The organism is Pseudomonas sp. S2_H10 (assembly GCF_054668285.1).
In genome coordinates, this window is the sequence record NZ_CP162754.1 from 1,150,794 (window position 1) to 1,206,918 (window position 56,125).

A 56,125-nucleotide genomic window follows, 5' to 3' on the forward strand; every position below is an offset into this window, starting at 1 on the left:
GCTGTGCATCATTCTTCATGACGCGCACACCAAGGAAATCCTCTGGGCCAACGCCGCTGCCCTGGCGGCGCTGGGCTTTACCCTGGAAGAACTGACGCCGCTCAAGGCCCCGGACATGACCCGCGACGCGCCGAAATACCGGCGTTCGGTGGGTTTGCGCTGGCTCGAAGGGGCCGCACGCACCGGGCAGCGGGCCATCGAGTGGTGCTACCGCTCCAAGCAAGGGGTGGAAATCCTGTCCGAAGCGGTGGCGACCCTGGTGCACCTGGACGGGCGCGACGTGTTGATGGTGCAGTTCCGCGACATCTCCAAAGAGGACAAGGTCAAGCGCGACCTCAAGCGTTTCGAGAGCCGACTCACGGCGTTCATGCAGGACCTGGCCGAAGGCGTGGCCGTACTCGGGCCAGAGGGCGATATCCGCTTTATCAGCGACTCCGGCGCGCACCTGCTCGACAGCGAAGTGCACAAGCTGATGGGCAAGAACTTCCTCGCCTGGTGCGACGACGCTTCACGCCAGCGCTTGCTGCAACGGTTCGCCGTGGAGACGCCGGAGCACGCGCCGTTCAACGTGCATTACCAGGTGCAGCGCCGCGATGGCGAATGGCGCTGGCATGATGCGACCTGCCGCTATATCGAGATCGAGGACGATCTGGTCGGCCACCTGCTGCTGTTTCGCGACGTGACCGAACAGGTGCAGGCCGAAGAGGCGCGGCGGTTCAGCGAGCAGAAACTCGAATACCTGGCGCGCTACAACGCCATGGGTGAAATGGCCGTGGCGATTGCCCACGAGCTGAGCCAGCCCCTGGCGGCAACACGCAACTTCATCGAAGGCACGGTGATTCGCCTGGGCAACGTCGCCGATGCCGACCCCGCTGTCACCTGGGGCCTGCAGAGCGCCGTGCGGCAAATCGAGCATGCTTCGGTGATCATCAAGAGCGTGCGCGATTACGTGGTCAAGCTGGAGCAGTCGGAAGAGCGCGTCGACCTTAATGAACTGCTGCGCGAAACCCGCTATTTCATCAGCCTGCGCGCCGACCCGAGCCTGGTGCGCGTGGAAATCATCGACTCGCCCGAACCGCTGATGGTGAGCTGCGAGAAGGTGCTGATCGGCCAGGTGATCCTCAACCTGGCCTTCAACGCCATTGAAGAAATGGCCGACCTGCCGGCCGAACGACGCCTGCTGCGCATCCATGCCAGCCGCGACAACGATGTGGCTTTGGTGCGCATCGAAGACAGCGGCCGTGGCATTCAGGCCCAGGCGCAAGAGAAGCTGTTCGACGGGTTCTTCTCGTCCAAGGTCAGCGGCAACGGCATCGGCCTGGCGCTGTGCAAGAACATCATCGGCCGGCATCGGGGCGATATCTGGGCGCAAAACCTGGAGCCGTGCGGCGCTGTATTTACCTTCTCCCTGCCTCTCGCCAATCCCGCCTGACCTACACAAGCCCCCTCACCACAAAAGCTCCTTTGCCCCCCCTCTCCACCCCCCGCCTTATCAGCCTGCGCAGCCAGTTTCATGACACTGGCACAGACACACAAACACTTGGCAGGCAGGGCAATTCTCGCGATCGCGGGGCACGGCAGAATCAAAGGGTAAAAATCTGCCAAAGCACCCGCGATCCGCGTTACCAACAATTCAGGAAGTTCCCCTTATGCGAACAAACAGGATCTCCGTACAGTCAGCGCTAGGCCTGAGCCTGCTTGTACTCGGTTTGAACAGTGCCCGTGCGGATTTGCCCGCCGGTACGATTGGCCAGACCGTTCTGGCGTTTCCACCCGAAGCTCACCGCGCGTTTGTCATCGACGTCGAATTCGACAGTTTCGTCGCTGGCCGCGTGACCGTGGTCGACCCGGACCAGAAGCGCATCCTCGGCATGGTCCCGACCGGTTTTGCCGCGCCGTCGACCCTCAGCCATGACAAGAAGACTATCTACAGTGCAGACATCTGGTATTCGCGCGGTACCCGTGGCACCCGTACCGATGTGCTGACCGCCTGGGACAGCTCGACCCTGTCGCCGGCCTGGGAAGTACTGATCCCGAACAAGCGCGCCGAATCGCTGACCCAGCGTTACTCGCTCAAGCCGAGCGGCGACGACAAGTTCGTCTACGTCTACAACTTCACCCCGTCGACTTCGGTGACCGTGGTCGACACCCAGGCCAAGGCCGTGGCCGGCGAAATCGCGATTCCCGGTTGCGTGCTCAACTACCCGGTCGGCAACCGCCGCTTCGCCTCGCTGTGCGGCGACGGCAGCCTGCAGGTGGTGACCCTCAACGACCAGGGCCAGGAAACCGCGCGCAGCCGCACGCCGTTCTTTGATCCGAACGCGGAAAAACTGGTGGAACGCGCGGTCAACGTCGGCGACACCTACTACTTCACCACCACCACCGGCACCGTGCGCCCGGTGGATTTCGCCGGCGATGCGCCGAAGATCCTGCCGTCCTGGTCGCTGGTGTCCGAGGAAGAAAAGAAAGCCGGTTGGGCTCCGGGTGGCTGGCAGCTGATGGCCGTGGCGCCGAAGCTGGACCGTCTGTACGTGCTGATGCACGACGCCCACGAAGCGATGAAGTGGGAAGACCCGAGCCCGCTGATCTGGGCGTTTGATCTCAAGACTCACAAGAAGATCGCCACCCTCGAAGCACCGGTTCCGGTGTGGAGCATGCAGGCCACCGGCGACGACAAACCGCTGCTGCTGGGCACCGACGTGGAAGGCGGTTTGCAGATCTTCGACCTGAAGACCAACAAACTCACCGGCAGCATGCCGAAAGTCGCGAAGACCGCGACTCAGGTCCTGAGCTACTAAGAGGTTCGGCTATGCACACAGATCCGATCTTCATCATAACCAGCGCCGTCGCCATCGCGGTGTTGCTGGCCAGTGCCGCGACCCACAAGTTGCGCGCGCCGGCCCGCTTCAGCAAGCAGTTGGCGGACTACCAGTTGCTGCCCGCAGCGCTGGTGCGCCCGACGGCACGCCTGGTGCCGCCGCTGGAACTGGCCATCGCGTTCGCCTTGCTGGTGCCGGTCAGCCGCGGTTACGCCGCGCTGAGCGCCGCCAGCCTGCTGGCGCTGTACGCCGCCGCCATCGGCATCAACCTGTGGCGCGGTCGCGCGGACATCGACTGCGGTTGCGCCGGTCCCGACCAGGCACAGCCGCTGCGCCCGGTGCTGCTGGCGCGCAACAGTGCGCTGGTCGCTCTGGCGCTGGTGGCCAGCATCGCGCCGGTGGCCCGCGACCTCAACCTGTTCGATGGCTTCGTGACCCTGGCCGCCGCCGCCGTCGCGCTGCTCATCTACGCCGCCGCCGATGGCTTGCTGGCGAACTCCCCTCTTCTGCTCAAATTGATTGGTAGGTAATCGAAATGGAAGGCTTGATAGTTTCCAACGTTCTGCTCTGGGTGCTGCTGGTGGCCGTGGCGTTTGTCGTCATGGGCCTGGTGCGGCAGATTGGCGTACTGCACGGTCGCCTGGCACCGGCCGGCGCGCTGATGGTCGATAAAGGCGTGGCCGTCAACGAAGCCGCTCCGCAAGTCACCGCAGCCGACCGTCACGGTCGTCCGGTGAACTTCGGTTATGCCGGCGAGAAATCGCAGCTGCTGTTCTTCCTCTCGCCGACCTGCCCGATCTGCAAGTCGTTGCTGCCGGCGATCAAATCCATCGCCGGGGAACAGGCCGGTACGCTCGACGTGGTATTCGTCAGCGACGGCGACATGGATGCCCAGCAAGCGCTGATCCGTGAGCACAAACTCGAAGACGCGACTTATGTGGTCGGCCCGGAAGTGGGCATGACCTACCAGATCGGCAAGCTGCCGTACGCCGCGCTGATCGACAAGGCCGGCACCCTGCGCGCCAAAGGCCTGGTCAACTCCCGCGAGCACCTGGACAGCCTGTTCGAAGTCGAGCACCTCAAGCACGCGACGCTGCAGCAGTACCTCAATGCCCAGCCGCACACCCACGATCACGACCACAGCCACGGCCATAGCCACTGATAAGGCAGGGAGACCTTTATGAAACTGCTGGATCTGTTGTTTGAGCGTTCGTCCCGCCGTGTCGCCGACACCACGTCGCGCCGCAAACTGCTGGCACGCATGGGTTCGCTGATGGTGGCCGGTGCCGCCCTGCCCCTGCTGTTGCCGCTGGATCGCACCAGCAAGGCCCTGGCCGCGGAACCTGCGCAGGCCGGCGACCCGGGTGATCCGAACAGCTGCGACTACTGGCGCTACTGTTCCATCGACGGCTTTCTGTGCAGCTGCTGTGGCGGGTCGGTGACGTCCTGCCCTCCGGGCACCGAAGCCTCGCAAGTGACCTGGATCGGCACCTGCCGCAACCCGGCCGACGGCAAGGACTACATCATTTCGTACAACGACTGCTGCGGTAAACAAAGCTGCGCCCAGTGCGCCTGCACCCGCAACGACAGTGAAGAACCGGCTTACCGCCCGTTCAACAACAACGATGTGAACTGGTGCCTGGCCGCCAAATCGCACATCTACCACTGCACCGTATCGGTGATCCGCGGCGTCGCCGTTTAAAAAACGCGCTTTGCGCCGGTTGCTCGCGCAACCGGCGGCTTTTTTTTCTGTGGCTGCTTTTGTTTTTTTTTAGCTGTTCTCTGTACCTCTGTACCTCTTTACCTCTTTACCTCTGTACCTCTGTACCTCTGTACCTCTGTAGGAGCGAGCTTGCTCGCGAAGGACGTCAACGATAACGCGGGTTATCTGGTTTAACGCGTCGCCCTTGAGTTCTTCGCGAGCGGGCTCGCTCCTACAGGGGATCCAGAGTCAAAACGGTCATCAGCGGAGTTAGTTACATGCGTAGTTTGATATTGCTCGGTCTCGTCTGCGCCCTCGGCGCCCCGCTCGCCCAGGCACGGGCCATTCCCGACCCGAACCAGCATCACGCGCCGGGTAATGAATCGGTGCAAACCCCGATTGCCCAGGCCGGGTACAGCGTCGGCGTCAACTACCAGTTGCAATGCGCCGGTTGCCACCTGGGTGACGGCACGGGTTCCGCCGCCAACGACACACCACGGATGAAGGGCTTTGTCGGCAACTTCCTGAAGGTTCCGGGCGGCCGCGAATTCCTCGTGCGCGTGCCGGGCATGTCGCAGTCGGCGCTGGACAACGCGCAACTGGCGGACCTGCTCAACTGGCTGATGCGCAAAGACGGCATGGCGGGCGACAGCCTGCCGGCCGACTATCAGCCTTACACCGCCGAAGAAGTCACGGCGTTACGCGCCAAGACCATGCTTAACCTGCCGGGCACCCGCAGCGAGTTGATCAAGGGCATGCGTGCCCAAGGCATCGCGATTGATGACGGGATGAACTACTGACTTCGAAATCGACGGCTCGAACGATGGACTCACCGAAGGCAAATCAGTAACGTAATCGGCGCTGCATTCGAACTCAGATCATTGGAAAGGGAGTTTGCATCGTGACCGAAGAGACCAAAACCAAAGGACCGGCTTCGTACTTCCCGTCAATCGAGAAAAAGTATGGGCAGCCGGTCAGCCATTGGCTGGACCTGCTTAAAACCGTCAGCGACAAGAAACACATGGAGCTGGTGGCCTGGCTCAAGGCCGAACACGGCATGGGGCATGGGCACGCCAACGCGTTGGTTGCCTATCATCTGGCAGCCGCCAGACCCTAGCGCCGGACATCGACATGCCCGCCCCCGAATCCTTCCTCCTCGACAGCTGGCATCACAATGCCCGGGCCTGGATCGACGCGATCCGCACGGGCAGCATCGAAAGCCGCCTCAAGGTCACCGACCAGGCCATCCTGCTGGCGGTGCTGGGTCGCCAGCCTGAGCGTGTTCTCGACCTGGGTTGTGGCGAAGGCTGGTTGTTGCGGGCGCTGGCTGACCGTGGCATCGAGGCGGTCGGTGTGGACGGCGATGCGACGCTGGTGGAAGCGGCACGGGCGGCGGGCGCTGCGCCGGTGCATCTGGCGAGCTATGAGCAGCTGGCAGACACGCAGGTCGACATCGGCCGCGACTACAACCTGATCTGCGCCAACTTCGCCCTGTTGCATCAGGACATCATCCCCCTGCTCGCCGCCATGAACAGCCTGCTCGCCCCCGGCGGCGCGCTGTTGATCCAGACGCTGCACCCGTGGGCAGCTGCGGCAGGCGATTATCAGGATGGCTGGCGGGAAGAAACCTTTGCCGCGTTCGAGGGGCAGTGGCAGCCCATGCCGTGGTATTTCCGCACCCTGTCCAGTTGGCTGAATGCCCTGGACATGGCGGGCTTTACGCTGGCAGCCCTGCAGGAACCGCAGCACCCACAAAGCCCCGTGCCGCAGTCGTTGCTGTTGGTGGCCGAGCCACGACTGTAGGAGCCGGCTTGCCGGCGATGACGTCGGCGCATCCAGCATTGATGCCGCAGACATACCGCTATCGCGAGCAAGCTCGCTCCCACAGGTTTCAGTGGTGTAGCCACCGACCCGTCAGGCCCATTCCTTGCGCAGTTGGCGCGCCGCATTGACCATGTGCACCAGCGCCGCTTCGGTTTCCGGCCAGCCGCGGGTTTTCAGGCCGCAGTCCGGGTTGACCCACAGGCGGTCGGCGGGAATGCGTTTGGCGGCCTTGCGCAGCAGGCCGGCCATTTCCGCGGAGTCCGGCACGCGTGGCGAGTGGATGTCGTACACGCCCGGGCCGATTTCGTTGGGGTAGGCGAAGGCTTCGAACGCATCCAGCAACTCCATGTCCGAGCGCGAGGTTTCGATGGTGATCACGTCGGCATCCATGGCGGCGATGGACTCGATCACATCGTTGAACTCGCTGTAGCACATGTGGGTGTGGATCTGCGTTTCGTCACGCACACCGGAAGCGCACAGGCGGAACACTTCGGTCGCCCAGTCCAGGTAGTGCTGCCACTGCGCCCGGCGTAGCGGCAGGCCTTCGCGGAACGCGGCTTCGTCGATCTGCACGATCTTGATGCCGGCGGCTTCCAGGTCGACCACTTCGTCGCGGATCGCCAGGGCCAGTTGCCGGGCCTGCACTTCGCGGCTCACGTCTTCGCGCGGGAACGACCACATCAGCATGGTCACGGGACCGGTCAGCATGCCCTTCATCACTTTGTCAGTGAGGCCCTGGGCGTAGCGGATCCACTCCACGGTCATGGCTTTCGGACGGCTCAGGTCGCCGAAGATCACCGCCGGTTTGACGCAGCGCGAACCATAGCTCTGGACCCAGCCGAAGCGGGTGAACACGTAGCCGTCGAGTTGCTCGGCGAAGTATTCGACCATGTCGTTGCGTTCCGCTTCACCGTGCACCAGCACGTCCAGGCCCAGGCGCTCCTGGATTTGCACGGCGTGACGGATCTCGCTGTGCATGGCCTCGGTGTATTCGGCTTCGCTCAGCTTGCCTTGCTTGAACGACTGCCGGGCCAGACGAATCGACGCGGTTTGCGGGAACGAACCGATGGTGGTGGTCGGGAACAGCGGCAGGTTCAGACCGGCGCGCTGTTTGGCGATGCGCAGGGCAAACAGCGAGTGACGCTGGCTGTCCCTGGCGGTGATCGCGGCCACACGGGCCTGAACAGCCGGCTTGTGAATGCGTGGCGACGCCGCACGGGCAGCCTGTACGGCACGGCTTTGGCCGAGCGCTTCAAGCACCTTCGGCGCTTCCGGGTCGTTGACCGCCTGCGCCAGCACCGCCACTTCTTCACACTTCTGCACGGCAAACGCCAGCCAGCTTTTCAGTTCGGCATCGAGCTTGTCTTCACGGCCCAGGTCGACCGGGCTGTGCAGCAGCGAGCACGATGGCGCCACCCACAGGCGATCACCCAGACGCTCATGAGCGTGCTGCAAGGTGGCCAAAGCGTTTTCCAGGTCACAGCGCCAGACGTTGCGACCGTTGACCACGCCCAGCGACAGCACTTTATAGGCCGGCAACCGATCAAGAATGGTCGGGAACTGTTCAGGCGCACGCACCAGGTCGATGTGCAGGCCGTCCACCGGAAGGTTGGCGGCCAGCCCCAGGTTCTCTTCCAGACCACCGAAGTAAGTGGCGACCAGCTTCTTCAGCGGGTCGCGCTGAATCAGGTTGTAGGCGCGCTCAAAGGCGTTTTTCCAGTCTTGCGGCAGGTCGAGGACCAGGATCGGCTCGTCGATCTGCACCCACTCAACGCCTTGTGCGGCAAGACGCTGGAAGATCTGGCCGTACAGCGGCAGCAGGCGATCGAGCAATTCGAGCTTGTCGAATTCGCCGCCCTTGGCCTTGCCCAGCCACAGATAAGTCAGCGGGCCGATGATCACCGGCTTGACGTTGTGCCCCAGGGCGCGGGCTTCTTCGACTTCTTCGAAGAGTTGATCCCAGCCGAGCTGAAACTGCTGGTCGACGCTGAATTCAGGCACGAGGTAGTGATAGTTGGTGTCGAACCACTTGGTCATTTCCTGGGCGTGCGCGCCGCCGCAGCAGCTGTCGCTGACACCGCGGGCCATGCCGAACAGGGTTTGCAGACTGGCCTTGCCATCGTGCGGGCGGAATCGCTCGGGGATCACACCGAACATCAACGAATGGGTCAGGACCTGGTCGTACCAGGCGAAGTCGCCGACCGGCAACAGCTCGATGCCGGCCTTTTTCTGCAAGTCCCAGTGGCTCTTGCGCAGGTCACGGCCAACGGCGCGCAGACCGGCTTCGTCGAGCTCGCCTTTCCAGAACGCCTCTTGAGCTTTTTTCAGTTCGCGGTCGCGACCAATGCGCGGAAATCCAAGGGAATGGGCCAAAGCCATGTCAAATAACTCCAATGCGTTCAATGGGGTCATTGTCGACAGTGCCGCGGAGTGAGACAAACTCATTTTAATCGTGATGATCACAAGTTATCCTCATGATCAATCAACACGGGTTGCAAGTTGACCGACCATGACCTGTGCGTAAGCCGGATGTCGATGGCATCATCACCCGCTACGAATAATTCGATGATCGCCGCCCTCTGATCGGCCAAGGAATAATCCCGATGCGTATCAAGACACTGTCGGCCCGGGCCCGGACCGCCGGGATCAACCCATGACGGCCATTTTTCGGCCGCGTCCGACCTTGATCTTTTTGCTGCTGTTGCTGGTGCTGGTGTTCTGGCTGTCCCTGGCCCTCGGGCCGGTCAGCCTGCCGCTGGGCGATACCCTGCTGGCCGGGATGCGTCTGCTCGGGTTGCCGCTGGACGGTGGCGACACGCAACAGGCGGAATTGATCCTCGGGCAGATTCGCCTGCCACGCAGCCTGCTCGGGATCGCCGTGGGTTCGGTACTGGCGTTGTCCGGTGTGGCCATGCAGGGGTTGTTCCGCAACCCCCTGGCCGATCCGGGCCTGGTCGGTGTTTCCGGCGGTGCGGCACTCGGTGCAGCCCTCGCTATCGTCGGCGGCAGCCTGCTCGGCGGCGTGCCAGCGGCCATCGAGCCTTATCTGCTGTCGCTCTGCGCCTTCGGCGGGGGCTTGATCGTCACGGCGGTGGTGTATCGCTTCGGCCGTCGCAACGGGCAAACCGACGTTGCCACCATGCTCCTGGCAGGCGTGGCGATGACGGCCATGGCCGGTGCCGGCGTGGGGCTGTTCACCTACCTGGCCGATGACGCGACCCTGCGCACCCTGACGTTCTGGAACCTGGGCAGCCTCAACGGCGCCAGTTACCCACGCCTGTGGCCGTTGCTGATCGTCACCGTGGGCGCGGCGCTGTGGTTGCCACGTCGCGCGGCGGCACTCAATGCCATGCTGCTGGGCGAATCCGAAGCCCGGCACCTGGGCTTCGATATCGAACGGATCAAGCTGGAGCTGGTGCTGTGCACGGCGCTCGGTGTCGGCGCGGCCGTCGCGGCGGCCGGCCTGATCGGTTTTATCGGCCTGGTGGTACCGCACCTGATGCGTCTGCTGGTCGGCCCGGATCACCGGGTGCTGCTGCCCGCGTCACTACTGGCCGGTGCCAGCCTGCTGTTGCTGGCCGATCTGGCTGCGCGCCTGCTGTTGGCGCCGGCTGAACTGCCAATCGGCATCGTGACGGCATTGATCGGCGCGCCGTTCTTTCTTTATTTGCTGGTACGAGGACGTTCCTGATGCTGCGGGCAAACAACCTGCTGGTACGTCGTGGCAACCGTACGGTACTGGCGAACATCGATATCGAGTTGCGCCCGGGTGAAGTGCTCGGCGTGCTGGGTCCGAACGGCGCCGGCAAAAGCACCTTGCTCGCGGCCTTGTGCGGCGAACTGCCGACCAGCGAGGGCACGGTCAGCCTCGACGAGCGCCCACTCGCCGACTGGCCGGGCCAGGAACGGGCGAAACGCCTGGCCGTGCTGCCGCAGAGTTCCAGTCTGAACTTTGCCTTCTCGGTCAATGAAGTCGTGGGCATGGGGCGCTTGCCTCACGCCAGCGGCCGCGTGCGCGATGGCGAAATCGTCGCAGAGGCGTTAAAAGCCGCCGACGCCCTGCATCTGGCCGGACGCAGCTACCTGGCCCTGTCCGGCGGCGAACGCCAGCGCGTGCATCTGGCGCGGGTGCTCGCTCAGCTCTGGCCGGGGGCCGCAGGGCAAACCCTGCTGCTCGATGAGCCGACGTCGATGCTCGATCCGCTGCACCAGCACACCATCCTGCAAGCCGTGCGCGACTTCGCCGAGCGCGGCGCCGCGGTGCTGGTGATCCTGCACGACCTCAATCTGGCTGCTCGCTACTGCGATCAACTGCTGTTGCTGCAACAGGGCCTGCCCCACGCCTACGGGCCACCGGCAGAGGTGCTGACCGCCGAAGCGCTGGCGGCGGTCTATGGCCTGGAGGTGCTGATTCATCAGCATCCGGAACGCGGCCATCCGTTGATCATCGCGCGCTGATACCGCCCCCCTCCTTGCTTGATCGAGGGGGCCTCTATCTATCAAGGAAATCCGATGCGCTTTCTGTTGCTGTGTGCGTTCAGCCTGTTGGCTGCCTGCCAAACCCATTCTGTAACGCCGCCCCCGGCGCCGATTGCCCCGCAAGGGCGCGATCACGCCGACCTTGGCGTCATCCGCGAACTGGCCAGCGGTCGCACGCTGACCCCGCAGGAACTGGTCGAACGCCTGGCCGTGGCGCCGCGCGTGCTGGTCGGTGAACAACACGACAACCCGGACCACCATGCCCTGCAATTGTGGTTGCTGCGCGAGCTGGCGGCACAACGCGCCCAGGGCAGCCTGCTGATGGAAATGCTCAATCCCGACCAACAGACCAAAGTCGATGCCGCGCAAACCGCGACCCGCGCCGGACAGCCACCGGCCGATGCGTTCAAGGCGCTGGCCTGGCAGGCCAATTGGGACTGGAGCGTGTATGGCGCCCTCGTCACCTACGCGCTGCGCCAACCCTATCCGCTGCTGGCGGCGAACCTGGACCGCGCGCAGATCATGCAGATCTACAAGCAGCGCCCGGTGCTCACCGGTGAAGCGTCCACCACCCGACAGGTACAGGCGACCTTGCTCGAGGACATCCGCGAATCCCATTGCGACCTGTTGCCCGAAGCACAGATGCCGGCAATGCTCGCCGTGCAGCAACAGCGTGACCGGCGCATGGCCGAGCGCCTGATGGCCGCGCCGACACCGGCGTTGCTGTTGGCCGGGGCCTTCCACGTGCGCAAGGACCTGGGAGTGCCATTGCACCTCAAGGACCTCGGTGCCGGCGAGGGCAATACGGTGCTGATCCTCGCGGAGGCGGGCAAGACCGTGACCGCCCAGAGCGCCGATTACGTGTGGTACACCGCTGCGCAGCCGGAACAGGATCACTGCGCGAGTTTGCGTCGATAAATTGTGGTGAGGGGGGCTGCCTGTGGTGAGGGGGCTTGCCCCCTCACCACAAGAGCACTTTCACCCCGATGGCGCGACACTATGTCGCGCCGCAGCAAAGGTCCAATGGTCGTATCCACCCCTCCGCCACCGGCACAGTTTGGTAACATCCCCACGATTTTTTCGTCTGTACAGTCACCACGCTGTCAGTTTCAGCCTGTTCAACAGGATGCTTTTTTCCATGAGTACTTTGTATACCCGCCGAACTGTCCTGCAAGGCATGGGGCTGTTGAGCCTGGGCCTGCTCGCCGGTTGCGACGGCAGCAGCAAGCTGTCGTTCCAGTACGGCAAAGATCTCAGCGACAAGATCATGGGGCGTAATTTCAAGCTCAAGAACCCTGAGGGCGAAACCCGCATGCTGGGCAGCTATCGCGGCCTGATGCCGATGGTGTTCTTCGGTTTCACCCAGTGCCCGGCCGTCTGCCCCACCACGCTGGCCCGTGCCGCACAGGCCAAGAAGCTGATGGGGCGCGACGGCGAAAGGTTGCAGGTGGTCTTCATTACCCTGGACCCTGAACGCGACACCCCGGAATTGCTCGACAAGTACGTCAAGGCATTCGACCCGAGTTTCGAAGCGCTGTACGGCACCCTGGAAGAAACCGCCGCGACCGCCAAGGAATTCGGCGTGTTCTTTGAAAAAGTCCCGAGCGGCGATACCTATACCCTCTCCCATACCGCGACCAGTTATGTCTTCGACTCCCGGGGCAATCTGCGCCTGGGCCTGTCCGCGTCCCTGACGGCCAAAGAGTGCGCAGAAGACCTGCTCACTGTGATGGAGGTTTGCTGAAATGAATGCCCCACAGGTTAAAAGCCGTATCGCTCAACGCTGCAAGCAACTGGCGCTGGGCTTGTCCCTGATCGGCCTGGCCTTTGCGGTATCGGCACAAACCCGGGTCGACGACGCCTGGGTTCGCGCCACCGTAGCCGGCCAGCCGTCGAGCGGCGCCTTCATGACGGTCACCGCGAGCAGCGACAGCAAACTGCTGAGCGTGCAAACGCCGGTGGCCGGGCTGGTGCAGATTCATGAAATGAGCATGAAAGACGACGTCATGAAAATGCAGCAAGTGCAGTCCGTCGCGCTGCCCGCCGGTGAAGCGGTGAGCTTCGATCCCAATGGCTACCACGTCATGCTGATGAACCTGACGGGGCAGATCAAGGAAGGCGACAAGGTGCCGCTGACCCTGACCGTGGAAAACGCCAGCGGCGCGAAAGAGTCGATTCAGGTTGAGGCCGTTGCCAAGGCGATCGGCACCATGGATCACGGCTCGATGGCGCACGATCACAGCAAGATGAATTGATGCACGCGTGACACCGTGTAGGAGCCGGCTTGCCGGCGATTTGCCCTCGAGCCTTGCGCCGATCTCGTGGTCGCCATCGCTGGCAAGCCAGCTCCTACAGAAATGGTGAACGCCCGTCGACTCAAACCAGCTTGAGCACGACGTTGATGTTGTTGCGCGTGGCCTTCGAATACGGGCAGTACTGGTGCCCGGTGTCGACAATTTTCTGTGCGGTTTCACGATCCAGCCCCGGCAGGCTGACATTGAGCCGCGCCTGCAGCAGGTAGCCGCCTTCATTGGTGCCCAGGTCGACTTCGGCATCGACGGCGACATCCTTGGGCAACGCCACTTTCATTTCCCTGGCCGCCACCTGCATGGCGCCGATGAAACAGGCTGACCATCCGGCAGCGAACAGTTGCTCGGGGTTGGTACCGCCGCCCCCCGCGCCCGGCGACGACAGCTTCACGTCGAGGATCCCGTCGGAACTGCGGGCGGCGCCGTCACGCCCGCCGGTGGTGTGGGTCTGGGCGGTGTACAACACTTTATCGATCTGGCTCATGGTGACCTCCTGATTGAGTTGTAAGAAACCGGTTTTACACCCCATCCGATTGCCGGGATGGTCAATCAATATAGTCGTCACAGCCATGCGCCGTGGTCGATCCGACCGGCGCCCGCCCCTTGTTTATTTACGTGCCAACTTGTACCTGACGCAGTCCTCATGAAAGCTCTGCCGCACGGCGGTCGGTTTCAATCGCGACGGACTGTCATAAGTTTGCTCTGTAATGCCAAGTGCCATCATGCGCATCCAGGTTTTGGCGAACTTGTAGGCCTGGATTTTCTGCCGTGCGGCGTACAGGGAAACGCCTGAAAGCTTGAGTTCCTGTGCCCTTGCAGCGGTGCCTGCGCCCCAACTGCACATGTACTGATCATTGGCGGCTAATTCTTTTGCTTGAGCCGAGTTGCCTATGCCCGCAACTATTAGCGGGATTAACGCGATCCATATCTTGCGCATTTCGACCTATCTAACCAACTGAAAACAAAGTAATTTTGCAGAGAACTTGGAAATTTGGGGGCCAGCATCCTGCCTTTTCTGCAAATAAATGAAAAAGCGCGGTGGGGTTCGCCTATTTCTTGCGAGTTCTCAAACCTTTGCTATAGCTAAGGTTCTCAATCGCCAACTAAGTGAGGCAACGGAATGTCAGTCGCAAAGAAAATGAGTGTGGGGCAACTGACAATGTTGACCGCCGTCAACATGTTGGGCTCAGGAATTATCCTGCTACCGACTAAACTCGCGGAAGTCGGTGCGATTTCAATCCTCTCCTGGCTGATAACGGCCACCGGCTCCCTCGCTCTGGCCTACGCCTTTGCGCGATGCGGGATGCTCAGCCGCAAGACCGGCGGCATGGGCGGTTACGCCGAATACACCTTCGGTAAAGCAGGTAACTACATCACCAACTACACCTATGGCCTCTCGCTGTTGATTGCCAACGTGGCGATCAGTATTACCGCGGTCGGCTATATTCAGGTGTTGTTCGGGATAAAACTTGATTCGCTGCAAGTAGGCCTGGCCACTATTGCCCTGTTGTGGATCACCACCTTCGCCAACTTCGGCGGCGCGAGCATTACCGGGCGTATCGGCGCGGTGACGGTCTGGGGTGTGATTGCACCGGTGGTACTGGTGTCCACCATTGGCTGGTTCTGGTTCGACAGCAGTGTCTACGCCGCTGGCTGGAACCCTCACGACAAAGGCTGGTTCGAAGCGGCAGGCGCCTCGGTGGCCATTACCCTGTGGGCCTTCCTCGGCCTGGAATCGGCTTGTGCCAACACCGACGCGGTGGAAAACCCTGAGCGCAACGTACCGATCGCGGTGCTGGGCGGCACCCTGGGTGCGGCGGTGATCTACATCGTCTCCACCAACGTGATCTTCGGCATCGTCGGCAACGAAGAGCTGGTCGCATCCACCGCGCCGTTCGGTCTGGTGTTCGCCAAGATGTTCACCCCGATGGTCGGCGACATCGTGATGGCGGCCATGGTGCTGGCCTGCATCGGTTCGCTGCTGGGTTGGCAGTTCACCATCGCCCAGGTGTACAAAAGCTCGGCCGACACCGGCTACTTCCTGTCGATCTTCGCCAAGGGCAACAAAGCGGGAACGCCGATTGTCGGCATGCTGGTGCTGCTGGCGGCACAGACCGCGCTGGCCCTGCTGACCATCAGTCCCGACCTGAGCAAACAGTTCGACACCCTGGTCAACCTCGCGGTGGTGACCAACCTGGTGCCGTACATCCTGTCCATGGCCTCACTGATGACCATGCAGAAAGTCTCCAACGTGCCGGAAGGCAAGGCACTGGCGACCAACGTCATCGCCCTGATCGCGGCGGCCTACAGCTACCTGGCGCTGTACAGCTCCGGTGAGCAGGCGCTGATGCTGGGCGGCGTGGCCACAATCGTCGGCTACACCCTGTTCGGCTTCGTCAACAACCGCCTGATCCGCCTCGAAGCACTCAACAACAGCGTACCGACGCAAACCGTCAGCGCGCAGCACCTCACTGCCGAGCCAGTGCCGGTGAACAATCTGAATAAAGCCACTCTGGAGGTTCAATAATGACGGACTATAAACACTCGCTGGGCATGCTGGCGCTACTGGTCAGCAGCCCGCCGGACAAGCGAACGGTGTTTGGCCGTGCCCTCGATCACCTGCTCCACGACGTAGAGGGACGCGGTGTCAGCGTCCTGGCTTCGGAAAGCCTCAGCGATGCCGCATCGATCCTGCGTTCGGACCCTGCCGTCCAGTGCGTGCTCATCCGTTGGGAAATGGACACCAGTGAAGGCCACGCCGACTGCATCAAACTGCTGGTCAAACTGCGCGAGCGCAACACGCGGGTGCCGGTGTTCCTGATCAGTGACCGCACCACCGCGTCGAGCATTCCGTTGCTGGTCATGCAACACGCCGACGACTTCATCTGGCTGCCCGAAGACACCACCGGTTTCCTCAGCGGGCGCATCCTGGCCGCCATCGAGCGCTATCGCCAGGCCGCCCTGCCGCCGATGTTCGGCGCGCTGGTGAAGTTTGCCCGCACCTATGAATACTCCTGGCACACCCCGGGCCATGCCGGTGGTACGGCGTTTCTCAAGAGCACCGCCGGACGTGCCTTCTACGAATTCTTCGGCGAGAACCTGCTGCGCTCCGACCTGTCGATCTCGGTCGGCGAACTGGGTTCGCTGCTCGATCACAGCGGCCCCATCGGCCAGGGCGAACGCTACGCCGCCAAGGTCTTCGGCGCGCACCGCACGTACTACGTGACCAACGGCTCGTCGATGTCCAACCGCGTCATCCTCATGGCCAGCGTCACGCGCAACCAGATCGCCCTGTGCGACCGTAACTGCCACAAGTCCGCCGAACATGCGATGACCCTGTCCGGGGCGATTCCGACCTACCTGGTGCCGACCCGCAACCGCTACGGCATCATCGGCCCGATCCTGCCGCAGACCCTGAGCGCCGAAGGCGTGAAAGCCGCCATCGCCAGCAACCCGCTGGTCAAGAAAGGCATCGACCCGACGCCGGTGCACGCCATCGTCACCAACTCCACCTACGACGGCCTGACCTACAACGTCACCCGCGTCGAGGAGCTGCTGGGCGAAAGCGTCGACCGCCTGCACTTCGACGAAGCCTGGTACGGTTATGCGCGCTTCAACCCGCTGTACACCGGACGCCATGCCATGCACGGCAACCCGGCCGATCACGACAAGTCCAAGCCGACCGTGTTCGCCACCCAGTCGACCCACAAGTTGCTGGCCGCCCTGTCCCAGGCCTCGATGATCCACGTGCGCGACGGCCGTAACCCGATCGAACATGCGCGTTTCAACGAGTCGTACATGATGCACGCCTCGACTTCGCCGAACTACGCGATCATGGCCTCCTGCGATGTCAGCTCGGCGATGATGGAAGCCCCGAGCGGGCAGATCCTCACCAGCGAGTCGATCGAAGAAGCGATCAGCTTCCGCCAGGTGCTCTCGCGCATGCACAACGAGATGCTGAGCAAGGACGACTGGTTCTTCACCTGCTGGCAGCCGCCGAGCGTACAGGTGGGCGCAGCGACCGTGCCGTTCCATGAGGTCGACCCAGTCACGCTGAAAACCGACCCGAACTGCTGGGTGCTGCATCCGAATGCGGTATGGCACGGTTTCGGTGACATCGAAGACGGCTACTGCATGCTGGACCCGATCAAGGTCTCGGTACTGGCCCCGGGCATGGGCGACGACGGCAGCCTGCTGGCCCACGGCATCCCCGCCTGCGTCGTCACCGCGTACCTGGGACGCCAGGGCATCGTGGTCGAGAAAACCACCGACTTCACCATCCTGTTCCTGTTCTCCATCGGCATCACCAAAGGCAAGTGGGGCACGCTGCTCAACGCCCTGCTCGACTTCAAGCGCGACTACGACGACAACGCCGAACTGGAGCTGTGCCTGCCCGACCTGTACAACGCCAACCAGCGACGCTATGCCGGCATGGGCCTGAAGGACCTGGCCGACGAAATCTTCGCCGCCATGAAGAAACACAAGACCACCGCCAACATGTCCCAGGCGTTCGGCACCCTGCCACAAGCCGAGTTCAGCCCGGTGGAGGCCTACGAAAAACTGGTGCGCAACGACATCGAACTGGTCACCCTCGACCAGGCCGCCGGCCGCCTCGCCGCCACCGGTATCGTGCCGTATCCGCCAGGCATCCCGTTGCTCATGCCAGGTGAGAACGCAGGCCCTGCGGACGGTCCTTTGCTTGCGTATCTCAAGGCACTGGAAGCCTTCGACAGATCCTTCCCGGGCTTCACCCATGACACCCACGGGATCGAAGTCGAAGACGGCGTTTATCGGATGCTGGTACTGAAATAAATTAAACAGCTTCACCGCAACCCTTGTGGGAGCGAGCTTGCTCGCGATAGCGTTTTTCCAGTCAACATCAATGTTGCCTGACACGACGCCATCGCGAGCAAGCTCGCTCCCACATTGCTTTTGCATACCCTTTCAAATCCCTATGGGCAAATTCAATCACGGCGCTCTATGATTGATCCCCATGACCACCACCGCTGCGACCCGCTCACCCTGCCCGCCCGGCGCCTGCGACTGCGGGCGTGACCCGCTGCTGGAAACACCGGGGGCGGACCTGCGCATTCTGTTTCTGACCCGCAACGAAGAAAAACGCCTGATCGAACGCCTGGAGAACCTGCAGAGCCTGAGCGATCTCGAGCACCTGCAGCGGCGCATGTTCGAGCAGTTGGGCATTCGCGTGGCCATCGCCCCGGGCTTCAATGAAGTGCGCACCATGCGCGGCATCGGCATCCAGGTTGGCGAACTGCCGGGACTGTGCCGCAAGACCCGCGCGAGCATCCCCGCGGCCATTCGCCGTGCCATGGAAAAGCGCCCGGAGATAGCCTACGACCTGCTCAACGCCAACGACCTGTTGCGTGACGCCTGATGAAACTGCTGCTCGAATTCCCTCGCACCGACGAGATCCTCACCTCATTCGCCCTGGCCATCGGTGCCGACCTGCAGGGCTACCGTAACCACATCTACCGGGTGCTGAATTTCCACGCGGCCCTCAGCGCTGCCGACGGTTTGCCCTCGGACGCCGTGCAGATCGCCGCAGCGTTTCACGACCTGGGTATCTGGACCGATGACACCCTGGACTACCTGCCGCCCTCCATTGCCCTGGCCACCGAGTACCTCGACAGCCAGCAGCGATCGGACCTGAAGGAAGAAGTCAGTGCGCTGATTCTCGAGCATCACAAGCTGCGCCGGTATCGCGGCGCTTGTGCCGAAAGCGTCGAAGCCTTTCGCCAGGCCGATCTGGTGGATGTGTCCCTGGGCCTGGTGCGTTTCGGCTTGCCTCGAAGCTTCGTCAAAACCGTGCAGTCGACCTTTCCCGACCATGGTTTTCACTCGATGCTGATGAAGCTTTCAGTCCGGCAACTGATCCGCTCGCCGCTGCGGCCGTTGCCCATGTTTCGCTGGTGAAACAGACGCTTATATCGACTGAAAGCCTACTTTCTAACTAGCCATTACTGGATATTTCGCAATTCGAACCTACGCTCTTGACGGGGAACCTGAACATCATCGCCGAGCCGGGCGCGGCCAAGGTCGCTGCAGCGCGGACCAAGAGGCCAAGTAAACAGCCGAATCCGCGGGTGGCCGGCACCGTCCACGCGCATTCGAAATGGACATTTGCTGAGGTAGATACATGCCGACCAGAACACTAGCCGTATCTGCATCCGCGCTACTGACCCTGTGCTGCCAGCAGGCCTGGGCCGGCGGCATCATGCTCTACGAAATCGGCACCGACAACGCAGGCCTGGCCAACGCTGGCGCCGCCGCCCGTGCCCAGGGCCCCTCGACCATCGCCAGCAACCCGGCGGGCATGAGCTACCTGCCAGGCACACAAATCACCGGTGGCCTGCAAGTGCTCTACGGCGACCTGAGTTTCGACCGCGACTCCGGCACCAACACTGCCGGCAGTGGCAGCGGCAATGCCCTCGATCCGATCCCCGGTGCCAGCTTCTTCATCAGCCATGAACTGGACGATCACTGGAGCGTCGGTTTCGGCTCCTATGGCGACTTCGGCCTGGCGGTCAATTACGACAACGACTGGTCCGGCCGCTACTTCGCGCAAAACTCCAGCCTGCTCGGTCTGTCCCTGGTGCCGAGCGTGTCCTACCGCTTCAACGAACAATGGTCGGTGGGCGTGGGCGTCAAGGCCATGTATGGCATGTTGCAGGCGCAAACGGCGATTGACCGCTCGCCCTTCGGCTTCACCGACCGCACCGACGGCCAGTACAAATACAAGGACAACGCCTGGGGCTACGGCGCCAACGTCGGGGTGATCTACGCCCCGCAACCCGGCACGCGCATAGGCCTGGCCTACACCAGCCAGGTCGACCTCGACTTCAAGGACCGGCTGGACGTCAAGGGCGATGGCCGCCTGCTCGATCGCATCAACAACACCGACACCGAACTCGACGTCAAGGTGCCGCAAACCCTGACCCTGAGCCTGTTCCAGCAACTGGACCGACAATGGGCCCTGCTGGCTTCGGCCAACTGGCAGGACTGGTCCGAGTTCGGCGATATCGGTGTTGAAGTCGACACCACGGCGCTGGGTTCGCAATCGAAAAACGTCGACGCCGGATTCAAGGACACCTGGCACCTCTCCCTTGGCGCGCAGTACCAGGCCACCGAACAGTTGTTGTGGAACTTCGGCGTAGCCTATGACAGCAGCGCCGTTTCGGACAGCAACCGCAGCGTGATCGTGCCGATGAACGAATCCTGGCGCATTGCGACGGGAGCCACCTATGCTCTGAACAAGGACACCGATGTCAACGTCAGCTGGGCCATGGTCTGGCTCGGCGACATGCCGATCGATCAGACCAAGTCCGTATCCGGCAACCGAGTTTCCGGCGAGTTCGACAACGCCTGGATTCAGGCCCTGACCGGGAACATGACCTGGCGCTTCTGATGCTCAGACAACGCAAGAACGACGATTTCAACCAAGGAGTAAACACCACTATGAATCTGTCCCGAAAACTGCTGGTCGGCGCTACGCTGGCAAGTCTGTTGCTAGGCGGCTGTACCTCGAAAGTGACCGAGAAGGAACAATACTCAGGCTTCCTGCCCAACTATAACAACCTGCAGGAAGTCGAAACGCCGAGCGGTGGCACCGCGATGCGCTGGGTCAGCCCGTCGTGGAACCCGAATGCCTATGACACCGTGGTGTTCAACAAGCTGGAGCTGTACCCGGCGCCCAAGCCCGATGAGCGGGTCAACCAGCAGACGCTGACCGACATCCAGAACTACATGACCAACAAGGCCAAGGCCACGCTCGGTCAGAAGTACCGCGTAGTGTCCACCTCGTCAGCCGCTCCGGCGGGTTCCCGGCCGCTGCTCATGCGCGCTGCGATCACCGGGGTGAACGCCGAGAACGAAGGCATGAAGTGGTATGAAGTGGTGCCCATCGCGGCCGTAGTCGGCGCAACCCAGGCCGCCACCGGTCACCGTGACCAGGAAACCACCCTGTTCATCGAAGCCGAATTCATTGACGCGAAGAGCAACCAGACCGTAGCCAAAGTGGTGCGCAAGGTGTTCGGCAGCGAACTGAAAAACGAAAGTCAGAAGATTACCGCCCAGGACTTCAAGGCGGCGATCGACAAACTGGGTACCGACTTCCAGGCCTTCATCAAGTAACACCCCCTGTACCTGTGGCGAGCTCGCTCGCCACAGGGATTTCCCTTGACCCTTGCGGTCACTTTTTCATCCCCACCCGCCGACGCATCTCGGCGGTGATCGCCTGCCGCGTCTTGCGCATCTGTGCCCAGGGTTCATCGCCGACTTCGGCCAGGCGTTCATGTGCATTGTGCAGGTTCCACTGATTGCCGCCCTTGAGCTCGGCAACCTCCTCGCGAAAAATCGGCATCGACACCGGCAGACCCTCGCGGGTACGTACCGCGTAGGCGCAGATGGTGGTCGCCCCCAGGCCGTTGCGCAGGTAATCGATGAAGATCCGGCCGACCCGGTTCTTCGGTCCCGACACCGCCGAAAAACGCTCGGGCAACAGCTTGGCCATGTGGCTGACAATGGCATGGCTGAAGTCCTTGACCTCATCCCAACCGAGCTTGCGAGTCAGCGGCACCACCACATGGATGCCCTTGCCGCCGCTGGTTTTCAGAAACGCCTTGAGCCCCAGTTCATCCAGCACCGACAGCGTCAGCGCAGTGGCCTCGACCATGCGCTTCCATGGCAGCGCCGGGTCCGGGTCAAGGTCGAGGACAAAGCGGTCTGGCTTGTCCAGGTTGGCCGACGTGGCGTTCCAGGTATGCAGCTCCACGGTACTCATCTGCACCGCGCCAATCAGCGCCTCGGCGTTGTTGATGAGCATGATCGGCTGGCCGGTGAGCTGCTTGTCCAGCGTGGTGATGCCCGGGATCGCCAGGTGCTCGGCATTCTTCTGGAAAAACAGTTCGCCGGCGATGCCGTCCGGCGCACGCACCAGCGCCACCGGACGATCCTTGAGTTCGGGCAGGATCCACTCGGCAACGCTCGCGTAGTACTGCGCCAGTTGCAGCTTGGTGGTGCCGCTGTCGGGATCGATCACCCGGTCCGGGTGAGTGATGCGTACCTTGCCCTGCTCCAGACCGATTTGTGAGGGGGCGGGCTCGGTTTTCTTGTGCGTGGTTTTTTTCGCAGTGGAGGTTTTCACGGTTTTCGCGCGCTCTTCGGTGATGTCTTGAGCGGGTTTGTCATTGCGCAGGCCATGGAACACGGCATGACGCACCGAGCCGTCCCTGGTCATTTCAGCGAAGGCCACTTCCGCCAGCAGTTTGGGTTTGAGCCAGTGCACGTCCCTGGCCTCGGAGCCGTCGGGCGGATTGACCACCGGCGGTTTTTTCACCCGCAACGGCTTGAGCTGCTCATGGATGCTGCGCAGGGTCGCCTCGTTGAACCCGGTGCCGACCTTGCCGGCGTAACGCAACTCGCCACTGTCGCGGTCATGCAGCCCCAGAAGCAATGCGCCGAAGGCATGGCGCGAGCCTTTCGGGTCGGTGAAACCGACGATGACGAACTCCTGTCGATGTTGGCATTTGAGCTTGATCCAGTCGCTGCTGCGCCGGGACACATAAGGCGAACCCAGGCGCTTGCCGATCAAGCCTTCCATGCGCATCTGGCAGGCGCTGTTGAGCAAGGCCTGTGGCTCCTCGCCGAACGACTCGGAGAAGCGCAGCAACGGCTGGTCGTTGGCCTTGAGCACTGTCGAAAGCGCGGCCCGGCGCTCTTCGACCGGCACCTCGCGCATGTCCACGCCGTTGAGGTAAGGCATATCGAACAGGTAGTAGAGAATGCCGTCGCTGCGGTTCGCCTCGAAGGCGTTCTGCAGCGCCTGAAAGTCCGGTACACCCTGGTCGTCGGCCACCACCATTTCGCCGTCGAGCCACGCCGACTCCAGGCCCAGCGCGGCCAGGGCCTCGGCCTGGCGGGGTAACTTGTGGGTCCAGTCGTGGCCATTGCGGGTGATGAGTTTGACCGCGCCGTGGTCGATGCGCGCCATGATCCGGTAACCGTCGAACTTGATTTCGTAGCTCCAGGGGCCGTCCGGGACTTTTTCCACCAGCGTTGCCAGCTCAGGCTTGAGCAGGTCCGGCAGCCTGGCCTTGCGCGCGCCGGTCAGTGGCGAGGATTTTTCCTGGGCACTGGCTGTGGGCTTCCTGACGGACTTGGGTCTGGCGGCCGGCTTCGAGGGTTTGTCGGCGATGCGCCGCTCGCTGAGCACGCTGTCCGGTTCGGCGCTGAGCACATCGTAGTCATGCTGCGAACGGGCGGCGCCGTCCTGATGCTTGATCAAGAACCACTGCTCCTGTTTGCCCGGCATGTGCGTGCGCACCAGGTTCCACAGGCCGCCCAGCTTCTCTCCCTGCAATTCGAACTTGAGTCGCCCCTTGGCATAGGCCTTGGCGGGATCGTCCTGGGGAATCCAGATGCCCCGATCCCAGACGATGACCTCGCCGGCACCGTAATGCCCCTCGGGAATGCTGCCTTCGAACGTGGCGTACGCCAGCGGATGGTCTTCGACGTGCACCGCCAGGCGCTTGACCGAGGGGTCCAGGGACGGGCCCTTGGGCACGGCCCAGCTCTTGAGTGCGCCGTCGAGTTCCAGGCGAAAGTCATAGTGCAGGTGGGAGGCGTCGTGCTTTTGAATGCAGAACTGCAAGGCATGATCCCCGGCAGTTTTCTTGCGCGAGCGCTTGTCGGCAGCAGGCTCGGAAGTCGCCGAAAAATCACGCATGCGGTTGTAGTCATCGAGGTTGCGGGCCATGGCTCACCTGCTTCGCGCCAGGACGTCGAATGCAAACGTCTCCTAACCCAGCAGAGCCGGCGAGCGGCGCAATAATTCAATCGGTGTTGAAATTGCCCGGACAGACGGGCTGTTAGCGCGGGGTACAAACAGGAGATGTGCCCTACATCAAACTGTGGGAGCTGGCTTGCCAGCGATGAGGCCAGCACATCCAACATCAATCTCGCCTGACACACCGTCATCGCTGGCAAGCCAGCTCCTACAAGGGGATTGGGTCGTCCGCAAATGCCAGGTTCACCACAAAAACTGTGGGAGCTGGCTTGCTGGCGATGAGGCCGGCATATTCAACATCGATGGCGCCTGACACTCCGGCATCGCTGGCAAGCCAGCTCCTACAAGGGATTGGGTTGTTCGCAAATGCCAGGTTCACCGCAAAGACTGTGGGAGCTGGCTTGCCGGCGATGGTCGTCAACGATGACGCGTGTAACCCGGATGAACGCGGCGCATTTGAGTGCATCGCCAGCAAGCCGGCTCCTACAGGTATTGCGCTGCCCCTTGGATTTTTGCCATGCACCCGTCAGGCAGTACCCTTGGCCTGTTGCTCCAGGTGCAATTGCAACTCTGGGTCGATCTGCAACGCCGCGGCCAGTTCATCCAGATAATTGCGCTCGGCGTCCTGCTGGTCATCCACCAGCATCACGCTGGCCAGGTACATCTCCGAGGCCATGCCGGGGTCGGTGGCCGACTGTGCCACTTCATTGGGGTCAAGCGGCTTGGCGACTTCATCGTCCAGCCATTGCTGCAATTGCGGATCGTCGGTGTGACGACCGATTTCAGTGCTGATCATGTGCTTCTCTGCTTCATCGATCCGGCCATCGGCCTTGGCCGCGGCGATCAATGCCCGCAGGATCGCATGGCTGTGCTCCTCGGCCTCCGGACCGGCCAGCAAGTCCACGGTGCGTGGCGCTTCCTGCGGTGCCGACGCCTGGCTGCGCTGCCAGGCCTGATACGCCTGGTACGCCATCATGCCCAGTGAGGCCAGTGCCGCATAATTGGTGCCGCCGCCGGAGCGGCTTTGTGGCGCGCCACCCATCGGCGAGCCGCCGCCAAGCAAACCACCGAGCAATCCGCCCAACCCACCGCCACCGCCGCCCGCACCGGCACCGGCGCCACCGCCCAACAACCCGCCGAGCAAGCCGCCCAGGTCGCCGAGCCCGCCCTGGGCCGATGCGCCACCGCCACCCTGTTGCGCCATCGAGCCTTGGCCGGCGCGCAGTAATTGTTCGAGCAGATCGCTGGTGTTCATCACGCTTGTCCTCTTTGGAAGGGTTCTGTCCAGTCAGGCAACGATAGACCTCGCAAGCGAATGTGCCAGCACCGTTGGGCCGACGCACCCGCGCCAGCGTGGATTTGTCCGGGGTATTTCTTTGCGGCACAGCTAAGATTTCATAGGTGGTGAACCTTATTCCCGGATACCCGGTCGATACCTGCAACCCGACCCGCTTTGCCACCGCCCCGTACGCGGGGTGACAACTGGCTTGCTTCATTCACTGGAGAATGCCCCTGTGATTTCAACCCTGTACATCGCCAGGCTCAAAGCATGGGGCGCCCATGGCTTTACCGCCACTGGCGTTGTCACCGCTTTCCTCGCCACCCTGTCCCTGCTGGACAACCAGCCGACCCATTGCCTGCTGTGGCTGGGCGTTGCCCTGATCGTCGATGGCCTGGACGGTGCGCTGGCACGCAAGGTCAATGTGCAGTCGGTGCTGCCGAGCTTCGATGGCTCGATCCTCGACCTGGTGATCGATTACCTGACGTATGTGTTCATCCCGGCACTGTTCATCTACCGCTACATTCCGCTGCCGGACTACACCTTGCTGCTGAGCGTGTCGCTGATTCTGGTGTCGTCGCTGTTCTGTTTCTGCAACGTCAACATGAAGAGCAAGGACAACTATTTCCAGGGCTTCCCCGCCGCCTGGAACGTGGTTGCCCTGTGCCTGTACATCATCGCCCCGTCGCCGTGGATCACCTTCATTACCATCATTGGCCTGGCCCTGCTGACCGTGACCCGGATGAAATTCCTGCACCCGTTCCGCGTGCGCCGGTTCATGCCGATCAACATTGCGGTGACGGCCATCTGGTTGCTGTGCAGCCTGTCGCTGGTGCTCAACCATCCAGTGATCAACCCGATGGTGATGGGGCTGTGGCTGCTGATGTCGGCGTACTTCCTGGGTATCTGCCTGTGGCGCACGGCGCTGGAGTGGTTCGACGAATCGCGGCTCAAGTAGCCATGCCGGCGAAAGTCATTTAGCAGGTATCACACTACCCCTTGTAGGAGCGAGCGTGCTCGCGATGGTCGATAACGATTACGCGTGTTTTCTGGATGCACGCGGTGTTTTCGAGTCCATCGTCGGATCGCCGCCCGGAGCAGGCTCGCTCCTACAAGGGCCATTAGCGCCGCGTAATCACCACCTCCAGGTACTCACTCGGCACCACCAGCGACTTGTCGCCCGCCCGGTTCATCCGGTTGATCAGTTCGGTCAGGTCCGCTTCCAGCGCCTTGGCGCCGTCTTCGGGCAGCGCGGCGAAGGCTTTGTGCACCGGCCCGTACCAGGTGCGGAAGGTGTCGATGAAATGCGCCGTCGAGCGATAGCGGAAATTGAAGGTGCGGCGCGTCACCTGGAGCAGAAATTGACGCTCGTCAAAATGCTCGTGCAACCAGGCTTCGGTGCCCCAGCGCGAGGGCGGATTCGCTCCCGGCGCAGGTGGCAGGTGCTGGCCAAGGGTCTTGAACATCTGGCCGACGAACCCTTCCGGCGTCCAGTTGGCCAGGCCGATCCGCCCGCCCGGGCGGCAGACCCGTGCCAGCTCCGCGGCGGCCTTGGGCTGGTCCGGCGTGAACATTACGCCGAAGGTCGACAGCACCGCATCAAAACTGCCGTCGGCAAAGGGCAAGGCTTCGGCATCGGCGACCTGGAAGCTGACTTTCAGGCGTTCGGCCCGGGCCCGCTCTTCACCGCGTTCCAGCAAGGCCGCGACATAGTCGGTGGACGTCACCTGACAGCCACGGCGCGCGGCAGCGAGGGTCGCGTTGCCGTTGCCGGCGGCAACGTCGAGCACGCGCTCATCGCACAACAGGTCGCAGGCTTCGGCCAGTTGCTCGCCGACGATTTGCAGGGTGGTGCCGATCACGGCGTAGTCACCGCTGGCCCAGGAGGCCATCTGGCGGTTTTTCAAGGCAGTCAGATCAATGGGTGTACTCATGGAGGCAGTCTCTGGGGTGAAACACGAATCGGGCCTGGCCGCGGTTACTCCGCCGTCGTCGGATCGATGATGTTCATGACCTGGGAAATCCGGTTGGCGGGAAAACCACTGATCCTGGCGTGCTCCTGGATCTGCCCCTCGTTCGGCGCGATGTACACGCAATAGAGTTTGTCACCGGTGACATAGCTCTGCAGCCACTGCACCTCCGGCAACTCACGCAAGGCCTGGCAGGACTTTAGCGAAGCGGCTTTCAAATCCCTTTCCGACAATGCTCCGGCGCCCTGGATCTCGCGCTCAATCACGAACTTCGGCATGGCAACCTCTCTTTTCTTGTTCTGGGAAGCAGGGCCGGGATTGACCCCGTAGACAAACTATCGTCCTGACGGGTGCTGGCGTCCTGTCCGATCGTCGCCCAGGCCTGCCCGATCGTCCGGAGATTCCACGTTGCGCACCGAGGCGTTCACAATCAGGAATCCTGCCACGGGGAACGCCCTATGGACGCTCTGTCACAAACCCTGCGCGTCGTGCACCTGGTCGGCGCGATCTTCATCAACGCCCGGTTCACCGCGCCCTGGTGCTACCAGTCGCCCAGCGCCGACACGGCGGCGCCGTTCCTGGAGCCCGATGCGGAACGGGTGGTGATCTTTCACCTGATCACCGAGGGCGAGTGCTACGTCGAGCTGGGCGATGATCCGCCGCTGCTGCTCAGCGCCGGCGACGTGGTGATCTTCCCCCAGGGCGACGCCCATCGCATGTGCTCCCGACCGGGATTGCCCCCGGCCACCGGTGCGCGCCTGGATGCGGTGCTGGCGCGCCGGCCCCGCCAGTTGAGCTATGGCGGCGGTGGCGCGGTCACCCGCCTGGTGTGTGGCTACCTGGCCTGCGATACGCGCCTGGCGGGCATGTTGCTCAAGGGCTTGCCGGCCGTGGTGCGGGTCAATGTGCGCGGATCGAGCGCCGGTATCTGGCTGGAGTCCTCCGTGCGCTACGCCCTCGCCGAAGCCCGCTCGCCCCGCCCCGGCGGTGAAGGGGTATTGGCCAAACTCGCCGAAGTGCTGTTCATCGAAGTGCTGCGCCTGTACATGAACGAACAGGACGAAGGCCGCACCGGCTGGCTGGCCGGCGTGCGCGACCGGATCGTCGGCGCCGCCCTCAACGCCTTGCACAAGAACCCCTGTCACGCCTGGACGCTGGAAGAACTGGCCCGCACCGCCAGCACCTCAAGATCGGTGTTGGCCGAACGCTTCCAGCAACTGGTGGGGATCTCGCCGATGCAATACCTGACGCAATGGCGCATGTTGCTCGCCGCCAACCTGTTACGCAGCAGCAACAGCTCATTGACGCGGATCGCCGAAGAAGTGGGCTACCAGACCGACACCGCCTTCAGCCGCGCTTTTCGCCGCGAGTTTGGCGCACCGCCGGCGGCGTGGCGGCGCGGGCAGGCGGCTTCGAATCACTTGAGCGGTCGCTGAGCCGGTAGGGGCGACAGCACCACCCAGGACCGCTACTCTCGCGACTGACCTCTGAAAGGACTCACACCATGACACCCCGCCTGGACTGGCTTGCTCGCCATATGCAGCACAGCAACACATTCGCTGCGTGGATCCACCAGCAGTTCCACTACGAATACGCTGGGCAGCCACTGCCCGACTGGCAACGAGAGTTCGCCGAAGGCCAACACAGCGGCGACTGGAAATGTCTGATTGCCCTTGACCATGATGAGCTGCTGGGCGGCGCGGCACTGGCCCGGGCCGACCTGGCCCATCGCCCGGATCTTGGGCCTTGGCTCGCTTGCGTGTTCGTTACTCCCGAAGCACGCGGCAAGGGCCTGGCGGAGCGGTTGATCGAAGGGATTTGCGCGCAAGCCAAAGCCAGCGGCGAGACGAGGATCTACCTGCACACCCAGGACCAGAGCGATTATTACGCCAAGCGCGGTTGGGTGGTGCTGGAGCGTTTTCGGGCGTGGGACAAGGATCAATGGCTCATGGCGCGAGACCTGTGAGCCATTGATCGAGCGGTTTACGCGGAGGGCGTGCCGACCTTCGCCTCTTCCAGCAACTGCTGGATGACTTTTTCCTGGGTGTCGTAGCTGCCTTCACCGAAGTGCGTGTAACGCACCTGCCCCTTGGCATCGATGATGTAGTGCGCCGGCCAGTACTGGTTGTCGAAGTTGCGCCAGATCGCGTAGTTGTTGTCGATCGCTACCGGGTAGGTGATGCCGTATTCCTTCACCTTGGCCCTGACGTTGTCGATGATGCGTTCAAAGCCGTATTCAGGCGTGTGTACGCCGATCACCACCAGGCCGTCCTTTTCGTACTTCTTCGCCCAGTCCTTCACGTACGGCAGGGTGTGTTTGCAGTTGATGCAGTCGAAGGTCCAGAAGTCCACCAGCACCACCTTGCCTTTGAGGGCTTCGTTGTTCAGTGCGGGCGAGTTGAGCCAGTCCACCGCGCCGGACAGCGACGGCATGGCGCCCTGGGCGTTGCCCATGGTGCTGTCGGCCTTGACCTTGCTGACCAGGTAATCGACGACTTTCGGCACGGTCTCCAGTACGCCTTTCTCGACACTGCTGACCGCTTCGGATGAGGTGTTGACCAGCAGTTGGTCATTGGCACCCGTGGCAATCACCGCTGCCCCGCCCAACACCGCGACCCCGGCACCACGACGCAACCAGCCAGTGACCGGAATCGATGGCTTCAAGCGATTGACCAGGCCGCGACCGGCAAAGATCAAGGTCCCCAAGGACAGCGCACTGCCCGCGCCATAGGCCACCAGCAGCAGACTGGTACCGGCGTTCGCGCCCTGCAGCATGGCGCTGGTCAGAATCACCCCGAGGATCGGCCCGGCGCAGGGTGCCCAGAGCAACCCGGTGGCGACACCGATCATGATCGAAGCCAACGGCCCGGACATCTTGCGCGAGTTCGGGTCGATGCGATTGCCCAGCAATACGAAAGGCCGCGCCAGCCAGTCGCCGACCCGGGCGGAGATCAGCGACAGGGCGAACAGCACCATCACGAACAGGGCGACGTGGCGGCCAGTGTTGCTGGCTTGTATCACCCACTCAGTGCTGACCACGGCCAGGCTCGAGACCAGGGCGAACGTCAGGACCATGCCACCGAGGGTCAGCAGGATCGAGGAGCGTGTGCGGTCGGCACCGGCGAACAGGAACGGCACGACCGGCAGGATGCACGGGCTGAGGACGGTCAGAATGCCGCCCAGGAAAGCGATGAGTAACATGGGATCACCTAATGCAGATTAGTGGACGACACTTGGCCAGTGTGGGAGCGAGCCTGCTCGCGATGGCGTCCGGTCAGACGACACATCGCTGACTGAACAATCGCTTTCGCGAGCAGGCTCGCTCCCACAGTGGATTGGGGGGCTCAAGCCGTTTGCTCATCCAGCAATTGCCCCTGAGGCGTACGGCTGGAACCGTCCTGCGCGAGGAAACCCTGGGTGCCCTTCTCCGCCACCGGCGTGAGCTGGAAGCAGGTGTTGCTGCCACAGGCGCTTTGCTCGACGGCGGCGTTGGCATGGGCTGCCGCACCGGCGAGGGAAAAGGCGACGGCGGTCAAAAAGCGCGATACGTTGTTCATGATGTCCTTCCTGATTCAATTGGATTAAGCGGTGGTTGCGCGCGACACTCAGTTTTCCGAGTTGCAGTGGTCGGCCAACTTGCTGTAATCGAGCACCTGGGTCCTGGACTGGGAGTCGAGGTAGGTCAGCCGGGCATTCACCACGCCGCAGGAAGGCGTAGAGTCTTCGGTCAGCGACAGCACTTTCCTGATGTCGAGGTGGCTGCCATAGGTGTAGGTTTTGGGTGCGACATCGGCTTCGGCGCGGGCCGACAGGGTGCAGATGTTCAGGGCGGCAAACAGGCAGGCGGCGTAAACGGCTTTGGTGTTCATGGCGGATTCCTCGAAGTTTCAGCAGTCGTTGGTTCGTTGGGCCGAGGCGGTCTGGTGTGCCTCGATGGAACCCATTAGAAGCCTGCGAGGTATCTCGTCTGTGTCGGGAATCGGCGCGAATCAATCGGTACGTATCAGAACGGGGCGCAGATACAGAGCAATACAAAACCGCTGAAAAACCGGCCTTTTTGCCTTCGTGTGTATCCGCGGGCAGGCCAGATACACTGCAATACAAAGGGCGGTCAGCGACCCCGCCCGGGCTCGATAGACTGTGTGGCAATCCCCATTTATCAGAGGTTTGGCCCAATGGATCACGTTGATCACATCCTCATCGTTGACGATGACCGCGAAATCCGCGAGCTGGTAGGCAACTACCTGAAAAAGAACGGCCTGCGCACCACCGTCGTGGCCGATGGACGGCAGATGCGCGCATTCCTGGAAACCACGCCGGTGGACCTGATCGTGCTGGACATCATGATGCCGGGGGACGACGGCCTGTTGCTCTGCCGCGAATTGCGCGCCGGGAAACACAAGGCCACGCCGGTGCTGATGCTCACCGCCCGCAACGATGAAACCGACCGCATCCTCGGCCTGGAAATGGGCGCCGACGACTACCTGGTCAAGCCGTTCGCCGCCCGCGAACTGCTGGCGCGGATCAACGCGGTGCTGCGCCGCACGCGCATGCTGCCGCCGAACCTGGTGGTGAGCGAAGCCGGCCGCCTGCTGGCCTTCGGCCGCTGGCGCCTGGACACTTCGGCGCGCCACCTGCTCGACAAAGACGGCACCATGGTCGCCCTGAGCGGTGCCGAGTACCGGTTGCTGCGGGTGTTTCTCGATCATCCGCAACGGGTGCTCAACCGTGATCAATTGCTCAACCTGACCCAGGGCCGCGATGCCGACCTGTTCGACCGCTCCATCGATCTGCTGGTCAGCCGCCTGCGCCAGCGCCTGCTCGACGACGCCCGCGAACCGGCCTACATCAAGACCGTGCGCAGCGAAGGCTATGTGTTCTCGCTGCCGGTGGAAATCCTGGGCGATCAATCATGACCCTGGCGCTGCACTGGCCGCGGACCCTGGCCTCGCGGCTGTCGCTGATCTTCCTGATCGGCCTGATCCTCACCCAGGCCCTGTCCTTCGGCGCGCAATATTACGAGCGCTACGAATCCTCGAAAAACACCATGCTCGGCAACCTGGAAACCGACGTTTCCACCTCCGTGGCCATCCTCGACCGCCTGCCCGCCGATGAACGCGCAGGCTGGCTGCAACAACTGCAGCGACGCAATTACAGCTACCTGCTCAATCAAGGTTCGCCGGGCACGCCGATCCGCACCGACATGCCCGATGCGCCCGTTGCCATCGCCTCGATCAAGGACGCCATCGGCCACGATTACCCGATGACCTTTACCGACATCCCCGGGCCGAAAAAGCATTTTCAAGTGCACTTGAACCTGGCGGACGGCAGCCCGCTGACCATCGACGTGCGCCCGGCGATGGTGCCCTTGTCGCCCTGGCTGCCCATCGTGCTGCTCGGGCAACTGGCGCTGATGCTTGCCTGCACCTGGCTGGCGGTCAGAATCGCCATCCGCCCCCTCACCCGCCTGGCCGGCGCCGTCGAAACCCTGGACCCCAATGCCCACCCCGTGCTCCTCGACGAAAAAGGCCCGACCGAAGTCGCCCACGCCGCCAGGGCCTTCAACTCGATGCAGGCACGCATCGCGGCGTACCTCAAAGAACGCATGCAACTGCTCGCGGCGATCTCCCACGACCTGCAAACCCCGATCACCCGCATGAAACTGCGCGCCGAGTTCATGGACGACTCCAGCGAAAAAGACAAACTGTGGAACGACCTCGGCGAGATGGAGCACCTGGTGCGCGAAGGCGTGGCCTACGCCCGCAGCATCCACGGCGCCACCGAAGAAAGCCGGCGCACCGACCTCGACTCTTTCCTCGACAGCCTGGTGTTCGACTACCAGGACATGGGCAAGGACGTTCAACTCACAGGCAAGAGCACCGCCATCATCGACACCCGCCCCCACGCCTTGCGCCGGGTGCTGGTCAACCTGACGGACAACGCATTGAAATTTGCCGGTGCTGCCGAGTTGCGCGTGGAAAAACAGGTCGACGGCAAGCTGTCGATCAAAATCCTCGACCGCGGTCCGGGGATCGCCGAGGAAGAACTCAAGCAAGTGATGGAACCCTTCTACCGCGTGGAAAACTCGCGCAACCGCAGCACCGGCGGCACCGGGTTGGGACTGGCGATCGCCCAGCAACTGGCGGTCGCGATTGGCGGGGCGTTGATCCTGAGCAATCGTGAGGGTGGCGGGTTGTGTGCGGAGTTGAAGTTGCCGGGGTAGAGCGTTTCGGTTCAGGGGCGAGGGATGTAGGACTGGGCGTAAAGAATGGTCGGCTCGTAGGCCGCCATCGCTGGCAAGCCAGCTCCCACAGTATTTGCGTCGAACACCATTTTTTTGGATGACATCAAACCTGTGGGCGGGCTTGCCCGCGATGAGGCCAGTACATCCAATATTGATGTTGGCTGATAGGCCGCCATCGCTGGCAAGCCAGCTCCTACAGAAAAGCAAAAAGCAAAAAGCAAAAGCCGCGCACACCCGCCGCTTTTCACCACTCAACAGGCCGAGCGTTAGCTCGCCTGCAGCTCTTGATCTTGATCCACCCGCCCCCTCGGGAGGCTGAGTGGAGGTGTTCATCCGGGGATTGGCGCGCAGCGCCGTTCGACGCAGTCGAACTCATCGCATGTAGGTGCCAGCGAAGCCAACCGGAGGGCGATGCCCCCGGATGAATGCCGGAGCGAAGGAACGCCGAGCCTAAGCGAGGGGCCGGACGCCAGGGGCGAGCGCTTTTTTTGCTTACTTTTTTTGAGGCGCTTGTTAAAAAAAGTGAGTCGCCGTAAGGGCGAAACCATAAGTCGCCGTTACCGCAGAAACGGATATGTACTCAATCAACCAATAACCTGGTCGGCCCAAAGGCCGCCAAGGTCAAAGAAGGTCAAAGAAGGTCAAATACCCCCAACACCCCCTCCCCATGCATCTGCCGCAACAACCCCAGACCACCCTCGAAAAACGCCGAAGAGCCAACCTGCCCTGCCTCCACCGCCAACCCTTGCAACTGTTCACGCCCGGTCAACTCCGGAAACTCACCAACACGCAGCAACAACCGCCAAGCCAACGGACTCAACCCGGAAAACCTCACACCCCAGTCCTCATCCCGACGCACCAACAACAACGTCGGCTGATCAGGCAACACATCCGGCTGATAATCCGGTCCAACCTGATGCACCGGCCAGGCGTACGCCAACGGCCAGGCCAAATCCGATACCCGCAACGGCCGATCCAGCAACAACGCCGCATCACCCACAGCCAAAGGCTCGGCATCAGACTGCTGCAAAGCCATTTCCACCCACTCGTAATGCGCCAGCTCCACCATGAACGGCGGCCACGCCCGCTCGTTCAACACCTCAGGCCCGGCCGCGAGAAACTCGACAAACTCCTGAGCGATCTCACCAAATTTCGGCGTGCGGGCGCGGTAGTCCCGCAGAAAGATCCGCACCAGCGAACGCCAATCCTCATCCCCGAGAATCTTCACCAACACCGGAAAAGTGCCACTGAGCAAGGACGACAGGTTGGCGAACACCAGATCGCGGTAAACCTGTGCCCGCACCGGGTCCATCTCGGTGGGTGGCGCGTTGTGCTCAGGGTCACGCAGGTACAGGCCCATGGCGGTTTGTTGCTGCAAAAGGTTCGACTTATCCACGGTTCAAACCCTCCTGTTGCAGGCGGCGAATGGTCTGCAATTCGGCCACCAGTTCGGCGAATGCCGGAAAATTGAAATCGCGCTCCAGCAGCGTCGGTTGTGCACCGAACCGGTCATAGGCCTGAGACAGCAACGACCACACCGCCGGTTTGACCGAAGCGCCATGGGTGTCGATCTTCAAGGTCTCGGACTCGTCGAAATGCCCGGCGATATGCATCGCCACCACCCGGCCCGCATCGATACCGGCGAGAAACGCCTGCGGATCAAAACCGTGGTTGATCGAATTGACGTACACATTGTTGACGTCCAGCAGCAGGTCGCAATCAGCCTCGCGCAACACCGCATTGGTGAACGTCACCTCGTCCATGTCCTGCCGGGGCGCGGCGTAGTAGGAAACGTTTTCCACCGCCAGGCGCCGACCGAGAATGTCCTGGGCCTGACGGATACGCGCGGCGACGTGGTGCACCGCCTCTTCGGTAAACGGCAGCGGCAACAGGTCGTAGAGGTGACCGTCATCGCTGCAATAGCTCAAGTGCTCGCTGTAGAGCGGCACCTTGTAGTGGTCGAGAAAAACCCGCACCTCCTGCAGGAAACCGACGTCCAGCGGCGACGGCCCGCCCAGGGACAGGGACAAGCCATGGCAAGACAACGGATAACGCTCGGCCAGCGCCCGCAGCGCCGCACCGTGGGCGCCGCCGATGCCGATCCAGTTTTCCGGCGCGACTTCGAGAAAATCGAAATGGCCGGCCGGGGCCGCTTGCAGGTCTTTGAGTAAACCGCGACGCAGGCCAAGCCCTGCGCTGGCCTTGGCTACGGGGGGAATGGATGTGTGCATGGTGTCGATCTCGCCAGATGTTCAAGGACGCGAGCCGGTGCCCGCCTTGAGACACAGTTAATCGAAAGGGTGTATCGGGACTGTGTTCGGCTGGGGGCGGAACAAGAGGTCACTGTGTCAGGAAGGGTTCTGGATACAGTGGAATACACGATCCCTGTGGGAGCGGGCTTGCCCGCGATAGCGGCCTTTCAGTGATGGAGATGTTGGCTGACACACTGTCATCGCGGGCAAGCCCGCTCCCACAAGGTTTTGTGTCGAACCAGAAATTGCAGCCAAGGGACTTTCGTCGCGAGAAAAACCAGCTCACAGCCCCCGGACTAAACTTACTGCACACAGGGCCCGCTCAGCGTCCTGCACATTCCCACGACCACCGCCCAGCGGCGAACGCCTCGCCAGACAATGCCCCTGGACCGTGATCCTGCCAAAGGAGCACACGTGATGGACGAGGCCAGACTCAACGATTTCATGGGCAAACTGGTGAATGACATGGGTGGCGCGGCGATGCTCGCCAACGTCATCCTCGGCGAAGAACTCGGCCTGTACCGGGCGATGGCCGACAGCCAGCCGATCACCCCCGAAACCCTTGCCCAGAGAACCGGCTGCAACACCCGCCTGCTGCGTGAGTGGCTCAGCGCCCACGCCGCCTCCGGCTACATGGAACACCGCGACGGCCAGTTCCGCCTTCCGGAGGAACAAGCCCTGGCCCTGGCCATCGAAGATTCACCGGTCTATATCGCCGGAGGCATCGGCGTGGTCGCGTCGTTTTTCCATGACAAGGACAAGCTGGTCAACGCCATGCGCGGCGACGGCGCCCTGCCGCGGGGCGATCACCATCCGTGCATGTTCAGCGGCACCGAACGATTCTTCCGCCCCGGCTACAAAGCCCATTTGATCGCCGAATGGCTACCGGCCCTGGACGGGGTGGTGGCCAAACTCGAAGCCGGGGCCAAAGTGGCGGACATCGGCTGCGGCCACGGCGCCTCGACGGTGATCATGGCCCAGGCGTTTCCGGACTCGCGTTTCGTCGGCTTCGACTACCACGCGCCGTCCGTCACCGTCGCCACCCAGCGCGCCGAAGAAGGCGGCGTGTCCACACGCGCCCGGTTCTTCCAGGGCAACGCGAAAAGCTACCCCGGCAGCGACTACGACCTGATCTGCTATTTCGACTGCCTGCACGATATGGGCGACCCGGTGGGCGCGGCCAAACATGCCTATGAGTCGTTGAAGGACGACGGTACCGTGCTGCTGGTCGAGCCCTACGCCAATGACTTGCTCGACGACAACATCAACCCGGTCGGACGCCTGTTCTACGCCGCCTCGACCTTCATCTGCACGCCCAACTCGCTGTCCCAGGAAGTCGGCCTCGGCCTCGGCGCCCAGGCCGGCGAAGCGCGGTTGCGCAGGGTGTTCAACGAGGCCGGGTTCACGCAGTTTCGCCGAGCCACGGAAACGCCGTTCAACCTGATACTGGAGGCGCGCAAGTAAACACCGCCGCCATCTTTGTAGGAGCGAGCTTGCTCGCGATAGGGGTGTCAGGTTTACAGTGTTATCGTTGACGACCATCGCGAGCATGCTCGCTCCTACAGGTAGGTTTCCCGGCATGCTCGACTGGCAGACCCGCAACCAACTCGACCGCCTCCATCAGCTCATGGCCGATGCGCCGTTTGCGGTGTTGACCGGTGCCGGTATCAGCACACCTTCGGGCATCCCCGATTATCGCGACAATCAGGGCGTGCGCCGGGGCCGGCAGCCGATGATGTACCAGGAGTTCCTTTCGGCCCCCGAATCCCGGCGACGCTACTGGGCGCGGGCGATGCTCGGCTGGCCGCGGGTGCGTCTGGCCCAGCCGAACGAGGCCCATGACAGCCTGGCCCGATTGCAAGGCAGGCGGCAGATCAGCGGGCTCATCACCCAGAACGTCGACACCCTGCACGACCAGGCCGGCAGCCATGACGTGATCGAGTTGCACGGCAGTCTGCACCGGGTGCTGTGCCTGGATTGCGGCCGGCACAGCGAGCGCGATTCGATCCAGCACCTGATGGAAACACAGAATCCGTACCTGGCCGGCGTCGACGCGGTGCAGGCACCGGATGGCGACACCCTGCTCGACCCGGCCTTCGAGGCCCGCTTCCAGGTCCCGCACTGCCCGCATTGCGCCGGGGAACGGATGAAACCGGACGTGGTGTTTTTCGGCGAGAACGTCGCGCAGGCCACGGCGGCCAAGGCGATGGCCACTGTGGAAAAGGCCGCGGGATTGCTGGTGGTCGGCTCGTCGCTGATGGCCTATTCGGCGTTTCGCCTGTGCCGGGCGGTGGTGGACCAGGGCAAGCCGTTGATCGCGATCAACCTGGGCAAGACCCGGGCGGATGAGATGCTGGATATGAAGATCGAGGGGTCGTGCGAGCGGTTGTTGCCTTTACTGGCCGAACGCCTATCTTCCTGACCCCAAAAACTTGTAGGAGCCGGCTTGCTGGCGAAGGGGCCGGTACATCAAACAAAGTTGTTGGCTGACAGACCGCCTTCGCCGGCAAGCCAGCTCCTACAGGTTCCGTGCAATTCAAGTCAGTCGCTCGCCCAGATTCTCTTCCTTGAGTACATCAAACAACGCCTGCGCCGCCGCCGACAGCTCCCCACCCGGCAAGGTCAGCACCCCCAGCGCCCGCTCCACCACCGGGTCACGCAAGGTGATGCAACGTGCGCCCAGTTCGCGCATCTGCCCGGCGCACAGGGCCGGCACCGCGCTCACGCCCAGGCCACTGGCGACCATGCGCCCGACCGTCGCCAGTTGATGGCTTTCAAACTCCACCGACAACTGCATGCCGCGGGCCTGCAAGTGTTCTTCCAACATGACCCGCACGGTGGAAGGTCGCTGCAAGGTAATGAACGGCTCCTTGAGCAGCGTCTGCCAGTCGATGGCATCGAGTTCGGCCAGCGCCGAATCCAGGGGCACCACCGCGACGAAACGATCGATGTACAGCGGCGTGAATTGCAGAGGTGAACTCATGGTCGGTTCGAACGCCACGCCCAGTTCAACCTGGCGGTCACGGACCATTTCCAGCACTTGCTCGTTGATCACGTCGTTGACCGTCACGTTGACATTCGGATAACGCGCGCGGAAGGTCTTGAGGATCGGCGGCAGCAGGTTGCCGGCGAACGACGGCATCGCCGCCAGGGTCACGCGACCGCGCTGCAAGGTGAAGCGTTGGCGCATTTCATCCTCGACATTGTCCCAGTCGGCGATCAAGCGGCGCGCCAGCGGCAGCAGGGATTCGCCTTCGGCGGTGAGCGCCACGTTGCGCGTGTTACGGGTGAACAGGCGCCCGCCCAAGCCCTCCTCCAGCGCCTTGATGGTCAGGCTCAGGGCCGATTGCGACAGGTGCAGGCGCTCGCAGGCCACGGCAAAGCTCAGGCTCTGGGCCACCGCCAGAAAGGCGCGGATCTGCTTGACGGTCATGGGTCGCTTGGCTCCAGAATGAATGAACCACTGAACTTGTAGGAGCCGGCTTGCTGGCGATTGCAATATGGCAGGCGAAATTGATGTTGACCTTATCCGCCGCCATCGCCAGCAAGCCGGCTCCTACAGGTCTGCATATTTTATCGTTTAATGAGCTTTATCAATCAATCCAATCTAAAAATCAACTTAACAAATGAATCTTACAGCGAGACACTCCATCCCATTCGGCTAGCCAGCCGCCCACAAAGAATAAAAGAGGTGCATATGGCAGGTTTCGACAAGCGCGTGAGTTCCTACGAGGAAGCTCTGGCAGGTCTTGAAGACGGCATGACCGTGATCGCCGGCGGCTTCGGCCTGTGCGGGATCCCGGAGAACCTGATCGCCGAGATCAAGCGCAAGGGCACTCGCGACCTCACCGTGGTCTCCAACAACTGCGGCGTCGACGGTTTCGGCCTCGGCGTGCTGCTGACCGACCGCCAGATCAGCAAAGTTGTGGCGTCCTACGTCGGCGAAAACAAGCTGTTCGAAGAGCAACTGCTCAAGGGCGAAATCGAAGTCATCCTGACCCCGCAAGGCACCCTCGCTGAAAAAATGCGCGCAGGCGGTGCCGGCATCCCGGCCTTCTTCACCGCCACCGGCGTTGGCACTCCGGTTGCCGACGGCAAGGAAGTGCGCGAATTCCATGGCCGCAAGTACCTGATGGAAGAGTCCATCACCGGCGACTTCGCCATCGTCAAAGGCTGGAAAGCCGACCATTTCGGTAACGTGATCTACCGTCACACCGCACAAAACTTCAACCCGCTGGCCGCCACCGCCGGCAAGATCACCGTGGTCGAAGTCGAAGAAATCGTCGAACCCGGCGAGCTGGACCCGGCGCAGATCCACACCCCTGGCATCTACGTCGACCGGATCATCTGCGGCACGTTCGAGAAGCGCATCGAACAGCGCACCGTGCGTAAGTGATCCCCTGCCCCCGGACCGAATGAAGGAATAACGACAATGGCACTTTCCCGCGAACAAATGGCTCAACGCGTCGCCCGCGAAATGCAGGACGGCTTCTACGTGAACCTGGGCATCGGCATTCCGACCCTGGTCGCCAACTACATCCCCGAAGGCATGGAAGTCATGCTGCAGTCGGAAAACGGCCTGCTGGGCATGGGTCCGTTTCCCACCGAAGAAACCATCGATGCCGACATGATCAACGCCGGCAAGCAAACCGTGACCGCGCGCATCGGCGCTTCGATCTTTTCCTCGGCCGAGTCCTTCGCGATGATCCGCGGTGGTCATGTCGACCTGACCGTATTGGGCGCGTTCGAAGTGGACGTGCAAGGCAACATCGCCTCGTGGATGATCCCCGGCAAACTGGTCAAGGGCATGGGCGGCGCGATGGACCTGGTGGCCGGCGCCGACAACATCATCGTGATCATGACCCACGCCTCCAAGGACGGTGAGTCCAAGCTGTTGTCCCAATGCAGCCTGCCACTGACCGGCGCCGGTTGCATCAAGCGTGTGCTGACCGACCTGGCTTACCTGGAAATCGAAAACGGCGCGTTCATTCTGAAAGAACGCGCACCGGGTGTCAGCGTCGAAGAGATCGTCGCCAAGACTGCCGGTAAACTGATCGTGCCGGACCACGTACCGGAAATGCAGTTCGCTGCCCAGTGAGGAATCATTCCATGCAAGAAGTCGTCATTGTTGCCGCCACGCGCACCGCGATCGGCAGCTTCCAGGGCTCGCTCGCCAATGTGTCCGCCGTCGAGCTGGGCGCTGCGGTGATCCGCCAACTGCTGGCGCAGACCGGCCTGGACCCGGCTGAAGTCGACGAAGTGATCATGGGCCAGGTGCTGACCGCAGGCGCCGGGCAAAACCCTGCGCGCCAGGCCGCGATCAAGGCCGGCCTGCCCTTCGCCGTGCCGGCCATGACCCTGAACAAGGTCTGCGGCTCGGGCCTCAAGGCCCTGCACCTGGGTGCCCAGGCGATCCGTTGCGGCGACGCCGAGGTGATCATCGCCGGCGGCCAGGAGAACATGAGCCTGGCCAACTACGTCATGCCCGGCGCCCGCACCGGCCTGCGCATGGGTCACGCGCAAATCGTCGACACCATGATCAGCGATGGCCTGTGGGATGCGTTCAACGATTACCACATGGGCATCACCGCCGAGAACCTGGTCGAGAAGTACAGCCTGACTCGCGAGCAGCAGGATGCCTTCGCTGCGGCCTCGCAGCAGAAAGCCGTGGCCGCCATCGAAGCCGGGCGCTTCGTTGATGAAATCACCCCGATCCTGATCCCCCAGCGCAAGGGCGATCCGCTGTCCTTCGCCACCGACGAGCAGCCACGGGCCGGCACCACCGCCGAATCCACTGGGCAAGCTCAAGCCGGCCTTCAAGAAGGACGGTTCGGTGACCGCCGGCAACGCTTCGTCGCTGAACGACGGTGCCGCCGCCGTGATCCTGATGAGCGCCGAAAAGGCCAAGGCCCTCGGCCTGCCGGTACTGGCGAAAATCGCGGCTTACGCCAACGCAGGTGTCGACCCGGCGATCATGGGCATCGGCCCGGTGTCGGCCACCCGTCGTTGCCTGGACAAGGCCGGCTGGAACATCGACCAGTTGGACCTGATCGAAGCCAACGAAGCCTTCGCCGCGCAATCGCTGGCGGTGGCCAAGGACCTGGAATGGGACTTGAACAAGGTCAACGTCAACGGCGGCGCAATCGCCCTGGGTCACCCGATCGGTGCCTCGGGTTGCCGCGTGCTGGTGACACTGCTGCATGAAATGCTCAAGCGCGACGCCAAAAAAGGCCTCGCCACCCTGTGTATCGGTGGTGGTCAGGGCGTGGCACTGGCGCTCGAACGAGCTTAAAAGCGTTCAACAGACGGCGCGGGGACCCACGAAGATCCGTCGCCGTCTGAAAAAACACCCGGTGCGATGCAAATCGCACCGGGTTCTTTTTTGCCTGAGTTTTTTTCGGCCGAACCGCGTTATCGTTCTTCGCGAGCAGGCTCGCTCCCACAAGGGAACGCGGTCAACTGTGGGAGCGAGCCTGCTCGCGAAGGGGCCAGACCTGTCACCCCAAAAACTGCAGAATCAACCAGCTATTAGCCCCACTGATCACCACAAACAACCCCCACGCCAGCACCCGTGTCGGCAGCCGGTTCACCAGCGGCCCCATCAATGCGTGATCGTTGGTCATGCGGATCAACGGGTACAACGCGAACGGCAACTGCAAGCTCAACACCACCTGACTCAACACCAGCAACTTGCCGATCGCATCATCCCCCATCAGCCACACGCCGATGAACGCCGGGATCAGCGCCAGCCCGCGGGTGAGCAGGCGCCGTTGCCAGCAGGGAATGCGCAGGTTGAGGAACCCTTCCATGATCACCTGGCCGGCGATGGTGCCGGTGAAGGTCGAACTCTGCCCTGAAGCGAGCAACGCCACGCCAAACAACACGCTGGCCAAGGCCCCGCCCACCAATGGGTCGAGCAAGTGGTAGGCATCCTGGATGTCCACCACATCGGTGTGCCCGGACTGATGGAAGGCTGCCGCCGCCAGAATCAGGATCGCCGCGTTGACCAGCAGCGCCAGCGCCAGGGAACCGATGGTGTCGATGCGCGCCAGCTTGACCGCGTCCTGCTTGCTGGCCAGGTCCTTGCCGATCAACCGGGTTTGCACGATGGAGGTGTGCAGGTACAGGTTATGCGGCATAACTGTGGCGCCGAGGATGCCGATGGCCAGGTACAACGGCGCAGCATCGGCAATGGCCGACAGCGAAGGCGTGAAGCCGCGGGCGACGTCCGGCCAGTAAGGTTTGATCAGCAGCAACTCGACAAAAAAGCACAGGCCAATGGTCCCGACCAGCACCAGCATGATCGCTTCGAGCCGGCGAAAACCCCGGTTCTGCAAAGCCAGCACCAGCAAGGTATCGAACGCCGTCAGGGCGATGCCGAAGGTCAGCGAGCAACCGAGCAACAAATGGAACGCCAGCGCGCAGCCCAGTACCTCGGCGAGGTCAGTGGCGATGATGGAAATCTCCGCGAGAAACCATTGGGTGCGCGCGGTGCGGGTGCTGTAGCGCTCCCGGCACAATTGCGCCAGGTCGCGCCCGGTGGCAATGCCCAGGCGCGAACACAGGCACTGCACCACCATCCCCGCCAGGCTCGCCAGCAGCACCACGAACAGCAGGCTGTAGCCGAACCGCGAACCGGCCTCGATGGCGGTGGCCCAGTTGCCCGGGTCCATGTAGCCGATGGACACCAGCAACCCCGGTCCGGCAAAGCGCAGGACACGTTTGAAGAACGACGCACGCGGGTCGACGGCGACGCTGCCGGCCACTTCCGGCGGGCAAAACGGCGCAGTCGCGGTCTTGGGCAAAAAACTGAATTTCACACGATGATCCATCAACAGGTGGGAAAACTCGCAGGCTGGTGGTGATCATCGCAAAATTCAGCAGCCGCAAAAGCCTCTTTCCTACAATTTCGAGGGATAGCACGTGTGAACCGGTTAAACACGCCACACCTGGGTCCATCGCCAACGCGGCTCCTTGTAGGAGCTGGCTTGCCAGCGATGGTCGTTAACGATAACGCGTAAAACCGGATAAAACGCGGCGCATTGGAGTCCATCGCCAGCAAGCCGGCTCCTACAGGGATTGCGTTATCGGTGTTTCCCGGGGCTGCAGGAAGAACCTTTTTTGTATACAAAATCTACATGCACATGAAGCAATCCAACCAATGCGATGTTACCGTTGCCACCCCACACAGGTCGGAGACGTGCGCGTGTTGATCCTCAAACTACTGGTCATCCCAGGCTTCCTGCTCCTGATTTCCCTGGCCGGCAAACGCTGGGGGCCGAGCGTGGCCGGTTGGTTGTCGGGGTTGCCGGTGGTGGTCGGGCCGATCCTGTTGTTCCTCGCCTTGGAACAAGGCCAGGCGTTCGCCGCGCAATCGGCCACCGCCGCGCTGTCGGCCATGTTCGCGATGATTGCGTTTTGCGTGACCTACGCCCAGGTCGCACAACGGGCCGGATGGCCGCTGGCGTTGCTGGTCTCGCTGTCGGTCTGGGCGGTGGCGGCGGTTGCCCTGTCGCTGATCCCGCCATCCCTGGTGTTTTCACTGTGCGCCGCTGCGACCGCGCTGCTCGCCGCGCCCTGGCTGTTCCCTGCCGTGCAACCGGTGCTCAGTGGCCCGGCGCCGAAATCCGACAAGCTCCTGCTGCGCATGCTGGCCGGTGCCCTGCTCACCCTGGTCGTGACGCTGCTGGCCAGCACCGTCGGCGACCGCTGGAGCGGCCTGTTGGCGGTGTTCCCGGTATTGGGCAGCGTGATGGCGGTGTTCTCCCAGCAAACCCGTGGCCCGGCCTTCACCGCCGCGTTGCTGCGCGCCACCGCCACCGGCATGTACTCGTTCGCCGCGTTCTGCCTGGTGCTGGCCCTGGCACTGCCGACCATGGGCATGAATGCGTTTGTCCTGGGCGTCGCGGTATCGGTGGCCATGCTGGGCGTGACCAAACGCTTGCTGGCGCGGCCGGTCGGCCCGACGACGGACACTGGAGGAACGGCGATCAAACGCTAAGCTGCATGATGTCATCGGGCCAGGATGTTGCCCGCCTCTACGCGCTGAAGGAACAGACATGACTGCATCACGCTTGCGCAATGCCCGTTCGGCGACCGCCGTGGGCGTGATTGCGATCTTCCTCTGGTCCTGCCTGGCGTTGTTGACCACCCTCACCGAAGGCATCCCGCCCTTTGAACTGCTGACCTTGAGTTTCGGCGTGGCGTTTGCCGCCAGCCTGATCACCCTCGGCCGCCACGGCCTGGCCGGGTTCAGCAGCTGGCGCCAGCCCTGGGCCGTGTGGGCCACCGGGTTCATCGGCATTTTCGTTTATCACGCGCTGTACTTCTTCGCGCTCAAGGTCGCGCCTGCCGCCGAAGCCAGCCTGATCAATTACCTGTGGCCGTTGATGCTGGTGCTGCTGTCGGCCTTCGCCGCCGGAGAAAAACTGCACAAGCGCCAGGTGCTCGGCGCGGTACTGGGCCTGGCGGGTACGGCGTTCATCATGCAACAACGCGCTACTCACACGGCCGCAACCATGCCGGTCGCCGGATACCTCGCGGCGTTCGGCTGCGCGCTGATCTGGGCAGGCTACTCGGTGTTCAACCGTCGTTTCAGTGCGGTGCCGAGCAGCATCATCGGCGGAATCTGCGGCATGTCGGCCGCCGCCGGGCTGGTCTGTCACCTGGCCTTCGAAACCACGGTGTGGCCCGATTTCAAACAATGGGCGGCGATTGTCGTCCTCGGCCTGGGCCCGGCCGGCCTGGCGTTTTTCGCCTGGGACCACGCCACAAAGCATGGCAACCTGGCGACGCTGGGGGCGTTGTCCTATCTGGCGCCGCTGATTTCGACCTTGCTGCTGATCGTCGTCGGCCATGGCCACGCCAGCCCGATCCTGATCGTGCCGGCGCTGCTGATCATCGCCGGCGCGGTGATTGCCACTGCGCAGGCGCCGGAAAAAGCCCCGGCAACCCGTTCGATCATTTCGCACGAGTAGAACAACTAGCTTGCACGTCAATCGAACGGGTTTGCTTCAACATCAGCCTCAGTTCCAACCCCTACCCGACTGAGGCCTACAACATGAAATTCTTTTTCCACCCTTCGCCGAACCCGATGAAAGTTGCCCTGCTGCTCGAAGAGCTGCAAACGCCCTACGAATTGATCGGCGTCGACACCTTCAAGGGCGAGCAACACCAACCGGCCTTCCTGGCGATCAACCCGAACGCCAAGGTCCCCGCGCTGGTGGATGGCGATGCCACCGTGTTCGATTCCCAGGCGATCCTGCTGCACCTGGCGCAAAAACATCAGCGCTTCGTGCCGACGTCCGCCGCCGGCCAGGCCGAGATGCTCTCGTGGTTGATGTTCATCGGCACCGGCCTGTCGCCGTTCTCCGGCCAGGCGGTGCACTTCCTGCACCATGCACCGGAAGATCTGCCCTACGCGAAAAACCGTTACCTCAAGGAAGTCGAGCGCCACTACCGCATCCTCGACGAGCGCCTGGCCAAGCATCAGTACCTGGCCGGCGAAACCTACAGCATCGCCGACATCGCACTGTGGGGCTGGGCCAACTACGCGCCGTACATCCTCGGCGAAAACGGCCTGGCGGCCTACCCGAACGTCAAGCGCCTGTTTGATGAAATCAGCGCCCGCCCGGCGGCCCAACGCGCCCACGGCCTGAAAGAGCAACTGGTGCTCAAGGCCGAATTCGACGAAGAAACCCGTCGCAACCTGTTCCCGCAAAACTCAGTGACCGCTCGTTAGGCCACGCTGGAATCCATCACAACCTCCATGGGATGATCGCGCCCCCGCGCGTTCTTCCCTGGAGATTCCGATGTCATTGTTGAGTCACAAAGCCCTTGTCCTGCTGTTGGTTGCGGCTACCAGCCTGGGGGCTTTGAATGCGCAGGCCGCCACGGCCGTTTCCAGCGATGCGCCGGCGCAAAAAGTCTCGATGCTCGGCGGCAAGTTCACCTTCAACCTGCCCAAGGGTTTCAGCGCCAGCCCGCTGCCCGCCAGCCCTGACGGCGCCAGCGGCACCCTGTACAGCAATGCGACGACCAAGACCGTGGTGATCGCCGCTGAAAACAACCTGCCCAAAGGTGTCAGCGTCAAGGACAACGACGGCGAGTTCCTCGACGGCACCGTGGCCGACTTCGATACGGCGCAACAAAAATCCCTGCCTGACTACAACAAGCTCAGCGAGAAATCCCTGACCAGGCCCACCGGGCTGGGCCTGCGCCAGGTCGACGGCACCGCCACCCAGGGCGGTGGCATGACCCTCACCACCACGCTGATGGCGGCATCCGGCACGCGCATGGCGGTGGTCCAGGTGATTTCCCGTCCCGGCGACATGGCGGCCCATGAAACCCTGATCAAACAGATCGTCAGCGGCAAATAAGGCTCAGGGGTTGAGTCGCTGCAACCAGGCGCTCAAGTCCTGGATCTCCTCGGCGCTGATGTTGTGGCCGACACCGGGATAGGCGTGAAACTCGGGCTCGAGTGACACGCTCTGCAACAGGCTGTTGGCTTCGCTACCGTCGCTGAATGGCAGGCGTTTGTCCTGCTCACCATGACCGATGAAAATCGCCAGCGACTGGCGCTTTTCATCCGGTTTCAGTTCGGCCTTGAGCACCGGCAGAATCCGCCCGCTCAACGCGGCGATCCCGCCCAGTGCTTCGGGATGTCGCAGGCCCACTTCGTAGGACATGATCGCGCCCTGGCTGAAGCCCACCAGGAACACCTTCTCGGGTTCGGTGTGATATTTCTTCGTGGCCTGTGCGACAAAATCCAGCAGCACCTGGCCGCTGGACTTCAGATCATCGGTCTCGCCGTTGTAGGCCCCTTCGCCCTTCTTGCGGAACCACTGATAGCTGCCCGCCTCCATCACCAAAGGTGCCCGCACCGACAGGTAGGTGTAAGTCGCGGGCAAGTCATCCTTGATGCCGAACAGGTCCTGCTCGTTACTGCCGTAGCCGTGGAGGAAAATCACCAGGGGTTGATGGTTCGAATCGGCGTTGGCCTGCTCCAGGTACTTGAGCGGCAGGTCGGTTTGCAGCGGGGTTTGGGCGTGGACGGCGGTGGATGCCAGGAGCGTGAGCAGCGCGAGAATCTTCAACATGGGTCTTCCTTCACTGAATGCAGGATTCGGGGAAGAGCCTAACATTGTGAATCAGACAGGAACATCTCGGGTGTGGCTTATGCCGTCATCGCGGGCAAGCCCGCTCCCACAAGGTTCACTCGGCCCTTGTGGGAGCTGGCTTGCCAGCGATGAGGCCCGAACAGACGATATGGATCCCCGGCTCAGTCGTTGATCAACTTGCCCACCCGAATCGGCTCGCGCCCGGCAACCTTCGCCTGCCAGGTTCCCGGCTGGGTGTAGCGCCCACGGTCGATGGCGAACAGCACGCCACTGGTACCCGCCCGCACGGTGGTGACCTTGTCGTTCAACGGGTCGACCACCTCGAACAGCGCATCGCCCTTCTCCACCCACTCCCCGGCCTCGCGCAGGAAACTGACCACGCCGTGATGCGGGGCGAACAGGTATTGGGTGCCTTCGAACGGCATGCCTTCGCAGCAGTCGGCCGGTGCCGCCGGCCAGGTGCCGGAGATGAAACCCTGCTCGGCGAGGAAGCCGAGAATGGCCTCGCAATTGGCCTGGGCCTGGTCGACGCGGGTGTCGCCCATGCTGCCCAGCTCCAGCGTGGTTGCCAGGTTGGCCGGTGGAATCGCCGCCGCCGGAAACATCCTCGCCAGGCGCAACCATGGCGATGAACAGGATTCATCGAACGAGCTGCCACCGGAATCTTCACACAACAACGCCACGCCGGCCTTCAGGCGCGCCGCCAGGGATTGCCATTGCGGCCAGTGCTGCGGCAAGGCGTAGATGTGGATCGCCGCTTCGAAATCGCAATGCAGATCGAGGGTGATGTCGGCGTCGCAGGCATGGCGCAGCAACAGGCGGTGCATCGCTTCGAGCTGCGAGGTCGCGGCCGGCAAGTCGTCGAGGACCTGGCCCATGGTCTGGCGAATCAGCGCGATGTTGGCCTGGGCATCGCTGCCGAGGCGATCACCGACCCGCTCGGCCACCGGCGCACTGAGTTCGACGAACGAGCGGTTGAAGTTCTTGCCGCTGCCCAGTTCGAAACGCCCCATGTGGCTGCCTTGCAGGTGCTGGTCAAGGCCAATGGGATTGGCCACCGGTACCAGTTCGATCACACCGCTCAACTGTCCCTGTTGTTCAAGTTCGGCCAGGCGCTTCTTCAACTCCCAGGCCGTGCGCATGCCCGGCAGTTCATCGGCGTGCAGGCTGGCCTGGATGTAGACCTTGCGGGCGCCCGCGCCATAACGAAATACGCTGAGGCTGCGTTCGGTGCCCAGGTGGCTCCAGGGCAATGGGTGGTCGATGCGTTGCATGGGGAACTCCGGAAGTCAGAACGGCGAGATCACCTGTGGGAGCGAGCTTGCTCGCGATAGCGGTGGGTCAGTACAACATTATTCGACTGAAGGACCGCTATCGCGAGCAAGCTCGCTCCCACAAAGATCTCCTTACATTAGAAAATGCACAAAAAAAATGGCAACCGCGTCTGACGGTTGCCACTTTTCCGAACGGCTCGCTTACTCGCCGTAAACGTCAAACTTGAAGTACTTGTCCTGCACTTGCTTGTACTTGCCGTTGGCGCGGATGTCAGTGATGGCTTTGTTGAATTGCTCGGCCAGGGCGGTATCGCCCTTGCGCACGGCAATGCCGGCGCCGCCACCGAAGTATTTCGGATCGTTGTACTCAGGGCCGACGAAAGCGAAACCCTTGCCGGCGTCGGTTTTCAGGAAACCGTCGTCCAGGTTGACCGAGTCGGCCAACAGCGCGTCAATGCGGCCGGAGACCATGTCCAGGTTGGCTTCCTGCTGGGAGCCGTAGCGCACCAGGACAATCCCCGCCGGTTGCAGCACTTCAGTGGCGAAGCGGTCGTGGGTACTGGCGCGCAGGACACCGACTTTCTTGCCCTTGAGCTCGGTCAGCGGGTCCTTGACGTCGGTGCCTTCCTTCATCACGAAGCGTGCCGGGGTGTGGTAGTACTTGATGGTGAAATCGACGTTCTTCTTGCGGTCGTCAGTGATGGTCATGGACGACAGGATGGCGTCGATTTTCTTGACCTTCAGCGCAGGGATCAGGCCGTCGAACTCTTGCTCGACCCAGGTGCACTTGACCTTCATCTGCTCGCACAGCGCGTCGCCGATATCCACGTCGAAACCGGTGAGTTTGCCGTCTGGGGTCTTCATCGAGAATGGCGGGTAGCCGGCTTCGATACCGATGCGGATCGGCTTGGCGTCTTCAGCCACGGCGGTCAGGGACAACATCGACAGTGCCAGGGCACCGAACATCACTAGCTTCTTCATTTATAACTCCTGTGTGCGGAGGCTTTTATTGGCAGCTTCGATTGGCAGCGTTCGGTCCTCGCCTCGTGGGCGCAAACCGAAGTGGCCGGCAGTCTAGAGCGGCTACAGGAGGGCAAATTACGTCGAGGCGACAAATATTTATAGAAAAGTGGCGCCGGGAGAGAGGCAGTGCGGTGAACGCGCCATGACGGTGCAAAGTCTGTCAGACAAGGCGCGCCTGCAGACCCGGCCTACAGGTCTTTCGGCTGGCGATACCGGGTGATTTACGGCACATTGAGCCCCCATTCGTCCCATCGAGACTCGCCCGATGCCCACGTTGAACCTGATCCAGCACCACCCCGCCGAGGGACCGGGCGCGATCGCCGTCTGGGCTGAATCCCGAGGGCTGACGCTGAAGGTGTTTCGCGCCGACCTGGGCCAGTTGCCGCCCGTCAGCGCCGATCCGGTGATCCTGCTGGGCGGGCCTTACGAATCCAATGCCGGCCCGGCCTGGCTGGAGGCCGAACGGCAATGGCTCAAAGGTACCCTCGATCAAGGTGGCGCCGTGTTCGCCATCTGCCTGGGGGCACAATTGCTGGCGTTGAGCCTGGGCGGCAATGTGCGGCGCATGGACCGCAGCGAAACCGGCTGGACCAGGGTGAACTTCATCGGTGGGCAAACGCTGAAGGTCCTGGAGTGGCACGAAGATGCCATCGACCTGCCGCCTGCCGCGCAACTGCTGGCCAGCAGCGAACACTGCGGCCAACAGATGTACCGCGCCGGGCCGACGCGGTTGGGGTTGCAGTTTCATCCGGAGTGGAACGCCGGGTCGGTGGCGATGCTCAATGCGCATTTTGGTGATGAGTCGCCGTTGCCACGAGGGGCGCAGGATGCTGCGGATTACGCAGCGGTGGCCACATGGTTAGAGGCGACACTGGATGAGTGGTGGGCGGCGGCCTGTAGCTGAAATACATATCTGTGGTGAGGGGATCAGCACTCACATCCGATCGCAGCATTCACCGGGCGCTGCTCGGTGACACTCAACTCAAACCCTTCATCCAGCCAGCCGGTCACGCCGCCGATCATCTCCTTGACCGGATAACCCAGGGCCGCCAGTTTCACTGCCGCCTTGTTCGCGCCGTTGCAATGTGGCCCGGCGCAATAGACCACGAACAGGCTGTTTTTCGGATAACCGGCCAGACCTTCGGCGGTCAGCAAACGCCCTGGGATGTTGAGCGCTCCCGGCACATGACCGCGCTCGAACGCCAGCGGGCCACGCACATCCAGCAGGACGAAATCGACTTCACCACTCTGCTGGCTGGCGTGGACGTCGGAACAATCGGTTTCGAACGTCAGGCGGTTGCTGAAATGCATCAGGGCAATGGCCGATGGGGCGGCGGGAATTTCGCGAACCAGACTGGTCATGCTGTGTACTCCAAGGTATCGGTGGGTGTAGGAAGACTTTATCCGCCAGCCACTTGCGGCTAAAGTGGCGCACAAGACACTCACCGGGAACTTTCCGCCAAATGCAGCCCACACCAGGCACCGTCGCGATTCTGGCCTACGACGGCCTCTGTACGTTCGAGTTCGGCATTGCCGTGGAGATCTTCGGCCTGCCACGCCCCGAGTTCGATTTCCCGTGGTACGAGCATCGTATCGTCGCCGTCGATCAAGGCCCGATGCGCGCCATGGGCGGCATCCAGGTACTGGCCGACGGCGGCATGGAATTGCTCGCCGATGCCCGCACCATCATCATTCCCGGCTGGCGCGACCGCAGCGCCACGGTGCCGGCAGAACTGATCGCCGCCCTGCGCCAGGCCCATGCGCGGGGCGCGCGGTTGCTGTCGATCTGCTCCGGTGTTTTCGTCCTCGCCGCCACCGGCTTGCTCGACGGGCGCGGTGCGACCACGCACTGGCGCTACACCTCGGAACTGGCCGAGCGGTTTCCCGGGATCCTGGTGGACCCGGACGTGCTGTATGTCGATTCCGGCCAATTGATCACCTCCGCCGGCAGCGCGGCCGGCATCGATGCCTGCCTGCATCTGGTGGCGCGGGATTTCGGTACGCAGGTGGCCAATTGCGTGGCCCGGCGCCTGGTCATGTCACCGCAACGCAGCGGAGGCCAGGCGCAGTTCATTCCGACGCCGGTCAGCCCCACACCGCGCAGCGATCTGTCGCGCGTCATGCAGTGGGCACGCGAGCGTTTGCACGAACCGCTGGAGGTGCGCGACCTGGCCAGCGAAGCCGCCATGAGCGAACGCACCTTCCTGCGCCGCTTCAGCGAAGCCAGCGGACAGTCACCGAAAACCTGGTTGCAACACGAACGTTTGGGCCGCGCACGTGAACTGCTGGAAAGCAGCGACCAGAACACCGAGCAGATTGCCGAACGTTGCGGTTATCGCTCGGTGGAAAGTTTTCGGGTGGCGTTTCGCACGGTGGTCGGGGTGCCGCCTTCGGTGTATCGGGAGCGGTTCGGGCGTGGTGCCCCTGCTGGTTTTTGAGGCGCTCTCATGGGCCTCTTCGCTGGCAAGCCAGCTCCCACAGGGTTCGCGTAAGCCCTGTGGGAGCTGGCTTGCCAGCGATGGCGTCAGCCCGGTCACCGATTGATCAAGGCTTGCGCAGCAGGTAGGTATCCATGATCCAGCCATTGGCCAGCCGCGCCGCCTTGCGCACCTGTTCGATGTCATCCGCCACATCCCCGAGCTTGCCGCTGATGAGGATTTCATCCGCCGTCCCCAGGTAGGCCCCCCAGTAAATCTCGGTGTCCTGATCCACCACCTGACGGTAGGCATCCTGCGCATCGAGCATCACCACCAGGCTGTCGGCATCGCTCACCTGCCCCGCCGCCAGACGCCGGCCCGTGGTGATTTCAACGGAACGGCCGATCTGGTTGAGCGGCACCTTGTGTTGTGCCGCCAAGGCCTGCACGCTGGTAATGCCGGGGATGACCTCGAACTCGAACGCGCAGGCGCCCGAGGCCTGGATCGCCTGAAGAATGCGAAGGGTGCTGTCGTACAGCGCGGGGTCGCCCCATACCAGAAAACCACCACACTGGCCGTCGGACAGTTCCTCGTTGATCAGCCGTTCGAAGGTCTGCTGCCTGGCCAGGTTCAAGTCGTCGACACTGCTCCTGTAGTCCACCTCACCGCGCTCGCGCTCCGGGCTGTGGGCTTCGACAAAACGGTAAGCGGGGTCGGTGATGTAGCGTTCGCAGATTTCGCGCCGCAGTTCGATGAGCTTGTCCTTGCTCTCGCCCTTGTCCATGAGAAAAAACACGTCGACCCGATTCAGCGCCTTCACCGCTTGCATCGTGATGTAGTCGGGATTGCCGGCACCGATGCCGATGACCAGGAGTTTTTTCATCACAGCGGCTCCTCAAAGTCGGTGCCCGGCAAGCGCAGCCGCCAGCGGCCATGGAAACTCAACTCGACCGTTGCCAGGGGCTCGACGTCGATCAGGCTGGACGATGCGCCCTGCAACACGTGCGCCAGCGCGGCACGGATGACAAAGGGATGGGTGATGGCAACGGTGTGCCCCGGCTGCAACGTTGTCAGCCACGCGCCCAGCCGTTCCTCGAGTTGCAGCACCGACTCGCCACCGTGGGGTGCCGAAGCCGGATCCGCCATCCAATGCTGGAGCTCCTCGGCCTGGGTCTTTTGCAGCTCGTTGATGCGCACACCGGCCCATCGTCCGAAGTCGCAGTCCTTCAGCGCATCGACAATCTGCGGCGCGCTGCCGAACAGTTCGGCGGTTTGCCGGGTGCGCAACTCCGGACCACAAACAAGCCGTGGAGTCCCCTTGAACTGCTTGCAACGGGAAAGCCTGAGCGCTTGCCAATCCATTTCCAGAGGTTCGTCCAATGCAAAGCGCGCCAATTTCCAGGCGACGGTTCGAGCGTGGCAAATCAGGGTTAAACGGGTCGCCTGCACCGGCAATCACTCTATGAATGGAAAGGAACGACAGCGTCAGGTGAACGCCATGACGCAATTGTGCCGCAAGAAAGCAGGGTCCGGGGGCGTTTAGTTTCCCGGTAGATTTTCTGATATCGCTGACGGCAAACCGGGCAATGACCTACACGCTTTTGCGAGATCGGCGTAGGCCCTTTCCGTAGACCTTTCGCCCCATTTTTGGGCACGTCCCAAGCTCGCAAAAATTCACTAGACAGGCAGTGCGCGATAATTAAATACTTCTTTCAACGGATTGTTGAAGCATGTACCACACTCATCCAGCAGGAGCCCGGATGCCCTTTCCCCAACACCCGATCAATGCACCTGGCCAGGCATCGCCTTCGGCCGAACCGTCCGCTCCCCGTTTAATGCGGTCCAGCACAAGCAGCATCTGAATAGAAAAAGAATGGCGCCTGGCAACGATCAGACGACCACCGATTCATGTGTGGAAAAAACCGACAGTGATAGTCAGGTCCGGCACAAAACGCCGGATCGTTTGATACAGGAGTGTCTCCATGCTGGTCTTGCGTCCAGTCGAGTCAGCCGACCTGCCCCAGTTGCAGAAGCTCGCTCGTGAAAGCCTCGTGGGCGTCACCTCCCTGCCCGACGACAGCGAACGGTTGCGCGAAAAAATCCTCGACTCCCGAGCCTCGTTCGAGAAGAACGTCGAGGCCCATGGCCCGGAAAACTATTTTTTTGTGCTCGAAGACCTGACCACGCAACAACTGGTCGGATGTTCGGAGATCCTCGCCACGGCCGGGCACAGCGAGCCGTTCTACAGCCTGCGCAACCGCCACTTCACCAGTGCCTCCAGGGAACTGAACATCGAGCACGGTGTACCGGCCTTGTCGTTGTGCCACGACCTCAACGGCCATACCCTGCTGCGCGGTTTCCATATCGATGCCGCGCATGTACGCAGCGCGCATTCCGAACTGCTGTCGCGGGCGCGCCTGTTGTTCATCGCCGCCCACGCCCGGCGCTTTTCCGAAACACTGATCACCGAGATCGTCGGCTACAGCAGTGATGAAGGCCACTCACCCTTTTGGGATGCCGTGGGCAAGCATTTCTTCGACCTGCCCTACGTCGAGGCCGAACGGCTGTGCGGCCTGCAGAGCCGCACCTTTCTCGCCGAACTGATGCCGCAGTATCCGATCTACGTGCCGATGCTGCCGCAGGCGGCACAGGACTGCATCGGCAGCATCCACCCCGACGGCCAGGAAGCCTTCGACATCCTTGAACGTGAAGGCTTCGAAACCAACAGCTACATCGACCTGTTCGATGGCGGGCCGACGCTGTATGCACGCACATCGGCCATTCGTTCAATCGCCCACAGCCAGTGCGCCGTCACGCGCACTGGCGCGGTGATCGATGCCCGGGGCAGCTATCTGGTGAGCAACGAGTGCCTGGAGGATTATCGGGCCATCGTCGCCGATCTTGATTACATCGCCGGGCAACCGGTGACCCTGGACGCAGTCATGTGCAAGGCGCTGAAGGTCACCGACGGCAGCCCGATCAGGCTGATCGCCCTGTGAATGCACGCTGCCGTCAACGCCAACGCCCGAACACGCGCGAACAAGGAACAGCCGCATGATTGTCCGTCCGGTCCAGATCACCGACCTGCCCGCCTTGTTCACGCTGGCACGTCAGGCCAGTCCCGGACTCACCAGCCTGCCGGCCGACGAGGAACGCCTGGCCTACCGGATCCGCTGGGCCCAACGCGCCTTCGCCGGACAGGTCGATCGGGCCGATGCCGATTATCTGTTCGTACTCGAGGACGATGACCAGCAAGTGGTGGGCGTCAGCGCCCTCAAGGGTGGCGTCGGCCTGCGCGAGCCCTGGTACAACTACCGGGTGGGCCTGACGGTCAGCGCTTGCGCGAACCTGGGTATCCAGCGCCAGATCCAGACCCTGTTCCCGAGCAATGAATTGACCGGGCAATCGGAAGTCTGCTCGTTGTACCTGCGCCCCGATCAGCGCCAGGGCAGCAATGGCCGTTTGCTCTCCCTCGGGCGCTTGTTGTTTGTGGCCGAGTTTACCCAGCTGTTCGGCAGCCGGCTCATTGCCGAACTGCGCGGCAGTGCCGACGAACGAGGTGGCTCGCCGTTCTGGGACAGCCTCGGCCGGCATTTTTACAAGATGGACT

At 62.4% G+C, this 56,125-nt stretch carries 57 protein-coding genes and 1 pseudogene (2 of these 58 only partly in view); 38 read left to right on the forward strand and 20 right to left on the reverse strand.

The genetic code is table 11. The features are described 5' to 3' along the window. The 8 genes from AB4O16_RS05020 to AB4O16_RS05055 all read left to right on the forward strand — a co-directional run. Positions 1-1,432, forward strand: partial view of a sensor histidine kinase gene (locus tag AB4O16_RS05020; protein ID WP_460157178.1) — the 3' portion only. Its footprint begins 50 nt before the window's first position; only the last 1,432 of its 1,482 coding nucleotides appear in the window; its start codon lies beyond the left edge, outside the window; it ends in the stop codon at positions 1,430-1,432. Between the two features lie 217 nt (positions 1,433-1,649). After that, positions 1,650-2,798, forward strand: a complete 1,149-nt coding sequence (locus tag AB4O16_RS05025) for an amine dehydrogenase large subunit (RefSeq protein WP_460157179.1) — start codon at positions 1,650-1,652, stop codon at positions 2,796-2,798. Between the two features lie 11 nt (positions 2,799-2,809). Next, positions 2,810-3,349 (forward strand): MauE/DoxX family redox-associated membrane protein, encoded by a 540-nt coding sequence (locus tag AB4O16_RS05030; protein WP_460157180.1) that lies wholly within the window; start codon positions 2,810-2,812, stop codon positions 3,347-3,349. Between the two features lie 5 nt (positions 3,350-3,354). After that, entirely contained in the window at positions 3,355-3,981 is a 627-nt protein-coding gene (gene mauD / locus AB4O16_RS05035; RefSeq protein WP_460157181.1) for a methylamine dehydrogenase accessory protein MauD, read from the forward strand. Positions 3,982-3,999: 18 nt separating this feature from the next. Beyond that, complete coding sequence (locus tag AB4O16_RS05040; protein WP_008050506.1) at positions 4,000-4,521, forward strand: methylamine dehydrogenase light chain; 522 nt, start codon at positions 4,000-4,002, stop codon at positions 4,519-4,521. A 278-nt stretch (positions 4,522-4,799) separates the two neighbouring features. Further along, positions 4,800-5,321, forward strand: coding sequence for a cytochrome C (locus AB4O16_RS05045; protein WP_160388347.1), 522 nt, complete (start codon positions 4,800-4,802; stop codon positions 5,319-5,321). Between the two features lie 101 nt (positions 5,322-5,422). Then, on the forward strand, positions 5,423-5,638 hold the full coding sequence (locus tag AB4O16_RS05050; RefSeq protein ID WP_150719264.1) for a DUF4287 domain-containing protein: 216 nt from the start codon (positions 5,423-5,425) through the stop codon (positions 5,636-5,638). A 14-nt stretch (positions 5,639-5,652) separates the two neighbouring features. After that, positions 5,653-6,324: a class I SAM-dependent methyltransferase gene (locus AB4O16_RS05055; RefSeq protein WP_460157182.1), complete on the forward strand. Its 672-nt coding sequence runs from the start codon at positions 5,653-5,655 to the stop codon at positions 6,322-6,324. Between the two features lie 111 nt (positions 6,325-6,435). On the opposite strand, the gene metE is transcribed toward AB4O16_RS05055, so the two are convergent. Next, the gene (gene metE, locus AB4O16_RS05060) at positions 6,436-8,724 is read right to left on the reverse strand and encodes a 5-methyltetrahydropteroyltriglutamate--homocysteine S-methyltransferase (RefSeq protein WP_460157183.1); all 2,289 of its coding nucleotides are present in this window, start codon (positions 8,722-8,724) and stop codon (positions 6,436-6,438) included. 328 nt (positions 8,725-9,052) lie between these two features. On the opposite strand from metE, the gene AB4O16_RS05065 reads away from it, so the two are divergent. The 5 genes from AB4O16_RS05065 to AB4O16_RS05085 all read left to right on the forward strand — a co-directional run bounded on the left by AB4O16_RS05065 (position 9,053) and on the right by AB4O16_RS05085 (position 13,079). Then, complete coding sequence (locus AB4O16_RS05065) at positions 9,053-10,036, forward strand: FecCD family ABC transporter permease (protein ID WP_460158036.1); 984 nt, start codon at positions 9,053-9,055, stop codon at positions 10,034-10,036. Continuing rightward, positions 10,036-10,803, forward strand: a complete 768-nt coding sequence (locus AB4O16_RS05070) for a heme ABC transporter ATP-binding protein (protein WP_460157184.1) — start codon at positions 10,036-10,038, stop codon at positions 10,801-10,803. Before AB4O16_RS05065 ends, AB4O16_RS05070 begins: the two co-directional genes overlap by 1 nt. A 54-nt stretch (positions 10,804-10,857) precedes the next feature. Further along, entirely contained in the window at positions 10,858-11,742 is an 885-nt protein-coding gene (locus tag AB4O16_RS05075) for a ChaN family lipoprotein (protein ID WP_460157185.1), read from the forward strand. A 220-nt stretch (positions 11,743-11,962) separates the two neighbouring features. Further along, a complete protein-coding gene (locus AB4O16_RS05080; protein ID WP_150719325.1) occupies positions 11,963-12,568 on the forward strand; it encodes an SCO family protein in 606 nt (201 codons plus the stop codon). Position 12,569: 1 nt separating this feature from the next. Beyond that, the gene (locus AB4O16_RS05085) at positions 12,570-13,079 is read left to right on the forward strand and encodes a copper chaperone PCu(A)C (protein WP_160388341.1); all 510 of its coding nucleotides are present in this window, start codon (positions 12,570-12,572) and stop codon (positions 13,077-13,079) included. A 121-nt stretch (positions 13,080-13,200) separates the two neighbouring features. Here the strand turns inward: AB4O16_RS05085 and AB4O16_RS05090 are convergent, their stop codons facing one another. Both AB4O16_RS05090 and AB4O16_RS05095 read right to left on the reverse strand, forming a co-directional pair. Continuing rightward, positions 13,201-13,617 (reverse strand): organic hydroperoxide resistance protein, encoded by a 417-nt coding sequence (locus AB4O16_RS05090; RefSeq protein ID WP_150719327.1) that lies wholly within the window; start codon positions 13,615-13,617, stop codon positions 13,201-13,203. A gap of 123 nt (positions 13,618-13,740) precedes the next feature. Further along, on the reverse strand, positions 13,741-14,070 hold the full coding sequence (locus tag AB4O16_RS05095) for a hypothetical protein (RefSeq protein WP_160388340.1): 330 nt from the start codon (positions 14,068-14,070) through the stop codon (positions 13,741-13,743). 183 nt (positions 14,071-14,253) lie between these two features. Here AB4O16_RS05095 and potE point away from each other — a divergent pair, with 183 nt between their 5' ends. The 6 genes from potE (at position 14,254) to AB4O16_RS05125 (ending at position 21,284) form a co-directional block, all read left to right on the forward strand. Continuing rightward, complete coding sequence (gene potE, locus AB4O16_RS05100; RefSeq protein WP_160388339.1) at positions 14,254-15,660, forward strand: putrescine-ornithine antiporter; 1,407 nt, start codon at positions 14,254-14,256, stop codon at positions 15,658-15,660. Continuing rightward, positions 15,660-17,945 carry an Orn/Lys/Arg family decarboxylase gene (locus AB4O16_RS05105; RefSeq protein WP_160388338.1) on the forward strand — a complete coding sequence of 762 codons (2,286 nt, stop codon included), beginning with the start codon at positions 15,660-15,662 and terminating at the stop codon, positions 17,943-17,945. Before potE ends, AB4O16_RS05105 begins: the two co-directional genes overlap by 1 nt. Before the next feature lie 181 nt (positions 17,946-18,126). Beyond that, positions 18,127-18,528: a hypothetical protein gene (locus AB4O16_RS05110; protein ID WP_460157186.1), complete on the forward strand. Its 402-nt coding sequence runs from the start codon at positions 18,127-18,129 to the stop codon at positions 18,526-18,528. Further along, a complete protein-coding gene (locus tag AB4O16_RS05115) occupies positions 18,528-19,067 on the forward strand; it encodes an HD domain-containing protein (protein WP_160388336.1) in 540 nt (179 codons plus the stop codon). The genes AB4O16_RS05110 and AB4O16_RS05115 overlap by 1 nt, the downstream gene beginning before the upstream one ends. 223 nt (positions 19,068-19,290) lie before the next feature. Continuing rightward, the gene (locus AB4O16_RS05120) at positions 19,291-20,559 is read left to right on the forward strand and encodes an OmpP1/FadL family transporter (RefSeq protein WP_460157187.1); all 1,269 of its coding nucleotides are present in this window, start codon (positions 19,291-19,293) and stop codon (positions 20,557-20,559) included. A 50-nt stretch (positions 20,560-20,609) separates the two neighbouring features. Further along, positions 20,610-21,284: a DUF3313 domain-containing protein gene (locus tag AB4O16_RS05125; protein WP_460157188.1), complete on the forward strand. Its 675-nt coding sequence runs from the start codon at positions 20,610-20,612 to the stop codon at positions 21,282-21,284. A 58-nt stretch (positions 21,285-21,342) separates the two neighbouring features. Here the strand turns inward: AB4O16_RS05125 and ligD are convergent, their stop codons facing one another. Continuing rightward, positions 21,343-23,907, reverse strand: coding sequence for a DNA ligase D (gene ligD / locus AB4O16_RS05130; protein WP_460157189.1), 2,565 nt, complete (start codon positions 23,905-23,907; stop codon positions 21,343-21,345). Between the two features lie 556 nt (positions 23,908-24,463). Beyond that, positions 24,464-25,192: a tellurite resistance TerB family protein gene (locus tag AB4O16_RS05135; RefSeq protein WP_460157190.1), complete on the reverse strand. Its 729-nt coding sequence runs from the start codon at positions 25,190-25,192 to the stop codon at positions 24,464-24,466. A gap of 259 nt (positions 25,193-25,451) precedes the next feature. On the opposite strand from AB4O16_RS05135, the gene pcsA reads away from it, so the two are divergent. Continuing rightward, the gene (gene pcsA / locus AB4O16_RS05140; protein WP_150719335.1) at positions 25,452-26,174 is read left to right on the forward strand and encodes a phosphatidylcholine synthase; all 723 of its coding nucleotides are present in this window, start codon (positions 25,452-25,454) and stop codon (positions 26,172-26,174) included. A 163-nt stretch (positions 26,175-26,337) separates the two neighbouring features. Here the strand turns inward: pcsA and AB4O16_RS05145 are convergent, their stop codons facing one another. Next, positions 26,338-27,150 carry a class I SAM-dependent methyltransferase gene (locus AB4O16_RS05145; protein ID WP_460157191.1) on the reverse strand — a complete coding sequence of 271 codons (813 nt, stop codon included), beginning with the start codon at positions 27,148-27,150 and terminating at the stop codon, positions 26,338-26,340. Positions 27,151-27,194: 44 nt separating this feature from the next. Beyond that, complete coding sequence (locus tag AB4O16_RS05150) at positions 27,195-27,464, reverse strand: DUF4242 domain-containing protein (RefSeq protein ID WP_160388329.1); 270 nt, start codon at positions 27,462-27,464, stop codon at positions 27,195-27,197. A gap of 180 nt (positions 27,465-27,644) precedes the next feature. Between AB4O16_RS05150 and AB4O16_RS05155 the strand changes: the two genes are divergently transcribed. Continuing rightward, positions 27,645-28,622, forward strand: a complete 978-nt coding sequence (locus AB4O16_RS05155) for an AraC family transcriptional regulator (protein ID WP_460157192.1) — start codon at positions 27,645-27,647, stop codon at positions 28,620-28,622. Between the two features lie 68 nt (positions 28,623-28,690). Continuing rightward, entirely contained in the window at positions 28,691-29,152 is a 462-nt protein-coding gene (locus AB4O16_RS05160; RefSeq protein WP_460157193.1) for a GNAT family N-acetyltransferase, read from the forward strand. 17 nt (positions 29,153-29,169) lie between these two features. Here AB4O16_RS05160 and AB4O16_RS05165 read toward each other — a convergent pair whose 3' ends face one another. From AB4O16_RS05165 to AB4O16_RS05175, 3 genes are all read right to left on the reverse strand, one after another. Next, positions 29,170-30,387 (reverse strand): cytochrome c biogenesis protein DipZ, encoded by a 1,218-nt coding sequence (locus AB4O16_RS05165; RefSeq protein ID WP_460157194.1) that lies wholly within the window; start codon positions 30,385-30,387, stop codon positions 29,170-29,172. A 143-nt stretch (positions 30,388-30,530) separates the two neighbouring features. After that, positions 30,531-30,743 (reverse strand): hypothetical protein, encoded by a 213-nt coding sequence (locus tag AB4O16_RS05170; RefSeq protein WP_460157195.1) that lies wholly within the window; start codon positions 30,741-30,743, stop codon positions 30,531-30,533. A 48-nt stretch (positions 30,744-30,791) separates the two neighbouring features. Continuing rightward, positions 30,792-31,055 (reverse strand): DUF2790 domain-containing protein, encoded by a 264-nt coding sequence (locus AB4O16_RS05175; RefSeq protein ID WP_460157196.1) that lies wholly within the window; start codon positions 31,053-31,055, stop codon positions 30,792-30,794. Between the two features lie 306 nt (positions 31,056-31,361). On the opposite strand from AB4O16_RS05175, the gene AB4O16_RS05180 reads away from it, so the two are divergent. Together AB4O16_RS05180 and AB4O16_RS05185 are read left to right on the forward strand one after the other, a co-directional pair. Next, positions 31,362-32,102, forward strand: a complete 741-nt coding sequence (locus AB4O16_RS05180; RefSeq protein ID WP_460157197.1) for a response regulator — start codon at positions 31,362-31,364, stop codon at positions 32,100-32,102. Then, positions 32,099-33,409 (forward strand): ATP-binding protein, encoded by a 1,311-nt coding sequence (locus AB4O16_RS05185; RefSeq protein ID WP_460157198.1) that lies wholly within the window; start codon positions 32,099-32,101, stop codon positions 33,407-33,409. The genes AB4O16_RS05180 and AB4O16_RS05185 overlap by 4 nt, the downstream gene beginning before the upstream one ends. A 652-nt stretch (positions 33,410-34,061) precedes the next feature. On the opposite strand, the gene AB4O16_RS05190 is transcribed toward AB4O16_RS05185, so the two are convergent. Further along, positions 34,062-34,826, reverse strand: a complete 765-nt coding sequence (locus AB4O16_RS05190) for an HvfC family RiPP maturation protein (RefSeq protein WP_460157199.1) — start codon at positions 34,824-34,826, stop codon at positions 34,062-34,064. Further along, a complete protein-coding gene (locus AB4O16_RS05195; RefSeq protein WP_460157200.1) occupies positions 34,819-35,661 on the reverse strand; it encodes an HvfB family MNIO-type RiPP peptide maturase in 843 nt (280 codons plus the stop codon). The genes AB4O16_RS05190 and AB4O16_RS05195 overlap by 8 nt, the downstream gene beginning before the upstream one ends. A gap of 438 nt (positions 35,662-36,099) precedes the next feature. On the opposite strand from AB4O16_RS05195, the gene AB4O16_RS05200 reads away from it, so the two are divergent. Together AB4O16_RS05200 and AB4O16_RS05205 are read left to right on the forward strand one after the other, a co-directional pair. Further along, positions 36,100-37,146 (forward strand): class I SAM-dependent methyltransferase, encoded by a 1,047-nt coding sequence (locus AB4O16_RS05200; RefSeq protein ID WP_460157201.1) that lies wholly within the window; start codon positions 36,100-36,102, stop codon positions 37,144-37,146. Between the two features lie 115 nt (positions 37,147-37,261). Further along, entirely contained in the window at positions 37,262-38,104 is an 843-nt protein-coding gene (locus AB4O16_RS05205) for an NAD-dependent protein deacetylase (protein ID WP_460157202.1), read from the forward strand. 114 nt (positions 38,105-38,218) lie between these two features. On the opposite strand, the gene AB4O16_RS05210 is transcribed toward AB4O16_RS05205, so the two are convergent. Continuing rightward, positions 38,219-39,115: a LysR family transcriptional regulator gene (locus tag AB4O16_RS05210; protein WP_160387977.1), complete on the reverse strand. Its 897-nt coding sequence runs from the start codon at positions 39,113-39,115 to the stop codon at positions 38,219-38,221. A 50-nt stretch (positions 39,116-39,165) separates the two neighbouring features. Here AB4O16_RS05210 and AB4O16_RS05215 point away from each other — a divergent pair, with 50 nt between their 5' ends. From AB4O16_RS05215 to AB4O16_RS05230, 4 genes and pseudogenes are all read left to right on the forward strand, one after another. Beyond that, the gene (locus AB4O16_RS05215; protein WP_460157203.1) at positions 39,166-39,312 is read left to right on the forward strand and encodes a hypothetical protein; all 147 of its coding nucleotides are present in this window, start codon (positions 39,166-39,168) and stop codon (positions 39,310-39,312) included. Between the two features lie 67 nt (positions 39,313-39,379). After that, positions 39,380-40,078 (forward strand): CoA transferase subunit A, encoded by a 699-nt coding sequence (locus AB4O16_RS05220; RefSeq protein ID WP_110662269.1) that lies wholly within the window; start codon positions 39,380-39,382, stop codon positions 40,076-40,078. A 36-nt stretch (positions 40,079-40,114) separates the two neighbouring features. Further along, positions 40,115-40,780, forward strand: coding sequence for a CoA transferase subunit B (locus AB4O16_RS05225; RefSeq protein ID WP_057399619.1), 666 nt, complete (start codon positions 40,115-40,117; stop codon positions 40,778-40,780). A gap of 11 nt (positions 40,781-40,791) precedes the next feature. Continuing rightward, positions 40,792-41,974, forward strand: a pseudogene (locus tag AB4O16_RS05230) (acetyl-CoA C-acetyltransferase). Positions 41,975-42,179: 205 nt separating this feature from the next. On the opposite strand, the gene AB4O16_RS05235 reads toward AB4O16_RS05230, so the two are convergent. Next, positions 42,180-43,502, reverse strand: a complete 1,323-nt coding sequence (locus AB4O16_RS05235) for an Nramp family divalent metal transporter (RefSeq protein ID WP_460157204.1) — start codon at positions 43,500-43,502, stop codon at positions 42,180-42,182. Between the two features lie 386 nt (positions 43,503-43,888). On the opposite strand from AB4O16_RS05235, the gene AB4O16_RS05240 reads away from it, so the two are divergent. The 4 genes from AB4O16_RS05240 to AB4O16_RS05255 all read left to right on the forward strand — a co-directional run bounded on the left by AB4O16_RS05240 (position 43,889) and on the right by AB4O16_RS05255 (position 47,060). Next, positions 43,889-44,683: a hypothetical protein gene (locus AB4O16_RS05240; protein WP_160387980.1), complete on the forward strand. Its 795-nt coding sequence runs from the start codon at positions 43,889-43,891 to the stop codon at positions 44,681-44,683. Positions 44,684-44,741: 58 nt separating this feature from the next. Next, on the forward strand, positions 44,742-45,659 hold the full coding sequence (yddG, locus tag AB4O16_RS05245; RefSeq protein WP_160387981.1) for an aromatic amino acid exporter YddG: 918 nt from the start codon (positions 44,742-44,744) through the stop codon (positions 45,657-45,659). An 83-nt stretch (positions 45,660-45,742) separates the two neighbouring features. Further along, positions 45,743-46,423, forward strand: a complete 681-nt coding sequence (locus tag AB4O16_RS05250; protein ID WP_460157205.1) for a glutathione S-transferase family protein — start codon at positions 45,743-45,745, stop codon at positions 46,421-46,423. Between the two features lie 70 nt (positions 46,424-46,493). Then, positions 46,494-47,060, forward strand: a complete 567-nt coding sequence (locus AB4O16_RS05255; protein ID WP_460157206.1) for a DcrB/PsbP domain-containing protein — start codon at positions 46,494-46,496, stop codon at positions 47,058-47,060. Positions 47,061-47,063: 3 nt separating this feature from the next. Here the strand turns inward: AB4O16_RS05255 and AB4O16_RS05260 are convergent, their stop codons facing one another. The 3 genes from AB4O16_RS05260 to AB4O16_RS05270 form a co-directional block, all read right to left on the reverse strand. Next, complete coding sequence (locus AB4O16_RS05260; RefSeq protein ID WP_160387984.1) at positions 47,064-47,780, reverse strand: alpha/beta hydrolase; 717 nt, start codon at positions 47,778-47,780, stop codon at positions 47,064-47,066. Between the two features lie 182 nt (positions 47,781-47,962). After that, on the reverse strand, positions 47,963-49,075 hold the full coding sequence (locus AB4O16_RS05265; RefSeq protein WP_460157207.1) for a succinylglutamate desuccinylase/aspartoacylase family protein: 1,113 nt from the start codon (positions 49,073-49,075) through the stop codon (positions 47,963-47,965). A 201-nt stretch (positions 49,076-49,276) separates the two neighbouring features. After that, positions 49,277-50,056 carry an ABC transporter substrate-binding protein gene (locus AB4O16_RS05270; RefSeq protein WP_160387986.1) on the reverse strand — a complete coding sequence of 260 codons (780 nt, stop codon included), beginning with the start codon at positions 50,054-50,056 and terminating at the stop codon, positions 49,277-49,279. Between the two features lie 307 nt (positions 50,057-50,363). Here AB4O16_RS05270 and AB4O16_RS05275 point away from each other — a divergent pair, with 307 nt between their 5' ends. Next, positions 50,364-51,002, forward strand: a complete 639-nt coding sequence (locus AB4O16_RS05275) for a type 1 glutamine amidotransferase (protein WP_460157208.1) — start codon at positions 50,364-50,366, stop codon at positions 51,000-51,002. 23 nt (positions 51,003-51,025) lie between these two features. Here AB4O16_RS05275 and AB4O16_RS05280 read toward each other — a convergent pair whose 3' ends face one another. Next, complete coding sequence (locus AB4O16_RS05280) at positions 51,026-51,460, reverse strand: rhodanese-like domain-containing protein (RefSeq protein WP_160387988.1); 435 nt, start codon at positions 51,458-51,460, stop codon at positions 51,026-51,028. A gap of 101 nt (positions 51,461-51,561) precedes the next feature. Between AB4O16_RS05280 and ftrA the strand changes: the two genes are divergently transcribed. Continuing rightward, on the forward strand, positions 51,562-52,536 hold the full coding sequence (gene ftrA, locus AB4O16_RS05285) for a transcriptional regulator FtrA (RefSeq protein ID WP_160387989.1): 975 nt from the start codon (positions 51,562-51,564) through the stop codon (positions 52,534-52,536). Between the two features lie 106 nt (positions 52,537-52,642). Here the strand turns inward: ftrA and cobF are convergent, their stop codons facing one another. Together cobF and AB4O16_RS05295 are read right to left on the reverse strand one after the other, a co-directional pair. Beyond that, the gene (gene cobF / locus AB4O16_RS05290; RefSeq protein ID WP_460157209.1) at positions 52,643-53,398 is read right to left on the reverse strand and encodes a precorrin-6A synthase (deacetylating); all 756 of its coding nucleotides are present in this window, start codon (positions 53,396-53,398) and stop codon (positions 52,643-52,645) included. After that, entirely contained in the window at positions 53,398-53,964 is a 567-nt protein-coding gene (locus AB4O16_RS05295) for a histidine phosphatase family protein (protein ID WP_460157210.1), read from the reverse strand. The genes cobF and AB4O16_RS05295 overlap by 1 nt, the downstream gene beginning before the upstream one ends. A 533-nt stretch (positions 53,965-54,497) precedes the next feature. On the opposite strand from AB4O16_RS05295, the gene AB4O16_RS05300 reads away from it, so the two are divergent. Both AB4O16_RS05300 and astA read left to right on the forward strand, forming a co-directional pair. Then, positions 54,498-55,514 (forward strand): arginine N-succinyltransferase, encoded by a 1,017-nt coding sequence (locus tag AB4O16_RS05300; RefSeq protein WP_460157211.1) that lies wholly within the window; start codon positions 54,498-54,500, stop codon positions 55,512-55,514. Positions 55,515-55,569: 55 nt separating this feature from the next. Beyond that, positions 55,570-56,125 carry the 5' portion of an arginine N-succinyltransferase gene (gene astA, locus AB4O16_RS05305; protein WP_460157212.1) on the forward strand. 479 nt of this gene lie beyond the right edge of the window, so the window shows 556 of its 1,035 coding nt (coding positions 1-556); it begins with the start codon at positions 55,570-55,572; its stop codon lies beyond the right edge, outside the window.

Coding starts and splice junctions, on each gene's coding strand:
- AB4O16_RS05045 (WP_160388347.1), top strand. CDS start 4,800: ATGCGTAGTTTGATATTGCTCGGTCTCGTCTGCGCCCTCGGCGCCCCG.
- AB4O16_RS05160 (WP_460157193.1), top strand. CDS start 28,691: ATGACACCCCGCCTGGACTGGCTTGCTCGCCATATGCAGCACAGCAAC.
- ligD (WP_460157189.1), bottom strand. CDS start 23,907: ATGGCCCGCAACCTCGATGACTACAACCGCATGCGTGATTTTTCGGCG.
- potE (WP_160388339.1), top strand. CDS start 14,254: ATGTCAGTCGCAAAGAAAATGAGTGTGGGGCAACTGACAATGTTGACC.
- AB4O16_RS05120 (WP_460157187.1), top strand. CDS start 19,291: ATGCCGACCAGAACACTAGCCGTATCTGCATCCGCGCTACTGACCCTG.
- AB4O16_RS05275 (WP_460157208.1), top strand. CDS start 50,364: ATGCCCACGTTGAACCTGATCCAGCACCACCCCGCCGAGGGACCGGGC.
- AB4O16_RS05175 (WP_460157196.1), bottom strand. CDS start 31,055: ATGAACACCAAAGCCGTTTACGCCGCCTGCCTGTTTGCCGCCCTGAAC.
- AB4O16_RS05195 (WP_460157200.1), bottom strand. CDS start 35,661: ATGCACACATCCATTCCCCCCGTAGCCAAGGCCAGCGCAGGGCTTGGC.
- AB4O16_RS05070 (WP_460157184.1), top strand. CDS start 10,036: ATGCTGCGGGCAAACAACCTGCTGGTACGTCGTGGCAACCGTACGGTA.
- AB4O16_RS05150 (WP_160388329.1), bottom strand. CDS start 27,464: ATGCCGAAGTTCGTGATTGAGCGCGAGATCCAGGGCGCCGGAGCATTG.
- AB4O16_RS05265 (WP_460157207.1), bottom strand. CDS start 49,075: ATGCAACGCATCGACCACCCATTGCCCTGGAGCCACCTGGGCACCGAA.
- AB4O16_RS05040 (WP_008050506.1), top strand. CDS start 4,000: ATGAAACTGCTGGATCTGTTGTTTGAGCGTTCGTCCCGCCGTGTCGCC.
- AB4O16_RS05080 (WP_150719325.1), top strand. CDS start 11,963: ATGAGTACTTTGTATACCCGCCGAACTGTCCTGCAAGGCATGGGGCTG.
- mauD (WP_460157181.1), top strand. CDS start 3,355: ATGGAAGGCTTGATAGTTTCCAACGTTCTGCTCTGGGTGCTGCTGGTG.
- cobF (WP_460157209.1), bottom strand. CDS start 53,398: ATGAAAAAACTCCTGGTCATCGGCATCGGTGCCGGCAATCCCGACTAC.
- AB4O16_RS05025 (WP_460157179.1), top strand. CDS start 1,650: ATGCGAACAAACAGGATCTCCGTACAGTCAGCGCTAGGCCTGAGCCTG.
- AB4O16_RS05210 (WP_160387977.1), bottom strand. CDS start 39,115: ATGACCGTCAAGCAGATCCGCGCCTTTCTGGCGGTGGCCCAGAGCCTG.
- AB4O16_RS05255 (WP_460157206.1), top strand. CDS start 46,494: ATGTCATTGTTGAGTCACAAAGCCCTTGTCCTGCTGTTGGTTGCGGCT.
- AB4O16_RS05090 (WP_150719327.1), bottom strand. CDS start 13,617: ATGAGCCAGATCGATAAAGTGTTGTACACCGCCCAGACCCACACCACC.
- AB4O16_RS05270 (WP_160387986.1), bottom strand. CDS start 50,056: ATGAAGAAGCTAGTGATGTTCGGTGCCCTGGCACTGTCGATGTTGTCC.
- AB4O16_RS05085 (WP_160388341.1), top strand. CDS start 12,570: ATGAATGCCCCACAGGTTAAAAGCCGTATCGCTCAACGCTGCAAGCAA.
- AB4O16_RS05180 (WP_460157197.1), top strand. CDS start 31,362: ATGGATCACGTTGATCACATCCTCATCGTTGACGATGACCGCGAAATC.
- AB4O16_RS05105 (WP_160388338.1), top strand. CDS start 15,660: ATGACGGACTATAAACACTCGCTGGGCATGCTGGCGCTACTGGTCAGC.
- AB4O16_RS05250 (WP_460157205.1), top strand. CDS start 45,743: ATGAAATTCTTTTTCCACCCTTCGCCGAACCCGATGAAAGTTGCCCTG.
- AB4O16_RS05155 (WP_460157192.1), top strand. CDS start 27,645: ATGGACGCTCTGTCACAAACCCTGCGCGTCGTGCACCTGGTCGGCGCG.
- AB4O16_RS05135 (WP_460157190.1), bottom strand. CDS start 25,192: ATGAACACCAGCGATCTGCTCGAACAATTACTGCGCGCCGGCCAAGGC.
- AB4O16_RS05205 (WP_460157202.1), top strand. CDS start 37,262: ATGCTCGACTGGCAGACCCGCAACCAACTCGACCGCCTCCATCAGCTC.
- AB4O16_RS05165 (WP_460157194.1), bottom strand. CDS start 30,387: ATGTTACTCATCGCTTTCCTGGGCGGCATTCTGACCGTCCTCAGCCCG.
- AB4O16_RS05075 (WP_460157185.1), top strand. CDS start 10,858: ATGCGCTTTCTGTTGCTGTGTGCGTTCAGCCTGTTGGCTGCCTGCCAA.
- metE (WP_460157183.1), bottom strand. CDS start 8,724: ATGGCTTTGGCCCATTCCCTTGGATTTCCGCGCATTGGTCGCGACCGC.
- AB4O16_RS05185 (WP_460157198.1), top strand. CDS start 32,099: ATGACCCTGGCGCTGCACTGGCCGCGGACCCTGGCCTCGCGGCTGTCG.
- AB4O16_RS05125 (WP_460157188.1), top strand. CDS start 20,610: ATGAATCTGTCCCGAAAACTGCTGGTCGGCGCTACGCTGGCAAGTCTG.
- AB4O16_RS05220 (WP_110662269.1), top strand. CDS start 39,380: ATGGCAGGTTTCGACAAGCGCGTGAGTTCCTACGAGGAAGCTCTGGCA.
- AB4O16_RS05280 (WP_160387988.1), bottom strand. CDS start 51,460: ATGACCAGTCTGGTTCGCGAAATTCCCGCCGCCCCATCGGCCATTGCC.
- ftrA (WP_160387989.1), top strand. CDS start 51,562: ATGCAGCCCACACCAGGCACCGTCGCGATTCTGGCCTACGACGGCCTC.
- AB4O16_RS05030 (WP_460157180.1), top strand. CDS start 2,810: ATGCACACAGATCCGATCTTCATCATAACCAGCGCCGTCGCCATCGCG.
- AB4O16_RS05145 (WP_460157191.1), bottom strand. CDS start 27,150: ATGAGTACACCCATTGATCTGACTGCCTTGAAAAACCGCCAGATGGCC.
- AB4O16_RS05115 (WP_160388336.1), top strand. CDS start 18,528: ATGAAACTGCTGCTCGAATTCCCTCGCACCGACGAGATCCTCACCTCA.
- AB4O16_RS05260 (WP_160387984.1), bottom strand. CDS start 47,780: ATGTTGAAGATTCTCGCGCTGCTCACGCTCCTGGCATCCACCGCCGTC.
- AB4O16_RS05170 (WP_460157195.1), bottom strand. CDS start 30,743: ATGAACAACGTATCGCGCTTTTTGACCGCCGTCGCCTTTTCCCTCGCC.
- yddG (WP_160387981.1), top strand. CDS start 44,742: ATGACTGCATCACGCTTGCGCAATGCCCGTTCGGCGACCGCCGTGGGC.
- AB4O16_RS05055 (WP_460157182.1), top strand. CDS start 5,653: ATGCCCGCCCCCGAATCCTTCCTCCTCGACAGCTGGCATCACAATGCC.
- AB4O16_RS05095 (WP_160388340.1), bottom strand. CDS start 14,070: ATGCGCAAGATATGGATCGCGTTAATCCCGCTAATAGTTGCGGGCATA.
- AB4O16_RS05200 (WP_460157201.1), top strand. CDS start 36,100: ATGGACGAGGCCAGACTCAACGATTTCATGGGCAAACTGGTGAATGAC.
- AB4O16_RS05300 (WP_460157211.1), top strand. CDS start 54,498: ATGCTGGTCTTGCGTCCAGTCGAGTCAGCCGACCTGCCCCAGTTGCAG.
- AB4O16_RS05225 (WP_057399619.1), top strand. CDS start 40,115: ATGGCACTTTCCCGCGAACAAATGGCTCAACGCGTCGCCCGCGAAATG.
- AB4O16_RS05110 (WP_460157186.1), top strand. CDS start 18,127: ATGACCACCACCGCTGCGACCCGCTCACCCTGCCCGCCCGGCGCCTGC.